This window comes from Leadbetterella sp. DM7 (assembly GCF_040829825.2).
In the GTDB taxonomy this organism is placed as follows: Bacteria; Bacteroidota; Bacteroidia; order Cytophagales; family Spirosomataceae; genus Leadbetterella.
Map to the genome: position 1 here is coordinate 1 of NZ_JBFOLH020000007.1, position 57,671 is coordinate 57,671.

The following is a 57,671-nucleotide window of genomic DNA, read 5'->3' on the forward strand; positions in this document are numbered from 1 at the left end:
TATCTCAGTGCCAGTGTGGGGGATACTCCTCTCAGAGCCCCTAAGGATCATCGCCTTGGTGAGCCGTTACCTCACCAACTAACTAATCCTACGCACGCCCATCCATATCCGATAAATCTTTTAACATCAATCCATGCAGACCAATGTGTTATGCGGTATTAATCCCAGTTTCCTAGGGCTATCCCCCTGATATGGCCAGGTTGCATACGCGTTACGCACCCGTTCGCCGGTGACATTGCTGCCCCCTCGACTTGCATGTATTAAGCCTGCCGCTAGCGTTCATCCTGAGCCAGGATCAAACTCTCCATTGTAAATATCTCTACTTAGAAGTTGCTTGCCTACTCTTACCTATCTAATTTTTACAGCTACCCCGTATCTCTACCGGGCAACTTGTGCTTCCATCTTTATCCCCAACAAGTTAATGAACTTTATCCCACTTATCGTGAGCTTGTCAGCCCTGCTCCTCTTCCTCCTTCTTCCCGGCCTGTTTTCCCCTTTTTTCTACCCCTCTCGTCGTTTGGGAGTGCAAAGGTAGAACCTTTTTTCTTCCCTGCAAAACTTTTTTAAAATATTTTTTTATTTCTTTTTCGTTCTGCCCTCTCTTACTTTCTGAAAGGATTGCAAAGGTACAACCCTTTCCTGATTTAGCAAGCATTCAGGCATGATTTTTTATTAAAAATCACAAAAAATTTACCTTTCTCTTGTCTGTCAATACTTTACAGGAAAGCCCCGGAAAACCGCCTCCGCCTCATAATCAGAATCAGGAAGGGCCGCCCGTGCAGAAACTGCAAACAGGCGGCCCCGTATAGCTTGTCCGGCCGGTAATTTTCTTATAAAAACCGGTATACTGTAGTAGAGGTATACGTTTCACCGGGCTTCAGCAAAGTAGACGGAAACGACGGCTGATTGGGCGAGTCAGGATAATGCTGGGTTTCCAGGCAGAACCCGGTACGGTACGGATAGCTCCGGCCTCCTTTCCCTTTGTATTCTCCTGTCATAAAATTACCCGAATAGAACTGGATGGCCGGCTCGGTGGTCAGCACTTCCATTTCTCTTCCCGACTTCGGATCCGAAACCCGGCCTACCGGCTTCAGTGTAGTAGAAGAGTCGGTAAAGACCCAGCAGTGATCATATCCTTTACCAAAACGGATCTGCTCGTCACCGGCGCCGATTCCGTCACCGATCCGGGTAGCCCTGGTAAAGTCAAACACCGTACCGGCCACCGCCCGCCGTTCACCGGTAGGGATCAGCGTTTCGCTCACCGGCAGAAACCGGTCGGCATCCAGGGTCAGCACGTGATCGGTGATGGCTCCGCCCCCGGCCAGGTTAAAATAGGTATGATTGGTCAGGTTCACCACAGTTTCTTTATCGGTAGTGGCTTCGTAATCGATTTTCAGGGAGTTGTCTTTCTGTAAAGTATAGGTAACCGTTACCTGAAGATTGCCCGGGTAGCCCTGCTCTCCGTCTTTCGCCAGGTAGCTCAGCTTCAGCTGCGGCTCTTCACCGTCTGCCGGGGTAGCGGTCCACAGTACTTTGTCAAATCCTTTTTCGCCACCGTGAAGCGAGTTCGGACCGTCATTGAGAGGCAGCTGATAGGTACTGTCACCAAGGGTGAATTTCCCGCCGGCTATCCGGTTGCCGTAACGGCCGATGATGGCACCGAAGTAGGGGCTTCCCGCTACATAGTCTTCCACCGTTTCATAGCCCAGGGCAATGTTGGCGTACTTCCCGTCTTTGTCCGGGGCGGTCCAGGAAGTGATGGCACCCCCGTAGTTCGTGACCTTCACCTCCATGCCGTTGGCATTGGTAAGCGTATAGAGGTCGGCTTTTGATCCGTCGGCCAATACCCCGAAATCTGATTTCACTATGTTGGTCACCGGTTTTTCTTTACTGCATGCTGTCATGATCAACAAAATTAGCCAATACTGTGTTTTCATAATTTTAAAATTTAGCTTGAGCTATGTGCCACGCGGCAGACCGCTCTTTTCCATTGCAACGTTTACCAGAAAATATAATATATGAGTGTAAACAGGCCGAAGACACCCAATGCTCCCAGAACAAACGGCCGTTCTACCCTGAACCATTCTTTTTTCAGGGCAAATGCTTTCGGATTATCTTTTCCTTTTGCCTGGATCAGGCTGATGGTCACATGCGCCACCACACAAATCCAGAACACCAGGCCCATGCGGTTCAGGAACGGCATTTCCGGGAACTGGTATTTGAAGAAGGCCGATAAGGGAATGCTCAGCACAGCCGCCGCCAATGCGCCGCCGGTACCGGCTTTCTTCCAGAAGAACCCGAGCAGGAATATACACAGGATACCCGGCGAAATAAACCCGGTATACTCCTGGATGTATTCAAAGCCCTGTCCGAAGTTCTTCAGCAGCGGGCTGATCAGCAACGCAATTATAAAGGAAACGATAATTGCCACCCTGCCGTATCGAACCGTCTGTTTTTCGTTCAGGTTTTTATTGAAGAATTTCTTGTGGATGTCCAGCATATAAATGGTCGATACCGAATTGGCCTTCCCTGCCAGGCTGGCCACAATAGCCGCCGTAAGCGCGGCAAAGGCCAGGCCTTTGAGACCGGTAGGCAGGATGTTCAGGAGTACCGGGTAGGCGTTGTCGGGCCTGACAATACCATTATCGGTGATTCCGCTTACAATGGCCTGGTCGGCATTTTCCTGGAAGAGCACATAGGCCGCCAGCCCGGGAAGTACAACAATAAACGGCATCAGCAGTTTCAGGAAAGCCGCAAAAAGCAAGCCGTTCCTGGCCGTGCCCAGGTCAGCACCCAATGCCCGCTGGGTGATGTACTGGTTACAGCCGAAGTAGTTGAAATTCACAATCCACTGTCCGCCGATAATGAACATCATGATACCGGGAAGCTGCTTATAGGCATCGGTTTGCCCGCCCTTGCCGTCGTGCACAAAGAATTCATTGGGCCGGAAAATCATGTGCAGGTGCGAGTCGGCCTTTTCCTTAATCAGGTGCAGCCCCTCAAAGATCCCGCTGCCCGAGCCCACCTTATCGGAGAGCAGGTCCAGGGCAAGATAGGTAGTGGCCAGTCCGCCTACCACCAGGCAGATCACCTGGATCACATCGGTATAACCGATCACCTTCATACCGCCAAGGGTAATAATCACTGCAAAAACGGTCAGGAAGACGGCGCAGCTCATAAAGCTGAAGCCCGTCATCTTTTCCAGGCTGATGCCGCCCAGGTAAATAATGGAGGTGAGGTTAACCAGGATATACAGGAACAGCCAGAACACGGCCATAATGGTGGCCAGCCGGCTGTCATACCGTACCTGCAGAAACTGCGGCATGGTATAAATGTTGTTCTTAAGGTACATGGGCAGGAAGTAAACGGCGATCACCACCAGGGAAATGGCCCCGATGAGCTCATAGGCGGAAATGGCCAGTCCCAGCTGGAAGGCCTGGCCGCTCATGCCGATAAATTGTTCTGCCGAAATGTTGGAGGCGATGATCGAGGCGCCGATGGCCCACCAGGTCAGCGAGCCTTCTGCCAGGAAAAAGTCTTTGCTGTCTGCGGTTTTTGAACCTTTGTTCCGGTAGATCCAGATCCCGTAGATCGATACGATCACGAAATAGGCCAGAAAGATTCCATAGTCCAGTGTTTCCAGTCCGAGTTTCATAAGGTTAAAGGTTAATCAACATCCCTGACCGTAGTAGGCATTTTTGCCGTGCTTACGTTCATAATGTTTCATTCGTAAGGTTTCTTTTATTCTTTCCGTGCCGGGGTTGATCTGCAGGGTCAGGTAGGCCATGCGGGCTATTTCTTCGAGTACGGCGGCGTTATATACCGATTTGGCAGCGTCTTTTCCCCAGGTAAACGGACCGTGGTTCTGAAGCAGCACCATTTCCACTTCCCGGTGGGAGAGTCCTCTTTGCCGGAAGGCGTCAAAGATCTGGTTCCCGGTCTCGTATTCGTAGTCGCCTTTGATCATCTCATCGGTCAGCACCGGCGCACAGGGGATGTCCTGGTGCGTATGATCGGCGTGGGTGGTTCCGAAAACCGGGATATCCCGGCCGGCCTGTGCCCAGGCCACCGCATAGGTGCTGTGGGTGTGCGTGATGCCCCCGATGTCTTCCCAGGTCTTGTACAGAAGCGCATGGGTTTTGGTATCGGAAGAAGGGCGCATCTTGCCTTCCACCACCCGGGCGTCGTAATCCATGATCACGATGTCTCCCATCCGGAGGCTCTCATAGGGCACCCCGCTGGGCTTGATGGCGAATACGCCTCTGGCGCGGTCTACCGCACTTACATTGCCGAAGGTGAACAGCACCAGCCCCAGCCTGGGGAGCTGCATGTTGGCTTCGTAGCATTCTTCTTTTAATGACTTGTACATAATATCTTGTTTGATGGAGGTTGGTTTCCGGTTCCTGACGTCGCGGTTCCTGACGTCGCGGTTCTCGACTTCGCTTGGTTCTCGACTTCGCTTGGTTCTCGACTTCGCTCGAACTGACAAGTGGCGACGGCTCCTGTCAGTTCGAGCGAAGTCGAGAACCGGATGCCTTATACACTCCCTTTCATTTATAGCTTACATCATTAAACCGGATCTCGTTTTTCAGATTCCGGATGGTGGTATCCTTATCGATCACCAGCAGCTCTATTCCCAGCATTTCTGCAAAGTCTTCGAGGTATTCGGTACTAAGGTTCTGGCTGTATACGGTATGGTGGGCACCTCCGCCCAGGATCCACGATTGCAGGCCCACTTCCATAGAAGGCTGCGGCTTCCAGAGCACACGGGCCGTGGGCAGCTTAGGAAACTCCCGATCTACTTTCATGCCTTCCACTTCGTTCACGAGCAGGCGGAAGCGGTTTCCGAGGTCAATTAACGATGCGTTCAGGGCATTACCGGGCGCGCCGTTGAATACCAGCCTCACCGGGTCTTCTTTCCCGCCGATTCCCAGCGGATGAACCTCACAGCTGACCGTTCCTTCGGCTATTGTAGGACAAATCTCCAGCATATGCGAGCCCAGTACCATTTCATTGCCCGGCTCAAAGTGATAGGTATAGTCTTCCATAAAGGTGTTTCCGCCTTTCATGCCGCTGGCCATGAGCTTCATCACGTGCACCAGGGCCGAGGTTTTCCAGTCGCCTTCGCCACCGTAACCGTACCCGGCCGCCATCATGCGCTGCGAACCGATACCCGGAAGCTGGCGCATGCCGTACAGGTCTTCAAAGGTATTGGTATAGGCCGAAAAGCCGCCGTCTTCCAGGAAGGCCTTCAATCCCAGCTCTATACGGGCGGCTTCTACCAGCGAGTTGCGCCGGTCGCCTCCTTTCAGCAGCGAAGGCATAAGCCGGTACGTATCTTCGTATTCCTGCATCAGGGTTTCGACCTGGCCGTCTGAAACCTGGCTGATCACCGTAACAAGGTCACCTACCGCATAGGTATTCACCGAGAAGCCGAATTGGGCTTCGGCGGCTACCTTGTCGCCGTCGGTTACCGCCACCTGGCGCATATTGTCGCCAAAACGAGCCACCCGCATGGTTTTCATTTTGTACACCCCGGCAGCCACACGTGACCATACGTTGATGCGCTCATGAACCCTGGCGTCTTCCCAGTGCCCCACCACCACTTTGCGCGGCATCCTGAGCTTGGCCATAATAAAGCCGAACTCGCGGTCGCCGTGCGCCGACTGGTTCAGGTTCATGAAGTCCATGTCGATATCTGCGTAAGGGATATCGCGGTTAAACTGGGTATGCAGGTGCAGAAGCGGCAATTGAAGAGTGTTCAGTCCGCGGATCCACATTTTGGCCGGCGAAAAGGTGTGCATCCAGGCAATGATGCCGATACAGCCGGGCGCCGCATTGGCTTCCCTGCATATCTGAAGTATTTCTTCGGGTGTTTTTACAACCGGCTTGAAAACCACGCTTACTGCTATATGCGGAGAGGTGTTCAATGCGTTAGCAATCACTTTCGAATGTTCGTCTACCTGACGTAGGGTTTCCTCTCCGTAGAGGTGCTGGCTACCTGTTACAAACCACACCTCAAAAGTTTTAAGATTAAGCATTGGTAATGTTTCCTAATTTTTGATATTTAGCGTATAATTTCTGATATATTTCAACAAATTCAGGCCGGGGGGTATATTCCCTGTCAAAGCCCGAGCCCATTTTTTCCTGGGCTGTTTTTACGTCGGGATAGATGCCTGACACCACGGCGGCAAACATGGCCGCACCCAATGCACAGGCCTGGTCAGCGGCCGCTACCCTGATGGGCACATTCAGCACATCTGACAGGTTCTGCATCACAAAAGGTGATTTTTTGGCCACTCCGCCAATGGCAATCACTTCGCGGATAGGCACACCTTCTTCTATAAAGCGGTCAACAATGGCTTTTGAGCCGAATGAGGTGGCCTCTACAATGGCTTTGAACAGCCTTACGGCATCAGTGCTCAGGTTCATTCCTGTGAAGGTAGCTTTCAGGTTGTGGTTGGCATCAGGTGTTCTGCGGCCGTTGATCCAGTCGGTTGCCACCACATCGTTTTCCGATACCGGGAGCTTAAATGCCTCCTCTGAGAGGTAAGGCAGTATTTTATCGGCCATTTCATTGGCTGCAGCCTCTCCCAGGATGGCCCTTACCGGGCCGGTCAGCAGGCGCTGGAACCAGGCGTAATAGTCGCCGTAGGCCGATTGCCCCGCTTCCATGCCCAGGTAGCCGGGCACTACAGAACCGTCTACCTGTCCGCAGATCCCCTTTACAAGCGTGTCTTTCATTTCATCAAGGGGGGCCGTGAGGATATCGCAGGTAGAAGTACCCATCACCCGCACAAAGGCGTAAGGGGTAATCTCTGCTCCTACCGCTCCCATGTGACAGTCAAAGGCCCCTACCCCGACCACTACGTTTTCCGGGAGCCCGAACTTCCCGGCCCATTCGGCCGAAAGGTGCCCCACCGCTTCGTCAGAGGTAAAGGTATGCCGGTAAAGGCGCTCTCTCAGGCCGCCCAGGAGGGGGTCAACGGCTACCAGGAATTCCTCCGGCGGAAGGCCCTCAAATTCTTCATTCCACATGGCTTTGTGGCCTGCAGCGCAGCGCGATCTTCTGATCTCCAGCGGCCGGGTATTGCCGGTCAGCACAGCCGACATCCAGTCGCAATGCTCTACCCAGGAGAAGGCGCTCTGCCGTACGGCCTGGTCGGTGCGGTAGGTTTTCAGTATTTTTGCCCAGAACCATTCTGACGAGTAAATACCGCCCACATATCTGGTGTAGTCTACCGCAGACTGGCGGGCGGTATGGTTAATTTCTTCCGCCTCCCGGTTGGCGGTATGGTCTTTCCAGAGAATGAACATGGCGTGCGGGTTCTCCGCAAACTCCGGGAGCAGCGATAAGGGCGTTCCGTCTTCATTCACGGCCACTACCGTAGAGCCCGTGGTATCAATGGAAATTCCCTTCACATTTTGCTTCTGTTGGGTCGTCAATCCCGCCAGGGCACCTGTTACCGCCTCTTCTATGGCTTCCAGGTAATCTTTCGGGTGCTGGCGGAACTGCGATACGGCCGCATCGCAAAACCGGCCTGCTTTCCATCGTTTATAGTAACTTACTGCGGTTCCCGCCATCTGCCCGTTGGCCGTATTGACCACCACTGCCCTTACCGAGTCAGTGCCGAAGTCAATACCAATGGTATACATGTCATTCATTTGTTTGGTGTCTTTTTAACACATTAATTTACGATCTTTTTCTATTCTCCCCGGTTTTCACCCTTTGCCCGGCGAAATAAAATAATGGAAGCTGTTAAACTGCCGGTGGTATTTCTCCTGGTCCAGCTTATACAAGACTGCCTTTTTGGTAGCCGATTTCTCGTTCTTCTCCCCGGTATCGATCAGCAATTTGGTAGAAAGAATCTTCCGGCTGAAGTTTCTCCTGTCCAGCGGCTCATTGTAGATCTCCTCGTACAGCTTCTGTAGTTGGGGGATGGTGAATTTTTCCGGCAGGAGCTCAAACCCGATCGGGTGCATGGCCGCTTTGTACCGCAATTTTTCCAGGGCCAGGTCTACCATTTTATTGTGATCAAAAATGAGATCCGGCCGCCGGTCAAGATTGATCCAGTAGGCGTTCTGCGCCCTGGCGGCATCCTGGTCATGGGCATGGATGTTGATCAGGGCAAACAGGGCCACCGAGATGGTCCTTTCTACCGGGTCACGATCCACGTCACCGAAGGTCTGCAGCTGTTCAAAATAGATGTCTCTCAGCCCGGTAAGCTCAAAAAGAATCCGGTTAGCTGCCTCTTCCAGGCCCTCGTTACGCTCTACAAAGCCCCCCATCAGAGACCAGTTCCCTTTTTCCGGTTCAAATTTCCGCTTAATTAAAAGCAGCTTTAAAAATTCACCGTCAAAACCGAATACTATGCAGTCTAAAGCTACCAAAAGTCTTTCAGCATGAGCATATCTCTCCATAGCGGATGTAATTGTTAAACTCTCAGAAGCCTGCATTTTATTTTATATCGTAGTCTATCTCACACAACATTAAGGGGAATATTTTATTTCCGCAAAATATTGTTATTAAAATAACGGTTTCGGTTAAAATCCAAATATCCCGGCCGATCACGATCCCACCCGGATCCTGTATACACTGAAAGAGCTCGCGGGAAGATCCAGAACCAGCTTTTTCTTTTTGGTATCCACCACCACTTCCGATGGCTGCGGCGACACGTGCAATGCATCCCGGATCGAGTTCATGGCTTCCGGGTTATCGCTTGCCATGCGCGAAAGTATCGCCCGGGCCGGAAGCTTCTTCAGGCCGCTGAGCAGCACCTCGTGCTTCACCGGTCCCGGAGAAGTATTGGTGATCTTCAGGATAATCTCTTTTGCGGTTTCGTCCCATACGGCCGAGGCGAACAGGTTGTCCTGCCCGGTCAGGGGCTTCCCGTTATCGGTGATGTTCAGGAGGTGGGTGCCCCGGTGGGTGCTGAACTGTTTCTGAACGTAATAGCTCGGCGTTCCGTAGATGTTGAGGTTATCCAGCCAGATCAGGTCAGGCGACCACTGCCAGCCATCTACGTGCGCAAAAAGCGGGGCATACGAAGTCAGCCGCACCACGTCGGCATTTCTCTCCATGCCGGTCATAAAGGCTGACTCCGACAGGGCGGCCAGCCAGTTGTTTACATTGATATCGCTACCGGCATTCCGGGTATGCGACGCCCATTCGCCCACAAATATCTCCGGGCCGTTCCGGTCATAGGTATCGTACCGGCCTGCATTTTCCATCAGCCAGGATGGCGCCTTATAGGCATGCTCGTCAATGATATCGATCTTCATTTCCCGCAGCGCTTTGTTGAGCAGGTCAAAGCGGTCCCCTTCTGTGGTGGTTCCCGAGCTGGCTACGATCTTCACTTCGGGGTATTTTGCCTTGATGGCTTTCTGAAATACTTCCAGGCGCTCAATATACTGCGGCCCCCAGTTTTCATTTCCTACCCCGATAAATTTGAGGTGGAAGGGTTCGGGGTGTCCCATTCTTATCCGCTCCCTGCCCCAGGTAGTGCCGGCATCCCCGTTTGCAAATTCAATGAGGTCAAGCGCATCCTGTACGTAGGGATCCAGGTCATGCAGCTCTACCAGCTCGGCCGAGTTGAACTGGCAGGCCATGCCGCAGTTCAGGATGGGCAGCGGCTCGGCCCCGATATCTTCTGCCAGCTGAAAGTATTCAAAAAAGCCCAGCCCGAAAGTCTGGAAATAATCAGGTGCTGCCCGGTACGGAAATTCAACGTTCCAGCGGTTCATGATCAGCTGCCGGTCTTCAACGGGACCGATGGTTTTTTTCCACTGGTAGCGGTTATCCAGGTCAATGCCTTCCACAATGCACCCGCCGGGGAAACGGATAAAGCCCGGCTTCATGTCGGCCAGCATCTGCACCATATCGGCCCGCATACCGCCTTTACGGCCCTTCCAGGTATCGGTGGGGAAAAGGGAGATCATGTCAAAATCGGTTTGCCCGTTCCCGGTAAGCCAGAGGGCCATTTTCCCTTTCTGAACGGTCCGGGTAGAGGTAAAGCTCACTTCCAGCTTCTGCCAGCCGTTACTTTCACCGCTTACTTCCCGGCTTTCTCCCGAGCCCACTACCTCGTTTTTCTCGTTCAGCAGTTCGATATAAAGCTTAAAAGAGCCTTTTTTCACCCGGTAAAGCACAGAAAAATCATAGCTCAGGTCTTTCTTTAAGCCCATGCCGCGGAAGCCCTCGTTAATGAGGCCCAGGTCGCCTTTCCGGTTGTTGTTCAATTGTACCGAAAGATAGCGGGGATTGGAAGGGCGGTCAGGCTGGTTCTTGATCTGGAGCTGGCCTTCCACAAAGGTTTTCTGCTTTCGTTCCCAGCCCATCCAGGGTTTTGAGAATTCAAAGGAGCGGTTTTTGACCAGCTCGGCGTAGATCCCGCCGTCAGCTCCGAGATTAATATCTTCAAAAAATACACCCCACATGGTAGGTGCTATTTCCGCCCCTTTCTTTGAGGCATCCAGCTGCAGGGTCTTCTGGGCAAAAAGACCGGGAGACAAGAGGCAGGTAGCGAAAAGAGTAATAAATAGTTTGTTCATATTCATAAAAGTTCTCAATTCCAGGTTTTTTGATTCACACTTTGTGCCATTTACTTTGTGTACTTTGTGCTATTTACTTTGTGCAATTTTTTGTTATATATTTTTCACAAAGTACACGAAGTGAACTGCACAAAGAACACTACGGTTTTGATCTGCCCGTTTTATCTGGCATCGGCTATTTAAGATTTAATACGATCACCGAGTGGGCCGGAACAGTCAGCTTAAGCACTCCGTTAGTGAGCCTGGCTCCGGAGAAGTCTTTTATTTTTATTTTTTCCGGGTTGTCAAAGGTGTTGTGGTCCAGCACGCTGCCTGAAGCCAGGATCTGGCCTGTAACCCGGCTGTAATTTTCGCCTCTCAGGCTGATGGTTACTTCCTGGGGTTTTGCATAATCAATATTGGTCAGCGAAATGTTCAGGCTGCCGTCTTTCTTCGATGCCGAGGCGGAAACTGCCGGAACAGACCGGCCCTCAAAGGTATAATTCTGCGTTTCCAGGTGAATGGGTACCCGGAGCGCATCCTGGTGCACGTTATACATTTTCATCACGTAGTAAGTGGGGGTAAGCAGCATTTTCTCCCCTTCGGTCAGGATAACCGCCTGCAGCACATTCACGATCTGCGCCAGGTTAGCGCCACGCACCCGGTCGGCATGGTTGTTAAAGATGTTCAGGGTCATGCCGGCAATCATGGCATCGCGCATGGTGTTCTGCTGGTAGAGAAACCCGGGATTGGTGCCCGGCTCCACATCGTACCAGCCGCCCCATTCGTCCACGATCAGGGCCACCTTCTTTTGCGGATCGTATTTATCCATGATGGTGGAGTGGCGAACGATCAGCTCTTCCATTTTCCAGGCCTCGTCCATAATTTTAAAGTACTGCGACTCATTAAAGCCTGTGGCAGGCCCTTTATGGTTCCATTCAATAACCGAATAATGGTGCAGCGCCACACCTGACAACATGCCGTGCGGTATATTTTTCATGAGGGTTTCGGTCCATGCATAGTCGGCATCGCTGGCGCCTGAGGCAATCCGGAACAGTTTGGCGTCATTGGTCCAGCTGGTCATAAAAGTGGCATACTGGCGGTACACATTGGCATAGTATTCTGCGGTCATGTTGCCGCCGCAGCCCCAGGCTTCGTTACCTACACCCCACATTTTCACATTCCAGGGTTTTTCCCGCCCGTTTTTCTTCCGCAGTTCCGACATCGGGCTTCCGCCAGGGTGGTTCACGTAGTTTACCCAGTCGGCCAGGTCCTGCACCGTACCGCTGCCCACATTACCGGCCAGGTAAGGCTCAGCCCCGATCTGCTCACACAGATCCAGGAATTCATGGGTGCCGAAGCTGTTGTCTTCGGTAACCCCGCCCCACCACACATTGATCATGGACGGCCGCTGGTCTTTGGGCCCGATACCGTCTTTCCACTGGTAGGCATCGGCAAAGCAGCCGCCTGGCCAGCGCAGGTTGGGCACCTTCAGCTCTTTCAGCGCTTTTACAATGTCATTCCTTACGCCGTTGGTATTCGGGATGGCGGTATTTTTTTCTCCCACATAAATGCCGTCATAAATACACCGGCCGAGGTGCTCGGCAAAGTGCCCGTAAATGTGCTTATTGATCTGCGTTTGAGCCAGATCCGGGCTCAGGGTGATCCGGGTCTGGGCCTGCAGCCCGGCCAGGCTCAGGAGCAGGGTGACAAGGGTGAGTTGAAGTTTTTTCATTGAATGAGAATTTTGGTTAAACGGGGCGTACGGCCGCCGTTTTCACCGGGTTGAATTTTTATCCTGATGCTGGTTTCGTTTTTAATGTCTACCGATATTTTGTTGCCTTCTTCCGCCGTGAAAGGACGCACTTCGCCGTTGATCTCTATTTTCAGGTTGGCCGGTTTGTCAAGCCCGTAAATATACAGCCGGGAGCCCCCCTTATTGGTCATTTCGTAGGCCATATACCCGGCGGTGCTCCGCCAGAAAGCGCCCATATCATACCCTGAGCTGCTCTTTTCTCCCCGGTAGGCGTGGTCGGCCTCGGGTTGCTGCTCACCCAGATTAACCTGGTCGATGATGCTGTCTTCAAAGGCTTTTTTGCGGGCTACCGATTCTTTAAATCCTTCGTACTCCTGCGGGGTGAGCACCTGGAAATACATCTGGTACCTTGCTTCATGTATTTCAAAGAAAGGCTTGAGCGCGATGCCGTCAACCGTAAATTCGAGCCCCTGCCCTTTCCTCACCTGTGGGGCAATATCCTTTGTATCCGACACAAAAACGTGGCCTGAGCTGAGTGGGAACATCCTGCCATGGGTTTCATGGCCCATGCGGCTGTCGTCAGCAAAGAGGCCGGCCAGGTCTTCTTTCCCGGTTTCTGCCGCCAGCACTATCGGGCCGTATTTGAAAGCCACCCAGTGCGTATCGTTCGGCAGGAATTCCCGGGTAACTTCTGCATCAAATTTCAGTGTCAGCTCATCACCGGCCTTCCATTTCCGCGAAAAACCCGCAAAGCCGTCTTTGATCTCCGCTTTTATCTTTTTCCCGTTCAGGCTGAATTCCGGCGATTTCATCCAGCCCGGAACCCGGATCTCCAGCTTATTAAGCGGGCCTCCTTTTTCAATTTTAAAGCGGGCTTCGTTCCGGTAAGGGAAACCGGTACTTTGGGTCAGCTGTATCCCGTTTGCATCCAGGCGGGAGGCCACCAGGAGATTAACAAAAAGGGTATTCCCCCTGTGCGTATACACCAGCTCCCCGTATTTGGTATGGTTCTCCAGCCCGGTACCCACACAGCACCACATGCTGGTTTCGGGTTGGGAATAGACCCGGTAATGGTTGGGCCGGATCGGGGTAAAATACACGAATCCGCCCCTTACGGGGTTCTGGCTGGAGAGAATATGGTTGAACATGGTTTTCTCGTAGAAGTCGAGATATTTTGTATCGCCTGTTCTTACATACAATGCTTTAGACAGCTTCAGCATGTTATACGAATTGCAGGTCTCGGGTCCCTGGTTGGTTTCCAGCATTTTATCAAAGCGGTCCAATTCGTGGAAATGTTCCCGGTAGCTGTTTCCGCCGAAAGCCACCGAGCGGTGATTAGCCACGTTATCCCAGAAGAATTCAGAGGCCGTTTCCCAGTCACGGTTGTGCGTTACCTGCGTAATCTTCTCCACCCCTACTATTTTCGGGATCTGCGTATTGGCATGCAGCCCGGTAAGAATATCTTTCTGCGCTATCATGGGATCCAGGAAGGCCTTCTGGGTCAGGCGCTGCGCCGCATCCAGGTATTTGCGATTGCCGGTGGCCTGGTATACATCCAGGAAAGCCTCGTTTAGTCCGCCGTGCTCTGTTTTCAGCACCTGCTCCACCTGCTCATCGCTGAGGCCGGAAAACAGCCCGATCATCCAGTCGGAAAGCCCGGTCAGCACCTTTAAGGCCTGTTCATTGTGCCCGAAATGATAGGCATCGTATAACCCGGCAAACAGCTTATGGATGTTGTACAGCGGCACCCAGGTATTGTTCAGGCCGAAGGAGCTTCCGTCGATGTCTCCTTTCCGGATTCTTTCCCAGAAAATTTTACCCTGCGGAATGCCCCCCACATAGCCGTTCCCGTTTTTCTGCTGGCATTGCGCCAGCTGATCCACCATATAACCGAGCCGGGTTTTCAGCTCTTTTTCACCGGTAGCGGCATACATCATGGCCAGCGCCGAGAGGTAATGCCCGCCTATATGGCCGTCAAGACCGCTGCTCTCCCAGTTGCCGTATCTTTCGGCTTTTACCGGGATCCCGGCATCGATCTGGTAAGGAGCCAGGAGCTTGTCGGGGTTCAGGGCCAGGATGTATTTCAGGTCAGTGTCTTCGGCATTTTTGAAAACGCCGCCGGAGAGCTTCACGTTTTCCAGGGGAAACGTTTGCTGCTGCGCCAGGACAGGGAGGCCGGAGGTGAGGAAGAGCGTTATAAGCGCTAAGCTTACGCGTGAGCGATATCCTGATTTTATGCGGTTCTCCATATAATATTCCTCCCCATTCATATTTATTTCGCTTCAAATACTCCCACAAAACCCCCGTTTGCCGGTAGCCTGATCACCCCTGAGGGTGTATATTCTCTTTTCACCGATTCCCGGTTCGACACATCTTCAAAAATATATCCTTTGCCGGCAAAAGACAGGTCGGCTTTTATTTCCCGTGCCTGCTTTTCCCCGTTCATGCCCACCACGTACCATTGGTTTCCGGAGCGCCGGGCCAGCACCACGTATTTTCCCGGGTAACCGTCAATAAACCGGGTTTCATCCCAGTGCGCAGGCAGGTTGCGCAGGTAATTCTTAATGTCTTCACTCTGGCGGGCCATGCCGTAGGGCGACTCGGCCAGGTGCTGTATGCCCGACAGGAACATCACCGGCGAAGCCAGCTCAAAGGTTTTGGTCGTGGCCCGGCTGATCCGCGGTATGCTGTCGAGGGTCATGGGCGTATAGTCCATGGGGTCAAAAAGATTACGGGTAAACACGGCCGTGACCACGTGCGCCGCCTGCTCATTGGCAAACGCCTGCTCAAAAGTGACCATCTCCTGGCCCTTGATGGCTTCGGCGGTCATCAGGTGCGGGTAAGTACGCTGCCAGCCGCGGGGAAGCGTGGCCCCGTGAAAGTTGATCAGCAGGCCGATATCGGCCGCATCGTTCAGGATATCGATATAGTACCGGATCATCGACTGCCCGTCACCGCCGAAGAAGTCGATTTTCACCCCGGCAATGCCCATGTCTTTGATCCGCTGAAATTCTTTCCGGCGGCCTTCCCGTGTCAGCAGCATATTTCGCGGGTGGTAGGGCGTGGTATTCCAGGCCCCGGCCGAGTTATACCACAAGATGAGCTTTACATTTTTTGAAGCGGCGTAAGCGGCCAGCTCTTTGATTTTTTCGTACCCGATGCGTGTATCCCAGTTAACATCCACAAGGCAGTACGCCCAGTGCATATCGGCGGCGAAGTCGATGTACATGCGGGTGGTGTCGTAATTGATAGATTCGTCTTTCAGGATGATCCAGCTCCACGAGGCCTGGCCGGGTCTGATCCATTCCGTGCTTTTCAGGGAAATGGCTTTGGGCGCCACGTCTGTACCCAGGGTAGATTCCGAAACGGTCTTCAGGGAGCCCACGGTCACTACGCGCCAGGGCGAGTACCATGGGAGTTTCGACTCCGGGTTCAGCTCGCCGCCGGTAAACACCTCGGGAGCCTGTGGAAACCCGATGCGGTATTCTCCGCCCGGAGAATCGGCCTTCAGGCGTGTGCCGCAATACGTGCCGTCGAGGCCGGCTTCGGTAATGGCCACGTAAATGTCCTGTGCGGTTTTGAAAAGCGCCGGGTATACCCAGCCCGCCTTAATGGGCGAAGGTGTTCCTGCCTTTATCTCCCGCTGGTAGCCCTCTTCGTAAGAAGGGTGGCAATGCTCCCAGCCGGTCTGCGCATCCGACATGGGCTGCAGCCAGCCTACAGCACTTTCTTCAAAGTTAAAGGAGGTCAGCTCTTCGGTAATGTATTTCACATCGGCAGAGGTCTCCGGGAAATAATAGCGGAAAGCCAGGCCGTCGTTAGAAAGCTGAAAGATCAGGTCGAGCTTCTGGTTTCCGGCATTTCTGAGGTGAAAAACATAGCGGTTGGCCTCGTATTTTATTTTGTACTTTTTGGCGTTCAGGGTTTCGTATTCGTCGGTCACCTTTGCCGGCTTCTCTGCCTGGAAAAGATAAAGATCCCGCGTGAAATCGCCGTCCGTGCGTATTACGCCCAACCGCGACGGCTCCAGCACCGTTTTGCCGCCATAGGTGATGCTGTAGGCATACGAACGGTCTGCACCAGAGGTTAAGGTAACTTTCAGCTGCTGATCGGGACTGACCATTTCCTGCGCAAACAGGGGTGCTGCAAACAGGGAAAAAACCAAGATAAAGAGCCGTCCAAAAACGTTCATTATTTTCTATATTAGTGTCAAAAAGACACATTTTTAAGGTAAAAAGAAGCGGGAAACCCTTCGTGATGAAACACCTGCTCCCCGCTTCTTACAAATTTAAAACACAAACCTGTTAAAACAAAACAATTCCTCTATAAAATTACATTCTTCCGTCTTGCTTACGCTTTTTTCCGGTCTTTTAATATCCCGGGTTCTGCCTGAGCTTGGTATTTTTATTGAGCTCTATGGTAGGAATAGGGAACAGGTTTTTCTTCACGTCATTGGTTGCCGTATGCGATAACCATGATTTTTGGGAAAAGACCCCGAACCGGATCAGGTCCTGCCGGCGGCGGCCTTCCTGGTCAAACTCCCAACCCAGCTCGTCGAGGAATCTTCCGTAGGTAATATCGCCTGCCCCTTCGGTGGTTTTAACCGAAATGTCTCTCCGGCCATAGTCGTAAACGCCTCCGCCTTTGAGCTGGGCACCTGTAACCGTGGCCTTGGCCGGGTTATTTTTAAAGGCCCGCTGCCGTACCTGGGTTACAATCTGCGCCGCCTCGTTTTCACGGCCCAGCCTCAGCAGGCCTTCGGCCTTGATCATGAGCACATCGGCAAAGCGGAATACCGGGAAGTCGTTACTGAGCTGCACCGCCGCTCCTTTTTTGATTTCAAATTTACCCAGCCGGAAACCGTGAACCGATTCGGCCGATTCTATGCCGGGCACCTCATTGATGTAGTCAAGCGGCTTGTCTTTGAAGGCCCCCATTCCGCAGATCAGGGGCTGGCCGCTCGAAGAATATTGCGGGCCCTGGATCCAGTTGGCCGGCATCCGCTCATCGTCTTTGTCATACGAGTTAATAAACTGCGGAATGGCGCTCATACCTCCCCACGGAGCGCTCTTGAGGTCATAAGTGGCCTGGTTTTCCGGAGAGAGGCTTTGCATGTGCAGGTCAAAGGCATTCCAGTTATCGGTATAGATCTCGTCGAGCGGCAACGCCCATATGATCTCTTTGGAGTTCTGATTTTCGGTCACAAACACATTTTTCTGCGCAGGCTCCAGCACAAAGCCGGCCCCGGAGCTGATCACTTTTTCAGCGGCGTCTATGGCCTTCTGCCATTGTGCCGTTCCGGTGTAGACTTCGGCATTCAGGTACATTTTTGCCAGGAGCGTATAGGCTGCCCACTGGTTAAAGGTGCCGTAGGTAGATACGTCGTTCCGGGTGCTGAGCAGGGCCACATTGTCTTCTATTTCCTTCACGATAAAGTTAAATACTTCAGTCCGCGAAGATTGCTCGGGGAGGAAGCCGTCAGGCAGGTCAAACTGTGTAACCACGGGTATATTGCCGAACATGTCGATCAGGATGTAATAGTACGATGCCCGCAGCACTTTCAGCTCGGCCAGTGTAGACGCTTTGTCATCACCCACCATAGGGATCAGCCCTGATTCTATCTGGTAAATCACGCGGTTGCAGTTGGTAATGCCGGCGTAGGTTCTTGACCAGGTATTGACCACGATACCCTCTTCGGCCGTCCATTTGTGCTCATGAATCCTCCGGTACACGCCGCCGTCTACCCAGCCGTTAGGCCGGCCGGGAATGACCTCCTGGTCGCCGCTGAGCTCCTGGGCCCGCCACAGGCCGTCCCAGTCAAGAAGAATAAAGCGCCAGTTGGAATAGGCCGCTCCTTTCAGGGAGGCCAGGTCAGAGGCTGTAGGATTAAACTGGCTGGCAATGATGGTGGTATACGCCTTGTCTTTGAGGTCTGTGCACGACTGGATGGTCAGCAACCCTCCCAATGCCACCGATAACAGTTTTATATTTTTCATTATAATTTCATATTAAGGTTGATTAAAAACTCAGGTTAAGCCCAACGGTATAGGTCCTGGCGGTAGGGTATTTGTCCCTGTCGTCATTGCCCGGGTTCAGGCCCATCCGGTTTACTTCGGGATCTATGCCTTTGTAGCCGGTAAACGTAAACGTATTCATGGTAGACACATATACCCGGCACGAGCTGATGTATTTGTTTTTCAGGTCAAAGTTATACCCTGCCGTGATGTTATCGATCTTCCAGAAGTCACCGTCTTCTATGTAGTAGCTGTTAAATTCCAGCGGTGCGGTAAGCAGGGCTTTCCCGAATACTTTTTCCGTAGAAGACTTCAGCCGGTTATAGTTCACAATGGTAGGGTTTTCAAAGTACATCCGCTGGAAGTTCAGGATCTGGTACTTGAAAGCACCCCGCATGGTTACCGTGGCGTCAAACCGTTTGTAACGGATACTGTTGTTCCAGCCGGCATAGTATTTCGGCAAGCCGTTACCCAGCACCTGCTTGTCTTCAAACGAATGGCCGAACTGGTCGTATCCTACCCGTTCGCCGTTTTTGTTCTCGTAGATCCATTTGCCTTTTTCATCAATGTCTACCACCTTGAAGCCGTAAAAGTCGCCGATGCCCTTACCAATAAACACGATGTTCGTGAAGGTCTGGATAGGCTCGCCCGTTCCGCCGGTAGTAAAGTAGTCATTGGTGGTCTGGTAGAGGTCATTGGACAGGCTCACCAGCCGGTTTTTATTGGTAGAGAAGGAAAGGGTGCTGGTCCATTCAAAATCAGGGGTACGGTACGGAACAATGTTCACAATAGCCTCCAGGCCTTTGTTTTCCATCACACCCACATTGGCACGGGTGGTGGGGTACAGGTTAGGCGGACTGGGCACCTGGTAATCGTACAGCAGCCCTTTGATATTCCGTACGTAGTAATCCACACTACCGCTGATGCGCCCTTTTTTAAGGGTAAAGTCAAGCCCGGCATTGGTTTCATGCTTTTCTTCCCAACGGATGTTGGGGTTCGGGTTGGTGGTAGGCCCCAGTGATCTCACCCAGCTTCCGTTACTGTAGATGTAGCCTCCGTAACCCAGCTGCGCCTGGCTGAGGAAAGAGGAAGAAGGCGGGTTACCGGTCACCCCGTAGCCTATCCGCAGCTTAAGGTCATCAAATACCTGCTGGTTCTGCATGAAGCTCTCGTTGGTGATCCTCCAGCCTGCCGAGGCTGCAGCAAAGGTTCCCCAGGGCTTGTTTGCCCCGAAAAGCTGGCTGGCGCCTTCGTGCCGCACACTCCCCATCAGCAGGTATTTGTCGTCAAAGCTGTAGGTCAGCCTCGAGAAGAAGCTGATCAGGTTGGTTTCACTTTTGCTGCTGCCTATGGTGGCCTTGCCGTCGGTCAGGGCATTGCCCAGGCTGATATTGTGGTAGCTGAAGATGTCGGTAGGGAAATCGTAGTTCCTTAAGAAGTTACTGGTATATTCGTTCTCCTGGTACCCGTAACCGCCCAAAAGCGAGGCCTTATGCTTACCGAACTGCCGTGAGTACTGCCCGGTTATTTCCATCAGGCGGTCAATAGACAGGGCGTTTCCTATGGCTGCATAGCCGTTCATGTTATCGCGCAGGGTAGAGATATGCTTCTTGGTTTCCGAGTAACCGGCGTTATTGTTGTAGCGGGAGTAGGAAACCAGGGCATTAAACCGCCAGGCGTTGGTAGGCGTATAGGTCAGGCTCGCATTCATGCGGGAGTTCACGCTTTTGGTCACACCGTCGCTTTCGTAGAGGCGCGACAGTGGGTTCTCGTAGTTGAAGTTCCCGGTTTGCTCAAACCAGTCGCCGTTTTCATCATAAATGGGCGATGTCGGGTTCCGGATCAGGGCCTGCCGGTACACATAGCCGTTGAATGAGCCGCCGTCCTGGGTCTGGGTAAAGCTGTTCACCTGGTTCAGCAGGCTCACGTTCAGGTTCAGCTTGTCATTGAGCATGCTGTGGTTTACGTCAATACGCCCGGTAAATGTAGCGTTATCTGATTTTTTGAAGATCCCCTCCAGGTACCGGTAGTTGGCCGTAGCAATATAGTTGGTGCGGTGTGATCCGCCTCTGAACGTCAGGTTGTGTACATTGGTCACCGGCGTTTGCGAGATCTCCTTCAACCAGTCGGTGTTGCTGCCCAGGTCCCACGATGCATCACGGGTACCGGCCGCAATCTGGTTGCGGTAGTCCTGCGCGGTCAGCATATCCAGCTTGCGGGCAATGGTCTGGAAGCTCACGCTTCCGCTGTATTCCACCACGCTGGTCTCCTGTCCTTTGGCCCTTTTGGTGGTGATGAAGATAACACCGTTGGTTCCGCGAACACCGTAAATGGCCGCGGCAGAACCGTCTTTCAAAACGTCAATCGACTCAATGTCTTCCGGTGCCACGGTGTTCAGGCTGCCGGGCACTCCGTCAATGATCACCAGCGGATTGCTGTTGGCGCCGAAAAGCGTGGTATTTCCCCGGAGCAGGATCTGCGTTCCGCCCACCGGGTTACCGCTGGGAGCAGAAACCGTCAGCCCGGCCACTTTGCCCTGCAGGAGCTGCCCGGCATCGGCCACGGGGCCTTTCACAAAATTCTCTGACTTGATGGTAGCCACCGAGCTGGTCACGTCACCCGCTTTCTGGGTACCGTATCCCACCACCACCACTTCCGAGAGATTGGTATTTTCTTCCTCCAAAGTCACGTTAAGAATGGTTTGTCCGCCAATCGCCATTTCTTTCCTGGTATACCCGATCAGCGAAAAAGCAAGGGTTGGCCCCGGAACGCCCGCCGGAACAGTCACCGAGTAGTTTCCCTTGTCGTCTGTAACACTTCCGGCATTTGTGCCTTTAACCATTACACTTACACCTACCAAAGCTTCATTGGCAGCGTCAGTGACTTTACCTCTCACCACCGTCTGCGCCGAAACCGTAAGAGCAGTAAAAAGGAGAAGGAGGCTTCCCCAAAACCATCGGCCTTTGTAAATTGTTCTCATAAAATCTGAAAGGTTGAATTTGAAAAAACAATGTGTCACTTTTACACATTGTAGTATATTAAAAAAATTATTTTCCCAGTTTTACAGCGCTCAGATCCTGGGCCAGCCATACAGCCATCTGGCCATCGCCCCTATGCGACCATGCGTAGTAAGGAATGAGCGTCAGCTGAACGTTTTTTGCCTGTAAAGATCCGTTTTCCATAAACAGCGACTGCGCCCCGGTTCTCAATTGCTTTATCCCGTTTAAGAGATCAGAGCGGTCAATGACTTCAACGGCCGGGTTTTCAGGCAATACTACACTGCTGATGGTGAAGTTATTATCGGGCCATTCGGCACAATATACCACCGGCCCTCTTTCAAAAGATACTCTTCCCTGGTCGGCCTCCACCTTTTCATGCGCTTTGACCACGCGGGGCTGCATATCGAAATGCAGGGTCACCTTGTCTCCTTTTTTCCAGGTACGGTCAACGGTGAAATAGCCGTTTTTCAGCTCGCTTTTTACAGGCTTGCCGTTTACCTGCACGGTATAGCCTGCCTGCTTCTGATCGGCAAACGTATACAGGTCGCTGGGCAGCACCCGGTTTTGCGCCCAACCGGGAATCCTGAATTTCAGGGCCATGGCTTGCCGGGCTTCAGGATCAACTTCTACCCGGATGTCTCCGTTCCAGGGGTACTCCGTAACCTGTCGGAGGTTCACTTTTTTCCCGTTCACCTCCAGTTGCGCCGTATTTCCCATAAACAGGTTGACATATATGCTGTTGTCTTTTACGGCATAGATGTAGCCCGGCAATGAAGGAATAAAGCGACTGAGATTCGAGGGGCAGCAGGCACAGCCGAACCAGTCCTGGCGATGACAGGCTCCCTGGCTGAATTTGTATTTCCCGTCTGATTCCAGGGGATTCGGATAGAAGAATGTTCCCCCGTCTAAGGCTACGCCCGAGATCAGCCCGTTGTAGAGTGTGCGCTCCAGCACATCGTAGTATTTGGCGTCGCCGTGTAACAGGAATAAGCGGTGGTTCCAGTACACATTGGCAATAGCGGCACAGGTTTCATTGTAGGCGGTGGGATTGGGCAGCTCGTAGTTTTTACCGAACGCCTCTCCGTGGTGAAGCGCGCCGATCCCTCCCGTGATATAAAGCTTTTTCGACACCACGTTATCCCATATTTTATCAATGGCCCGGATGTAGGCCGGGTCCCCGGTCAGGGCGGCCACATCGGCCATGCCCGAATACATGTATACCGCACGTACGGCGTGCCCTACGGCCTCGTCCTGTTCCACCACCGGCTTATGCGCCTGGCTGTATTCGTCTTTCCGGGAAGTGTAGCCCCGTTTGTCGAGGAAAAATTTAGCCAGGTCAAGGTATTTCTGACGGCCGGTAACGAGGTATAGTTTGGCCAGCGCCATTTCTGCAATCTGGTGCCCCGGCACCCGGATCTCCTTACCGGGCGCATCACCGATCTCCCGCTCCACACAGTCGGCGTATTTAATGGCTATATCCAGGAAATTACGCTTCCCGGTGGCCTGGTAATGCGCAATAGCCCCTTCGATCATGTGCCCCAGGTTATAGAATTCATGGCTCAGAATTTCTTCTTTCTCCCATCTTTTACTGCCGGCCCACTCGTGCGGGTGCAGGGGGTTCATGGTACGGGCGGTATAAAGGTAGCCGTCAGGCTCCTGGGCGGCCGCCACAAGCACCAATACGCTGTCCATGTACCTGTCCAGCTTTTTATCCGGGTAGGTTTGCATGGAATAGCTGGCCCCTTCAATGGTTTTGTACACATCGGTATCATCAAAGGAATAGCCTTCTACTTTGTAGCTTTCACTGGGATGGGCCGCTTTTACAAAATTGTCATACCGGCCGGTTTCTTCGCATTTTCTGAAGGCCAGCGGAATGGTCACTTCCCGGCTGGCTTTTAAACGCTGCCCCCAGAAGTGATCATTGACTTTCACCGAGGTAAACGGCACCGGGGTTATCGGGTAGCCTGCCGCATTTTTGTCCTGGGCGGTCAGTGCCGGTGCTGCCAACAGCAGGAACGGGATAAGCTTGTACATGGTTCGCATAAGCATCAAGGTTGATAGTATCTTATTGTGTCTTTTTCACACATTTTTCGGATCAAAAAGTGTCTTTTTGACACATTTTAATACAAACTTAGAATATATATTTTTTAAAATCAAAAAAATCTTCAAAAAATTATACAACGTAGCCGCGGTTACGCTGCTGCAGACATTTCTTCACAGGCCCGGGCACATCTGCGGCAGGCCTCCGCACATGTTTTGCAGTGATCCATTCCCATGGAGGCATGCTGCTGACATTCTTCTGCACAGGCCGTACAGACAGCCTTACAGGTCCGGCAGATCTCCTTACTGAATCTGCCATCCAGGCTCATCACCTTTACCGCAGCTTCGCAGATGGCGGCACATTCCCAATTAAGCTGTATGCAATGACGAAGATGAGCCACCTCTTTTTCATGCAGGCAGGCCGTTGCGCATTGATTGCATATCACCATGCATTCCCGGCACGCTTCTATGCAGGATTGAAATTTTGACTGTATCATAGTATTACGTTTTAACGGTTGTGTATATAAAAACGAAATTTTTCACCCTAACTGCAAGATCAGCCCTGATAATTCTTTCATCCCGTGGTTAATCCCGATATTTATAGCCTCAAAAAAAACAATATGGTCCGAACGTCCGGTAGCATTCTTGCTCTTTTACTGTTTTTCTTTATTCCTTCCTCTGCCCAGAAAGTCCGTATTTCGGAAGTAGCCGACGGCTGGGCGCAAAATTCCGTAAACACGGTTATCTTCCGTAAAAATGCACTGGTGACCGTTCAGGACGTCCAGTTCATTGCATTCTACGATGCCCACGGGAAAGTGATAGCCGGGAAAAGAAACCTGCAGGAAAACCGGTGGGAGCTGCAGGATACCGGGTTCACCGGGAACGCCAGGGATGCCCACTGCTCTATCAGCATCATGGCCGACGGCCGGGGCTACCTGCACCTGTCGTGGGGGCACCACGGGCAGCCCCTCCGCTATGCCCGGAGCAAAGCGCCGTTTTCACTTGAGTTTTCACCTGAAATACCGATGACGGGCCGCAATGAGAACCATGTCACCTACCCGGAGTTTTTTAAGATGCCCAACGGCGGCCTCCTGTTTATGTACCGCGACGGCTCCTCGGGAAAAGGTAACCTGGTTATTAATACATACGACCTCTCCACTCAGCGATGGGAGCAGCTTCACAGCAACCTGATCGACGGCGAAGGAAAACGGAATGCCTACTGGCAAAGCTTCACCGACAGCCGGGGCGTTATTCATATTTCCTGGGTATGGCGCGAAACGCCGGATGTGGCCACCAACCACGACATGTGCTATGCCCGCTCTGCCGACGGCGGAAAAACCTGGGAGAAGTCAACCGGCGAAAAATATACGCTTCCCATTAATGCCGCCACGGCCGAATACATTTACCCCGTTCCGCAGCGTAGCGAGCTGATCAACCAGACCTCTATGTTTGCCGATAAGCAGGGCCGGCCTTTCATTGCCACTTACTGGCGCGACCGGGATTCGGATGTCCCCCAGTACCGCCTGATCTATAACCTGAACGGTACCTGGAAATCCCAGAACCTGGGGTTCCGTAAAACACCTTTCAGCCTGAGCGGCGTAGGCACCAAGCGTATCCCGGTTTCGCGGCCGCAGGTGATTGGCGCCTGGAAAAACGGGGCCCTGCTTATTTTCCGCGACGAAGAAAGGGGTAATAAAGTTTCCCTGGCCATCAATAAAAACCTGCGCCGTAACAAGTGGAAAATAAAGGACCTGCTCCCGGATAACGTGGGCTCCTGGGAACCCACGTTTGACACCGAGCTATGGAAAGACCGGCAGATCCTGAGCATTTTTATCCAGAAAACCGACCAGGCCGACCTGGAGGGGCGCACAGATATGCCAGCACAGAGGGTGAAAGTGGCGGATGTGAGGTTTAAGTTAAAAGATAAAAACTAAAAGTTAAAAGTTATGGTACAATTAGCATATAATATGAAAGCTTGTTCCACAACTTTTAACTTTTAGTTTTTAACTTATATTCTTTATCTTCCTTCGTTCTGCACATCATCATTCCTGATGCTCCTGGCCGCCTTGCGGATCGGCTCTTTGAGCTTACCGAATTTATAGTTGAGGCTGAGCGATACAGACCGGAAGTAATTGTTCCGTTCATTGTACTGTACAAAATCAGGCCCGAAGCTGTCGCGGATACTTTTCCGGTATTTACGGAAAGGATTGTTCAGTGAGCCGGAGAACGTGAGCTTGTCTTTCACCACCTCTTTGCTTACACTCACCGAAGAAAACAGCGCGCTGTTGGTCCGGTCCTGTATATTCATGCCCGGACCGTTAAAGTCAAGACCGGCGTTGATCCGCCAGCTTTTGGGCAGCCGGTATCCCGTAGAAGCGTATATCGCGTACATGAAGCCCCGGTTTTTAACCTGCTCATTGTTCACCAGGCCTTCGGTCTCCCCGTAGGCCAATCGCCAGTTCACGCTGAGGTTCCATTCTTTTGAAAGCGGCCGGCTGGTGTTCAGAAACACCGTAGGAAACAGCCGGGCCTTCCCCACATTCTGGTACGACGACCTGGAGATGCCCGTAGCCGGGTTGTATACCAGCACCGGGAAGATCATGTCTTTGATGAAAACATACCCCACAATCACACTGACCGACGTCTTCTTTGCCCAGCTGTAGCCTATATTCATATCGTTCATGATAGCCGGCCGGAGGTCAGGATTGCCGGTACGTTCAAAATTCGGGTTGGTCCGGTCCACAAAGGGATTCAGCTGGTAAATGCCCGGCCGCTGGATACGCTGGGTATAGCTCAGGGTAAGGTTGCCTTTGCCTGCCTTATGCCCCAGCGCTACTGTTGGAATGACGTTGAAGTAATTCTGCCTGACTTTGGAATGGGTGGAAATAAAGTCGGCATCGAGCAGGGTCTGCTCTACCCGGAAGCCGCCCCGGATATTCCAGCCCTTGTACTTATAACGGTAGGTATTGTAGAGGCCGTAGATGGTTTGTGCGTTCAGGTAATGATTGCTGAGCGAGTCGGCCTGCTGGTATTCACCGGTATCTGTCTCCCGGTTAAGATAGCCGAAATTACTCTCGTTCTTCCGGAATATGGCCTTCACCCCGGCTTCCACGCTGAGCGTCTTCGACGGGTACACAAAGTCGGTCTGCAGGGTCTGCTCGGAAAACCGCTGGTCGTTCAATTGCCGGTAATCGGACAGCTCATACTGAAAGCGGTCATCAATACCGATGGTGTTTTGCTGGTTGTTTTCAAAGCCGTAATACCGGTATGAGAACGTAAGCAGCCGGTTTTTATCGGCTTTAAAGCCCCGCTGGTAGTTCAGGGCCACGTCACGGCCGTTACCCCGGCCAGTACCGGTATTCAGAAGCCGGTAGTACTGATCCAGCCCGCTACCCGTTTCCAGCCGCGAGGTTTGCGTTTCCAGCCCGTTATTCCGGTTGCCGTTCACATTCAGCTGGCCGGAGATCAGGTTCAGGCTATCGATATCGTAGCTGACCTCCAGTCCCAGGTAAGCATTATCGCTTTCCGAGCTGTTGGTGCCCCGCTGATCTGTAAGGGTGGGAAGCTCCCTGAAGGTAGAGCGGGTATTGACAAAAGACAGCTCCGGGACATCGTAACGGCTGGCTCCGCCAAAAGCAGACAGCCCCCACTTGCCCAGCCGGGCCGAAACCGAGCCTCCTGCACCCGGGCCACCCGCCGGAAACCGCCAGCTGGTGTTCAGGTTACCGGTATAGCCGTTGTCTACCCGTTTATTCGTAATGATGTTGATAATGCCCGACAAGCCTTCGGCATCGTATTTGGAAGGCGGCGTGGTAATGACCTCAATGCGCTGGATAGACGAGGCCGGCATGCTTCTCAGGATGTCTTTGTAGTTTCTTTCCAGCATGCCCGAAGGCTTACCGTTAAGGAGTATCTTAAAGCCACCGTTTCCTTTCAGGAGAATATTGTCGTCGGCATCGAGCGACAGGTAGGGCACTTTCCGCATCATGTCCAGCACATTAAATACTTTGCTTTCGGGATCGGCCTGGATATCGTACAGGATACGGTCGGCCTCCTGTTGTACGATAGGTTTGGCAGCGGTGATCTTTACTTCCCGGAGACCGGCTGCGTTTTCCCGTACGGCTATTTTCCCGAGATCCACAGAACGATCGGTGATCTCTACGGGCAATACGCAGTTGCGGTAGCCCACAGCCGTGACCTGCACTTCGTATGCGGCCGGACCCAGCTCACGGAACGTAAAAACCCCGTCGGCTCCGGTATAATTTCCCTTTACCGCCTTCTGATCTTTCAGCAGTGTTACGGTGATAAATTCCAGCGGCTTCCCGGAGGCTGAATCGGTGACCATCCCCCTGATCTGGTGTTGCGCACGGGCTGTAAAAACCGCGGCAAAAAGGCATAATAAGGCGTTAAGCAGTAGCTTTTTCATTTTGTAAATTTTAAATAACAGCTTTATGTATATATTATACTATACAAAGTATCTTGCAATACAAGGTAAACGACAAAATATTTTTGTTGTGAGGATTTACGGTGTGTCCGGATCGTTTAATCCGCTTTTTCATCCATTTTTCGCTCTACCATGAAGTTGGCGATCAGGCTGATCCCGCCAAACATTAAAATCATGGCCACCACAATGGCATCGTTGATGTCGTCAAACAGCTTCATGAGGATCATCCCGGCTATTATGCCCATTGAAATCCCGATAGACAGCATACCCAGCTTAAGGGTAAACCGGATGCTGCTTTTTTCTTTGGAGGTAAAAAGGGAAGCGCTAACTCCTTTGTCAATCATTGACATCCTCTCGCGGTGCCTCGCCGTAAAAAAAACATAGCCTAGAATAGTTATTCCGCCAATAAGTGCGATAAAAGTTTCTCCTGGTCCCATAATTATTTTAATTTTTGGTCATGAGACAGGAGCAGGCAGGGAAAGGTTACAGCAAAATCCAATTATTTATTGCTCATGAATATGTCAGCGGTTCTCCCCGGATTTATTCTGTGAGCTCGGTTCAGAAAATAATACGATTTTGCTGTAACCTTTTCCGTCTTTTACCTGTCATACCGTTAACGTAACATTTTTGATGCACGAAGACCTGATGTATGTGGAAAGAGTAAAAAGAGGAGATACCGCTTCTTTCCGCTTCCTGGTAGACAAGTACCAGGATATGGCCTTCACTATTGCCTACAGGATCCTGAAGAATGCGGGAGATGCCGAAGACGCTGCCCAGGAGGGCTTTGTTAAGGCGTATCAGCAGATTCACCGGTTTGAAGGACGGTCGAAGTTTTCTACCTGGCTCTACACCGTTATCTACCGCTCGGCTATTGATAAAACGCACGGGAAACGGTTTTTAAAAATAGACGAGGCCGGTTACGAAAAGCAGGGCCACACCGATACACCGGTTCAGAAGCTGATGGAAGAAGAGCAAAGCGAGGCGATCAAAAAAGCGGTAGACGCCCTGCCGCCTACCGAAAGCCTGCTGATCACGTTGTTTTATATGGACGACTGCTCCATCCGCGAAATCGCTGATATCAGCGGACTTTCGGAAATGAATATCAAGGTAAAGTTATTCCGGGCCAGGAAAACTTTACAGGAACGTTTACGGTTTTTATTATAAGCGCCGGGAGGCATGTGCTCCCGCGAAAAAGTAACGGATAGCTAAAGGCTGACAGGCATGAAGAAGCTGGAGAAAATATTGAGGGAAACCCCGCTGACCGACAGGCCCGCCGCTGATTTTTCATCAGCGGTGATGAAAAGCGTGCATGCCGAAGCGGAGAAAGACAGGCTGCGGGAAGCTTCGTTTGAGCAGCTGCTGCAGCACCTCCCGGCCGATAAGCCCTCCGCCGGTTTTGCCGCGCAGGTGATGAAAAAGGTTTCCGCCTCATCAGAACCGCGCCCCCTGCTGGGCTTGTGGGGACGGGTAGCCATTGCCGCTTTTGCGGTTATCGTATGGGCTGTCGGAAGTCGTTTCGGTACCCCGGATGCCTCTTTCGGACCGGTTGCCCAAAAGTTTTCTTCCCTCCCCTCTCCCGATATCCCACCGGTATATGCCCTTACGGTGCTGGGCATGGCGGTATTGCTCCTGCTGGATTATGTGCTGAGGCGCAGGAAGGCCGGGGAGCTATAGGCCCGTTTTTCTGCACGATCCAGACCCCGCTCAGCGGGTTTTGTTACACGCTTCACCGCATTCTGCATTCAGTCAAATACGCTCAGGTCCCATTTATCTTTCCATTCGATCACCGGCTGGCCGTTCACCACTTTTACGGGTAGCCAGATGTAGCGGCCGTCGATATGGTTTCTGGGTTTCCAGCGGTCGGCCATAAAAATAAAAGCATTCTTTTTGCCGGCTACCGGGAGGATAAACGTGCTCTGGGAATGAAAGGTAAGCCCGGCTCCTTCACCCACACACGGGTTTTTCAGCGCCTCCCAGGGACCTAAAACCGACCGCGCCCGGAACGAACGGGCCGCGTTAGGGTCCCAGCCGGTGCAGCCTGAGGTGATGAGGTAATACCAGCCGTCCTGCTTAAAAACGGCGGGAGCTTCATTGTGGCCGGCCGGAGCCAGGGTGATGTATTTGCCGGTAAAGCGCTGGTAGTCGCTGCTCAGCTCGGCAATGTTCAGGGTCAGGTTATCTTCAGCAGAATAGATGTGGTAGGCCGTGCCGTCATCGTCTACGTACAGGGTCATGTCACGGGCCATCTGCCCGCCCTTCAAGTCGCGCCGCACAAAGAGGCCTTCTTTCACGGCCTTATACCAGCCAGGGGTCCACCACTTCAGGGTATCTTCACCCGGCACGGGCTTTTTCCATTCTTCCCGGAAGTTCTGCGGCCAGATACCGGGGTTAGGCCGTAATGATTTTTGGTATTCAAACGGCCCGGTAGGGCTGTCGCTTACGGCCAGTGCCGTGCGGGCGGCATTATATCCCTGCCCCTTCAGCTCCAGGTGGAACCACATCACGTATTTTTTTGTTTTAGTGTTGTAGATCACCTTCGGGCGCTCTATTACGCAGCCTTTTGTGATCTCTGAAGCGGGATCCCCGCTTACCTGCAAGGCTACTCCTTCATCTTTCCAGCTATAAAGGTCTTTCGACGAATACACGCTCACGCCTACTTCGGCGGTAGAGTGGGTACCTTTGATCTCGCCATACCAGTAATAGGTTCCGTTCCGGTACAGGATACCACCCCCGTGGGCATTGATGTGCCTGCCGTTATTATCGGGCCAGATCTCACCGGGGGTGAACTGGGCGAAGAGGGCGGGTGACCAGAGGGTCAGGAGGAGTAGGGAAAATTTTTTCATAAGAGTACTATTTAGTTCCGAGTTGAGAGTGCCGGGTTGAGAGTGCCGGGTTGAGCGAAGGGTCTTTAAAATTTTACTGTTTTCCGGGTGCCGTCTGTGAGCAGGATGTCTACACGGCTTTTGTCCGGGGCTATCCGGACACTTTTGACCGGGGCAAGCTCTTTGCGCGTGAAGTCTCCTTTTTTCCATAACTGAAGGGTGATCAGGATCCGCTCTCCGGAGAAACGGGCCCGGGTACTGATGACTGCACTTTTTTCACTTACAGGATGCAGACCGGTGGCATTTACGGTTTCCGAATCTTCCCAGCCTTCTACCGGCACTACGGCCAGCCGGTACCCGCCGTTACTGATGATACGTACCTTTTTCCCTTTTATCTTCCGGGTGGAGGTCCGGATCCCTTTCCCCAGGTCAGGCAGGGAGTAATGCCCCAGCTGAAAGCCGGTCTCTGCCGGCGAGATCACCTTATCTACCCGCAGGATACCGTCGGCCAGGGGAATGTCTGCCAGCCGGAATTGTATATCCGGGTTCGTTTCCAGTCCGGCATCGCGCCGGTACACCCCGTTTTCAAAGCTTCTGAAGGTATATAAGCGAAGCACTTCCCACTCTTTTCCGGCATTGATGACCCCGTAGTTCATGGAGATCTCCCCGTTTTTCCCGTCGGCCATCCAGGGGAAATCCGTATTGTAGGCCAGCTTGTTGTAGTTCTCGCCGCTTCTGAATTTCTGCCAGTCGCCGGCTACCGTTTCATGACACCACGACCTGACCTCCGCCGCGCCGCTGTTGGGATAGCTGGTGATCAGCAGTTCGGAACCGGGCTGAAACCGGTTATAGGCCTTCCCTTTTTCCAGCTCCTGCTCCCAGGCGCCATTGTTCTCTTTTGCCGTCCAGAACACGTTGTCTGCCGGCAGCAGCAGGGCCAGGAAAGCCTTGCCCATCCAGTACACACTGCCCCGGCAGCTGTAGATTTGTACGGCCGGCTCAAAAGGCCCGTAAAAGCCCAGCGCAGGCACCCGGTCTTCCAGGAATTCCGGGTTTTCCAGGAACTGGAGCAGGGTAGACGATGCTATCCGGCGCATCCAGCCGTAGTTTACGTTTGATTTATTTTCCAGGTAGCCGGTAAGCGCCAGCGGAACCACCGCCGCAAAGCGGTAAGCAATGCTTCGCCCCCACATGTTCATGTGTCCCTCCTTATTGAACATGTAAGGGTAATTGCCGGCCAGGTCAGAGAGGTTGCTCATAAACCCCGCGGCGTATTGCGGGTAGTATTTTTTTCCGTAGAGTTGTGACCAAACCGGCCCGTACATCTGGAAAGCCCACATGCTGTAATAGTCGTAGGCCGGCGAGTCGTTGTACCAGCCGTATCCGCGGTAGGCCGCCAGGCATTCGTCGAGGTATTTCTGCATCAGCGCTTCATTCACCGCATAGCCTTTGTCTTTGAAAAAGCTGAGCACAAAGATGTTGAAGAAACGCCAGTTGGAGCCTATGGTGGGTCCGTCGCCGTAGCTCAGCATTGTAGCGGCCAGGGCATCCTGCTGCTCCCTGGTCAGCGGGTCCCACAAAATCTCCGGGATAACCGAGAGCGAAATGGCCAGGGCGCCGAATTCTACAAGGATCTGGCTGGGACCGCCGTTTCCGCGGTGCTTTATATAGGCCGGGCTTTGCGGGTCAACCAGGTTCAGGAGATTATGCCGGTAGTAGTCAGCCACCCTGATCCCGTTCAGCTGCAGGTCCGGCTTTTCGCGGAGAAGCGGGGCCGCCACAAACAGGGTGCGGCAGAAGCCTTCCAGCTTTTCTGTAGGCACCTGCTCTTCTCGGAGGGGGTAGGTCTTATCGTGCTGCTTCGGAAATTTCATGGGATCATCCGGGGAGTGAATGTAGCTGAAGGCTCCGTCAAGCAGGTATTCTGCCGCCTCCACCCAGTGGTTGCGGGTCATGCCTGTAAACGGACTCACGCTGTGATCCGGGTTCCGGACATGAAAGGTGCTGTCTGTCTTCCCCGCCGCTTCAGACACGGCGCCCGACAGCAGCAGCAGGAGTATAAGTAATTTTTGCATAGGTTAAATACGTTCCGGAGCCCGGGCCCGAAGGGCGAACGGGTAACCGCTGCGCCGGCAATGGCTCATGGCTATTTAATTCCTGTTTTATAATCGTTTTTAACGTCCTCGCCCGTCCATACTTTTTGCTGGGTCCATTTTTCAGCCGGTGCTGACCAGAAAGGGTCACTTTCAGGGAGGCCGAGCGGCAGAAATACGGCGGTGGCCAGGTAGGGGCTTCCCTGGTTATTGTACACATCGGCTATATCCGGCTGTGAGCCGTACAGGCCCAGGGTCAGCCATCCGTCTTTGTAGGTCGACGGGCTCTCCAGGGTCTTTTTCAGCATGGCCGTGAGCGCCCCGCGTACCTGTGCGGGTTTCAGCTCCGCCGGTAAGGCTTTCCGCCAGGCCATATCGGCCAGATGGTGGAACGCCGCTCCCCGGTAGATCAGCGACCGGCCTGTGGGCGGAAAAGAGCCGTCTGCCCCGATCATCCGTTCCTGGATAACGGCGAATCTCTCGTTCCGCAACTTTATTTTCTCCGCCATGCTCTTATAGACAGAGGTCTTTTTCGAGATCTCATTCACCACTACGGCCAGGTAGGGATGAATGACGTAGCTGTTGTAGTAGTCAAACGCGTACGAGTCACCGTCTTTGTACATGCCGTCGCCCACGTACCATTGCTCGTGCTGCATAAGGGCATAGTCAATGCGCATGGGGTCATAGTCGTACCCGAAACGGGCAAAGAAGATCTCGTTCATGGCCGAAAACAACAGCCAGTTGCTGAAGCCGGGCCGGAACTGCCGGGTGGTACGGATAGCGGCAGCCATCTTCTCTTTATCGGCTGCCGGAAGGTGCTCCCAAAGCCAGGGAGCCCGCACAAAAGCCAGCGCCAGGAAGGAGGCATCTACCAGTTGCTGCCCGGCAATGTTATAGGGCATGTAGTCGCGTTTGGTGGAGTCGAGAGAGTTGGCAATGCCCTTCAGCACCCATTGGCGGTACTGATTCCTCAGGGCCACTTCCTGCCTGCTGCCGCCTTCCAGCGCCAGCCACGGTGCAATGCCGCTCAGCACCCGGCCCAGGACTTCCACATATTGTACTTTAATGCGGCTCTCCCTGTTGTCGGTACGCACGGAGACCGTATGCGGCATCACGATACGCAGGCTGTCTTGTGCCAGGCTGTAGAGCACGGGCCGCACCATTTTGTCCATTTCGGCCAGCCAGTACTCCCGGTCGGTGAGCGCCCGCACAGGCGCCGTCTTTTTCTTCTGGGCTAAGGCGGCGCTTCCCCCGGATAAGGAGAGAAATAGTACAAAGAGGATGACGTGTTTTTTCATGTATAAAATGGTTCTGAGTTAGCTATTTCTGATACACTCTTACGTAATCTATCTCATATTTCAACGGAAATGCCGCATTCTCTATCGCTCCGCCGTTATCTCCGCCCAGCGCCAGGTTCAGCAAAAGATACTGGGGCTTGTGAAACGGGTTGCTGCCGTTTCCTATGGTCCCGTTAACGGTTTCACTTAATGCAATTTCATTCAGGAGCTCATCATCCAGGTACAGCCGGATGAATTTTTCGTCCCAGTCCATCCGCCACACGTGAAATTTATCTGCCCATGCCGGGTCTTTGCCTGTAAAATGGGTAAACGGAATCTTTTTCGAGTTCCATACGGCGTTGTAGGGCTGATCATTGCCCCAGGCGGCATTGGCCAGGATGTGCGGCTCCCCGTTAACCCGGTAGTATTCCATGATATCGATCTCGCCGTTGGATGGCCAGGGCAAGCCGCGCCCCAATGTCCAGATGGCCGGCCAGGCACCGCTGCTTACCGGTATTTTCGCCCGGATTTCGAACCGGCCGTACAGGAATTCTTTCTTCCCAGCTGTATTGACCGACGCCGAGGTGTATTCTACCCGTTGCCGGCTCTTGCGCCAGTCCCGGCTGCCGGCTTCATAGCCCGGGTTGTCCCGTTTCTCCCGGCGGGCTTCCATGACCAGCTTCCCGTCTTTGCAATAGGCATTGTCTTTTTGATACCATTGATCCTCGTGGTTTCGTTTAAAGCCCTGCTCAAAGTTCCAGATCGCCGTATCCAGCGTATTGAACTCTTCGCTCCATACAAGGCGGTAGTTCTGGGCTGTAGCAGCCACGCAGGGGAAAAGAAGAAGAAGGAATAGTTTTTTCATCTGTATAAAATTTTAGCTTTCAGCCTTCAGCTATCAGCCGCAGCGGCGGAGCGCTTATTCATGGGCCGGTTGGTGATACGTCACCCGGTGTGCCCGACTTCTGATAGCTGATAGCTGACTGCTCATGGCTATTTCATGGGTTTATGTTCGTCTAACAGGTTGGCCACTGTCACCCCACACTTGTCAATAACCAATCTATTTATCTAAAAATCTATACATTTCACAGGCTGCCAGCAAAAACGCACCCACGCCGAATGGTGCCGTAGAGTTTTCGTTCACCACCTGTCCCGGGATGGCCTTTTCACCGATAGGCTGCACGTACCCTACTTTCCCGTTTTGCTGCAGGGCGGTTCCCGACAGGTATTTCCACGCTTTTTCTGCTACGGAGGCATATTCCTTTTGGCTCAGGTAGCCGTTATTAATGCCCCATAAAAGACCGTAGGTAAAGAAGGCGGTTCCGCTGGTTTCCGGCCCCGGCGCATGTTCGGGGTCCAGCAGGCTGCGGGTCCAGTAGCCTTCTGCCTGCTGTGATTTTTTAACGGCCTTCGCCATCTTTTTATATACCCGGATGTATTCTTTCCGGTGCTTATCGTTTTCCGGCAGGTCCTGCAGCACCTTGGCCAGGCCGGCAAAAACCCATCCGTCGCCCCGTGCCCAGAAGTCTTTTTTTCCGTTCAGGCTTTTGTGCTTCGGGTAAACATATTTGGCATCGCGGTAGTACAGCCCCGTTTTTTTATCGTACATGATGCTGTTGGCAAAGACAAAGTATTCGTACAGCTTCTCCAGGTATTGCTGATTGCCGGTAATTTTATACATTTTGGTCATCACGGGCATCACCATATAGAGGCCGTCGGCCCACCACCAGTAGTCGTTATGGGGTGTGCTCATCTGGTATTCCATGACCTCGCGTGCACGGGCTATCTTTTTCTCGTCCGGTTGCAGGTTATAGAGATCAATATAGGTCTGGAAACAGATCTGCCAGTCGCCGAAGAGCACGTAGTCATCTTTTTCACCGTAGCTGTATTTCCATTCGGCCTTATCGGCCGATCCGGCGCCTTTCCACTGGTTGTATCCGGCCCATTTTTCCGAATATTCCCTGTATTCTTCTTTCCCGGTGAGGAAGTACGCCTCCATGTTGCCGGTATGGTAAGCGGCCACGTCCCAGAAGGCCCAGCCCGGCTGGGTCTGGGTGCTTTGCCAGTAGCCGTTCACTTTTTCGATGATGGCTTTCACTTCCCCCCGGCTTTGTGCCAGGGCCGGTGAACTCCATAAAACCATGCAGAAGATGATCTTTCTTATCATTCTTGTAAATATATATGCTAAAACTATCTCAAAAAAATTTAGCTGCCTTTATGGCAAAGACAGCTAAACTACATTCAACCTCGGGTTCTGTACGGAAACTCCCGGTTAACGGAAGTTCCGTCCAAACCTTATTATCGTTAATTATACCCCGGATTCTGCACCAGCTCGGCTTTGGTATTCAGCCGGATCTCGCTCAGTGGCAGAGGCAGTAAAACATTATACTCTTTAAAACCGGTGATGATCTTGTTCGCCGGACCGGTATCGCCGTTCAGCGCTATCCTGTCTTTGAGCTTACCGGTACGTACCAGCGTCATCCGGCGGTTTTCTTCGGAGATCAGCTCGCGGGCCCGCTCATCGAGGATGAAGTCAAGGGTAATATCGGATGCCGCCACTTTACCCAGGCTGGCATTTCCTTTTTGCTCGCGGGCGGTTTTGAAGGCCCGGTCTCTCAGCACATTGACGTCGGCAGCTGCTCCTGCGGTATTCCCCTGGCGGAAGCGGGCTTCGGCACGCAGCAGGAAGGTTTCTCCGTAACGCATTACCGGCCAGTCTTTGATCACGGCATACCCGAAGTCGTCCTGTTCGTCATAACCGCCCCATTTGGTAGGGAACGGGTACCATACCTCCAGGCTGTCGGTACGGAACGGAACGGCCCTGTCTCCGGTTTTAACGGTCAGCTTTTTAACGGCATCCTGGGCATTGGCATCCACACGGTAGCCGTCTTTGTCCACGCCAATGGTAGCACTGAAGCCGGGGCGGTTGTAGTTGGTGGTTCTCCGGATGTTGTAATTGCTGTTCCGGATGTCGCCGTCCAGGCCTTTCCATGCAGTATATTTCATAAAGTTACTCAACCGCAGACGACCGTTTCCTCTTCCCCCGAGCGAGTCAGCGTTCACCATGCCGTCCCATTTGTGATAGGCGGGCTGCCATACGCGCCGGTGCTGCGGGTTGTCAATGGTACCCCCGACTACGGTACGGTTATTTTCCATTTCAAAGGTCCAGATGGCTTCGGTATTTCCCTGTGACCGGCGCTGGTTTCCGAAACGGAACATATCGCGGTAATAGTCACCTCCTTCTCCCAGGAATTTCCCGTAGCGCGCATCGATCAGCTTGTATTTCCCGCCGTTGATGATGTCGGTGGCCAGCTGCTCAGCTTTCGCATAATAGCCCTGATCTCTTACACCCATGCGGAGGTATGCTTCTGCACCCAGCTGGCGGGCCATGTCTTTGTTGATCCGGTTCTGGGTAACGGCCTGTCCTATTTCAGGAAGGTTGGCTACCGCATAGGTGATATCTTCTTCAATCAGCCGGTCTATTTCAGCCACGCTCTGGCGGGTAAAGTCGAATTTAGGCGACACCACCGGTTCTTTCAGCAGGGGCACATCTCCCCAGAGGGTTACCAGCATGTTATAGGCATAGGCCCTGAAGAACCGGGCTTCTGCATTGGCTTTCACGTTATTTTCACCCACGGCCGAAATGATCACATTCGCATGGTTGATAAAGTCATAGCTCTTCTGCCACAGATAGCCCACACCCCCGTTTTCCTGGTTCAGGTCGGCATATTGATAGAAAGGGTTTTCCACGCCTTCGGTAGCTCCGGCGCTGGTGATATCGGTTCCTATCTGCCAGCAGGAGAGGAAGCCCTGCCGGCCGCTGTAGCCCCAGAGCTCGGCAAAGATGCGGTGCAGGCCGATCACCTGCGCTTCTATGGTCTGGGGGTCGGTAGCGCCGGTTCTGTAGCTCGAATACGGATCCTCATCCAGGTAGTTTTTGCCGCAGGAGGTACCCATTAAAAGAGAGGCGGCCAGTAAACTGCTATATATAAATCTGTTCTTTTTCATCACTAAAACGGTTGTTAATTAAAAAGTAATGTTCGCTCCCAATACATACGTGCGCACCATCGGGTAATTGATATTGTCGTTGCTTGAGCCACGGGTAATATCCCGGGCTTCCGGATCCCATCCCAACCATTTGGTCCAGGTAGCCAGGTTACGTCCGCTTACGTACAGCTGCAGTCCGCCGATTCCTATCTTACCCAGGGCTTTCTGACCGAAGTTATAACCCAGCGTGATGTCTTTCAGACGGGTAAAGCTGGCATCTTCCGGGAAGCCGTAGCCGTGCGAGTTGGAGTGGTTGCCCAGTGAGCGCCATTCGTTACTTTTGTTTTCGGGTGTCCAGTAGCCTAGGGCTGCCGGCGTGCTTCTCCGTCCCATTTCATCCGAGGCGCCGCCAATCTGCGGGTTGTTGCGGAGGGCGCCCTGCACGGTCTGGATAAAGATGTTCAGGTTGAAGTTCTTATAGGTAAAGGTGTTGGTAAGTCCGCCGGTCCATTTCGGTGCGGTCTGTCCCAGGATGCTGCGGTCGTTATCATCTATTTTACCGTCTTTGTTGATGTCGGCCAGCTTCAGATCACCCGGCAGCGCGGTGTCGTCCCATCCTTTGTTGGCTCCCGATTCGATCTCCGATTCCTGCCAGATGCCTACTTTGGTATAGTCGTAGATCACGCCTACCGGATGCCCGATAAACCAGCGGTTGCCGATGTCGTCTTTACCGTCGCCGTACACATCCACGATCTTGTTTTTGTTGGTAGAGAACACCAGGGTTGATGACCAGGTGAAATCGTTTTTCGCCACGTTTTTAGACGTCAGGGTAACTTCAAAGCCGGTGTTGGCTACCTTACCGATATTCGACCATACGTCAGAATAACCGGTGATCTGCGGGATACGCTGTAACAAAAGCATGTCATAGGTGTTGGTTTTATACAGATCAACGGTACCGGTCAGGCGGTTCCTCCAGAAACCGAAGTCTACCCCTACGTTCAGTCCCTTGGTCTTTTCCCATTGCAGGTCATCGTTCCCCATCCGGCTTTGTACCTTCAGGGTGGTGTTGGGCTTGCCGTCCATGGTCAGTGTACCCGAGCTCATCAACGCCAGGGTCTGGTAAACCCCGATGGCCTCGTTTCCGGAAATACCGTACGAAAGGCGCAGCTTCAGGTTGCTCACGGCATCATACTGCTTCATGAAGCTTTCGTTGGCGATGTTCCACGCAAAAGCGGCCGAAGGGAAGGTCCCGTATTTGTTGTTTTTCCCGAATACCGAAGAGCCGTCTCTTCTCACGGTGAACGTAAACATATAGCGGCTGTCATACCCGTAGTTCAGGCGGCCCATCTGGGAAATGGAACGGTACATATCGGCCTGCGAAGATACCGTTTGGGTGGAAGCCGACTCCAGGTTACCCCACTCCAGGTCATCGTTCGGGAAAACCTGGCCGGTAGCTACAGCCTGTTGCCAGTATTTTTCTTTGGCGGCATACAAACCGGTCACATCAAAGTGATGCCTGCCGATATCTTTATTATAGGTCAGGATATTTTCCAGCGTATAGGTCTGCGATTCGTTATTGGTGATGGTTCCTGAACCGCTCAGGTTATATACCGATTTCCCGTAGTATTCATTATTCCTGACCGGAACATACGAATACCCCGCGTTAAACTTGTAATTCAGACCGGTCAGCGGTTTCCAGATATTTCCGAACGTTACTTCGGCAAAGCCGTTCAGCGAGATGTTGAACTGCCGGCGGATAGGATTGGTAGTGGTTTGCAGCAGGGGATTGGCCCATAGCTGCTCGGAGTACATAGGGTACTGGGTAAGCGAGCCGTCATCGTTATACATGCGGGCATACGGGCTCATGGCTGCGGCCTGAAGCAGGTTGGCCCGGCCGCCGTCGCGGTTATGCGACACGATGAACGTAGACGTTCCTACCGAAAGGTAGCGGGTAGCTTTAACGTCGGTATTGGTCCGGAAGGAGTACCGCTTGTAATTGTACCCCTCGAGTATGCCTTTCTGATCCAGGTAATCAAGCGAAACAAAGTATTTGGCATTTTCAGTACCGCCGGATATGCCCACATTGTGGTTCTGCACCACGCCGGTCTGCATCACGGCATCCAGCCAGTCGGTGGTGACCCCGTTTACATAGTTATCGTATTCGTACTGGTTCTTCACCGGCCCGCCGTTGTACAGGCTGGTATTGGTGATCCGGGCATATTCGGCATATCTCCGCAACAGTTCTTCGGGAGAAGCCGGCTCGAGAATGTGCGCCGCCTCTTCAACCCCCGCATAGGTATTGTAACGGATGGTAGGCTTACCGCTGGTTCCTCTTTTGGTGGTGATCAGGATCACCCCGTTAGAACCGTTCACCCCGTAGATGGCCACGGCAGAAGGGTCTTTCAGGATCTCGATAGATGCCACATCGTTCGGGTTGATATCGTTAATGGAGCCGTCGGTTCTCGATAGCGGAATCCCGTCTACCACGATATAGGGCTCGGAAGAGGCGTTGATAGAGTTTCTGCCCCGGATCTGCGTAGAGGGGGCATCGCCCGGAATAGAGGAAGCCTGTGATACGGTAACGTTAGCCACCGCACCCTGTACCGCCTGCATTACGTTATTGACCGGGAGGTTGGCCAGGCGTTCTTTCGGCACCGAAGCCACAGAACCGGTGATGTCTGAGCGCTTCTGGGTACCGTAACCCACCACCACTACTTCCGCCATCAGCTTGCTGTCTTCTTCCAGGGTGATATTTACGAGAGTCTGGCCCCGGCGAACCACCCTTTTTTGCTCTACATAGCCCACCGAACTGAAAACGAGCGTTACATCGCCCTCTCCGACATTCAGCCGGAATGCCCCGCCGGCATCTGTAATAGCGCCCTGGGTGGTGCCTTCCACCCGTACGTTAACACCGGGAACGGCCTCTCCTTTTTCGTCAGTTACTTTTCCTTCGATAGACCGGTCAACCGCTGCATAAGTACTGCCCGGAATACGCATTCCGTTAGAGAAAGCCGCATTGCTGAGCAATACTCCTCCTCCCAACAGGACAGAAAAGAAGGCTTTACTTCTGATCCGCATCAGCACTTCACCTAATAATAGAGTTTTTCTCATCTGATTGAATAATTAAAAATGATTACTACCTGGTAAGGGCCGGATATTTGTTTAACAATCCGTTGATTTATTTGTCACCGCCCCGAAAAATTCAAAATATTTTATTTGAATAGTGCAAATTTAGGCAGCGTTATGCCTGACCGGTTAGGGTCAAAATCAGCAAAATCCCGGGGTATTTTCGTCAGAACTGGGGAATATACCCGCTTTTACTCCTATATAATCACATAGCTATAAGGCGATTACCCCTATCATTGCTGTTTTCCTCCCGGGATCTCCTGAACCGCCTGCCCGGATGACCGGACCGGGCCGTCTGTACACGGTATTTGAGGCAGGAGTTGCGCCGGTATCTTTTTTTAAAGAAATTTGAAGTACGGTATCGTTAAAATGCTCAGAAAAAAAAAGATTATATGGTGCGTATTCCTCCTGGCAGGAATCTTTACCCCGGCCCTGTCTCAAAACAATTTCCGGTTTGAGCATATTACGGTCAACGAGGGGCTGGCGCATAGTGACGCCGTGGCGGTGCTCCAGGACCGTGACGGGTTTATCTGGATAGGCACCAATAACGGCATTGACCGCTACGACGGGTATGAGCTGAAAAACTACCTGATGCCGAACAGCAATTTTAACGGGCTTTATAACAACCGGATTCAAAGCCTGCAGCTCACCCGGGACGGCAGGATATGGGCGATCGCCGATGAGCAGGGTGTATTTTTTTATGCGCCGGAATCGGACCATTTCAGAAGCCTTGCCGAATTATCACCCGATGAAGAGACCCGAACCCTCCTGCGGCAAATTTCAGCACGGGCCATCCGCGACATCAGCGGTAACCGCCTGTGTATCGCCACCCGCTCACACGGGCTTTTACTGATCTCTTTCACTTCCCAAAACGAGATTGCGGCCGTTACGAAGATACCCTTCCTGAAAAACGGTACAAATGTAACGGTTTTCAGGATGGAGGAAGATACGGCAGGTAACCTGTGGGTGGGCACCCTCGGACTGGGGCTGTGGCACCTCAAAAAAGACAAAGACGGGTTTATCCCGGCCCGGGTGCCCCGGTGGCCCCATGAAAATGTCAGGGCCCTGCTGTTCAAGCCTGACCAGACCCTGTGGGTGGCTTCGGATAACTCCGTGGCACGGCTCAGCACCGGGGCTGATCCGGAGGTGTGGTGGATGAAAGATTCGTTTGCCTCCATCAATTGTATTTTTGAGGATTCGTTCAAGCGTTTCTGGATAGGCACCAATTTCGGCTTGCACATGATCCGGGATATCCGGCCGGAGGGCGACCGGCTCCTGACGTATAACGACCGCGTTTTTTCAGTGGATTCGGATAACCCGTTTGCCATTAATTCCAACCGGGTACACCAGGTATTTGAAGATACCTTTAACAATCTCTGGTTTGCGGCATCTGCCGGCGGGCTCAACAAGATCAACCTGCTGGCCAAGCCCTTCGGGCTCATTAACCGCATGAATAACCACGAGCTGCCCGATGATTATATCAATACCATCTGGAATGAAGACGATGTGCTGTGGATAGGTACCCGGAACGGCTTCTCGCGCTACGATAAAGCTACCCAGACTTTCCGTAATTTCCTGAACAATACCGTGTCGGGCAGCACCACCCACATCAGTGTTTCCAGCATTTACGATGCACAGGACGGCAACCTTTGGGTGGCCTCCCGCGAGAACAGCATTTACCTGCTTAACCGGGAAACCTTATCCCTGCGCAGGCTGCCCGACGTGCCGGGAAAACAGCGCTGGGACAGGGTGGAGCCGCTTTGTATCCGCGAAGACGGCAGGGGCAGGATCTGGATCGCTACCTTCTATGCCGGGGTTTATATTTTTGATAAGAAAGGAAATTTCATACAAACCCTCGACACCGGGAATTCACCCATTCCTTCCGATAAGATCACGTCTCTTCTTTACGACAGCGAACAGGATGTGATGTGGGCCAGTACCCGGAACGCCGGGGTGTGCAAGCTGAAGCTGAACAACCGTGAGCTGCGGTTGCTGAATCATTTTTTCTTTAACCCGGCCAGTAAAGAAAGCATGAAGGTCAATTATGCCTGGCCGCTGCACAAAGACCGGAAAGGAAACCTCTGGGTAGGTACCCTGGGCGGGGGCCTTCACCTGATCCATACCGTAAACGGCAAAGAAGTGATCAGCCGCTATGATGCATGGCTCCCCGAGTCGAATGTGGAGACCATTCTCGAGGCCGATAACGGGGAGCTCTGGATCGGCGGCCGGGGACTTTACCGGTTTGATCCCGTCCAAAAAACCTACCTGCATTTTGATGTGGCCGACGGCCTGCAGAGCAATTCGTTCAAGATAGGTGCAGCCGCCAAAGACCGGGACGGTACACTGTATTTCGGCGGCATTAACGGGATTTCTTATTTTAATCCTTCCCGGATCTCGCTGAATCCTTATCCGCCCAAGATGCAGATTACCCGGGTACGGATCGTGAATTATGAGCTGTCGGAAAAGAATCCGCGGGCCATTCTTTCGGGCCCCTTCTCTTCTTCCGGCAAAATCACGCTGAAAGATTCGGAGAACGATTTTACCATTGAGTTTGTGGGACTGAACTTTCACAATCCCCGCAAGCAGCAGTATGCCTACAAGCTGGAGGGCTACCATGAAAACTGGATCCCACTTTTACCCGGCCAGCGGATCGCCGCATTTGCCAGCCTGCCGGCCGGCGATTATACGTTTATGGTGAGAGCCGATAACGGCGACGGCGTGTGGGCCGTGGAGCCGGCCACCCTGAAGCTGAGCATCCTGCCGCCCTGGTACAAGACCTGGTGGGCCTATACATTTTATGCCGTTACGGCGCTCGCAGCTTTAACCTGGTACAGGAGGATCCGGGCCCGGCAACGCGAGCTGCAGAATAAAGTAGCCCTCGAACAAATGGAGAAGCAGAAAGAAAAGGAGCTGTCGGATATGAAGCTCAGCTTCTTTACCAATGTATCGCATGAGCTGCGTACCCCGCTCACCCTCATCATTAACCCGGCCGAAGACCTGATGCGGGCTGTAGATCCGCAAACGGAAGCCCGGCAAAAGGCCGAGCTGGTGCATAAACAGGCCAACAAGCTCCTGGGGTTGGTCAACCAGCTGATGGATCTGCGAAAAATAGAATCGGGGAACATGCAGGTTCAGCTCCGGAACGCCGATATCATCGGGTTTATCCGGGAAATATTCCTGATTTTCAAGATCAAGGCCGACGAGCTGAATATCCGGTATACCCTGGATACTTTCTGCGATGAGGCGGTAGTCAGCTTTGACCCGGCCAAGCTGGAAATTATTGTCACTAACCTCCTCTCCAATGCATTTAAGTATACCCCTGAGGGAGGAAGTGTAGCGCTTTCGGTGCAACAGCCCGGTAAAGACCGGTTGCTTATCCGGGTGGCCGACACCGGAACAGGTATCCGCGCTGAAGACCTGAAGCATATTTTTGAGCCTTTTTACCAGGTAGTACGAAAAGACATGCCCAAGGCCCCGGGAACCGGCATCGGCCTTTCACTGGTCAAAGAGCTGGTGCAAATGCTGGGCGGAACAATCGACGTGCAGAGCGAGGCGGGAGCAGGCTCGGTGTTTGAACTCCTCCTCCCGTTCACCCTTTCCGGCGAAAGTGTGCTCCCTGAAGCCGCGCCGCCACCGGTTTCCCTGCCGGAGACCCCGTTACCCGACAACATGGGGGAGGTACTTTCTGATCAGCATCTCCTGATTGTAGACGACAATGCCGACCTGCGCACGTACCTGGCCGGTATTTTCAGCCGCCATCTGCGTATTTCTACAGCCAAAGACGGGAAGGAAGGGCTGGAAAAGGCCCTTGAGCACCTTCCGGATATTATTCTGAGCGATGTGATGATGCCTGAAATGAACGGCCTGGAACTTTGCGAAAAAATAAAGGGAAACCCCAAAACAGCGCATATCCCCGTGGTGCTGATCACGGCCCGGGCAGCGGCCGTTCATGAGCTGGAAGGCCTGGAAAGCGGGGCAGACGACTACATTGTGAAGCCGTTCAATCCCCGGATCCTTTTCTCCAAAATCCAGACATTACTGATCAACCGCCGGAAGCTCACGGAGTATTTCCAGCGACAGATCCTGATGGAGCCCAGCACCTCGGGGATCCCGGACACCGACCGGGAGTTTATTCAGCAAGCGATGGAAATCGTAGAAAACAACCTCACCAACAAGCAGTTCGGGGTACAGAGCCTGGTGAGCGGATCGGGCATGAGCCAGTCGGCCTATTACCGCAAGCTGAAGAATATCACCGGGCAGTCGGTAGTGGAATTTATCCGCGATGTACGCCTTAAACGGGCCGCTCAGCTGCTGCTGACGGGCCGCTTCCGGGTAACGGAAGTAATGGATATGGTGGGCATCGAAGATTATAAATATTTCCGGTCGGCCTTCCAGAAGCTGTATAATGTGTCGCCTTCCGAATACGCCAAAACCCAAATTCTTAACCCATGATGATCCGTATTTTACTGGTTCTTGTTCTCTCAGGATTTAGCGGTGCCTATGCGCAGCAGACCCGGATCGCTTTTCTTTCCGACATCCATTTCCAGGATTTGTACGGCAGCTTCTCCGATCATGAATTCAGGGGAATTACCAACCCGGGAACAGGGAAACCAGTGATCATGCGCACCATGGGGGCCCAGCTGCGTTCCACCCGTATTTTTAATGAAAATTACTATGCTTTCCTGGCGGCCCTCGACGATGTAGCGGCCCGGGGCATCAAAATAGTGGCCCTGCCGGGTGATTTTAGTGATGACGGACAGGCGTATAACCTGCGGGGGCTGCGGAAAATCCTGGAAGAATACGCCCGGAAATACGGGCTGCGGTTTTTCATGACCACGGGAAATCACGACCCGGTAGGTCCTTTCCGGCAGGAAGGCGGGAAGAGCGATTTCCTGGGCGCCGACGGCCGGCCGCTGGGAATTTACAGCTCAGCAAGCCTGGCCCGCAGCCCGGGCAGCATTATTACGAAAGACATTGCCCCATCAGGCTACCGGGAGATCCTCGAGGAGCTGAAAGATTTCGGCCTCCGCCCCTCACCCGCCTACCTGTACTGGAGCACCCCCTCGCAGTTTATCCACCCGGAAGAGTACAGCTATGCCGCCGTTGAAAGATACGGCGACTACCGGAACCGGATGTACGAGGTCAGTCCGGGCTTTACCGTACCTGACCTGAGCTACGTGGTGGAGCCTGCAGAGGGACTCTGGCTGCTGGCCATTGACGGGAATACGTATATCCCGAAAAATACGGACGGAGATCCTGCTGATGTTAAAAATTATAACCCCTCCAGCGTGGGCTACAATAACGTGATGACGAACAAGACCCGCCTGATTGCCTGGGTGAAGCAGGTAACCGCCGAAGCCCGGAAAAGAAACAAGACCGTGGTAGCTTTTACGCATTATCCCATGATCGAGTATAACGACGGCGCCTCAAAAGAGATCAGCAACCTGCTGGGCCCTACCAAATGGCAGCTGCACCGGGCACCCGCTGAAGATGTGGCCAGGGCCTTTGCCGACGCCGGGCTACAGGTTCATTTCGGCGGGCATATGCACATCAACGATACGGGTATCCGGAAGTACGAAGACGGCAAAATGCTGGTCAACATCCAGGTGCCTTCACTGGCCGCCTATATCCCGGCCTACAAAATCCTGACGGTAAAACCGGGCAATGTCTTTGAGATCGAAACCGTTATCGTAGATAAGGCCGACCGCTTCAACGAGCTTTTTCCCCTCTATGAAAAAGAGTATGAAGCCCTGCGCAGCGCCGGCGATTCCCGTATCTGGAACAAGGAGATCTTAAACACTCGTTCCTACCGCGAATTTACCCTTTTTCACCTGCAGGAGCTGGTGCGGCTGCGCATGATCCCTTCCGACTGGCCGAAGGAGCTTACCGGGCAGGCCGATAAACTGAACGGAGAAGATTTCTACCGGCTTTCCAGAGGAAACCCGGCCCTGAAAAAACGAAGCTATCGCCGGTGGGGATTCAACGAGCTCCTGCTGGACCTCTATAAATTTCAGTCGGCCGACGAGCTGGCCCGACGGGATATTCCCCGCAAACGTTTAAAGCAGTACGAGGCCCTGTGCCGGCAGTTTGAACACCTGGATACGGAAGATGAATTCAGGATCCGGCTGAAAACCCTTTTCCGGATCCTGAACAAAATCTCTAACGGAGATCCTTCTGACCATTTTGAAGTGGATCTGAACAAAGAAAAGGTCAGAAGGTTAAAATGAGCTATTGCTTCTGCGCAATAATTTCGAAATATAACCCGTCGGCACTTCCTGACACGGTGAGCAGGTTATCTTTACTCAGGTTTCCGACACGGGCACTGCCTTCGTAAAAATCAATCCCGCTGCTGCCGGCGTCTTTTACCGTCAGTGTTCCCAGGGGTTCATCGGGCTGCGCTTTTCCTTCAAGTTTATACTTCATTGCTCCGGTAACACTTTCGGCTGTGGCTTTCTGTATAACAATAACCAACTCAGTACCCCCGACCAGTGGGATATTCGTTCCTGCATACGTAAACTTACTGGCCGTGTAGGTTCCTGCGGCCCTGGCGGCAAGGTCGGGTTCAGTATCTTTATCTTTTTTGCACCCGGCCAGGCTGACGAAGATAAGACCCGTCAAGAGAATTTTTTTCATCGCTCAATTTGATTAATCGTGGAAGACTCTTTTAACAGGACAAAGCTAGCAGGCACATCCATAGGTATCAATCCCTTAAAAACAGGATTTTTTGCCCACAGGGAAGCAGGAAAAGAGAGACGGCGAGTAAAAGATGTACCACCTTCTCCGTTGTTTTCAGAATAGAGAGGCAGTTCCCTGTATCTGCGAAAGAATGATAAAATTATATGCTTTTGTGTATTCTCATTTTTTCGCTATTTTTGATTGATAATCCGCTTACAATCAAGACTGACAATACCACAAATCCAAACTCATTATGGCCGGCACATATTCACAAATCTACATCCAATATGTTTTTACAGTTAAAGGAAGACGGAACCTGTTGGAGAAAACCTGGCGTCAGGAAGTCTTCAAGTATATGGCCGGTATTATAAAAGCCAAAGATCAAAAGTCCATTATTGTAAACGGCACCGCAGATCATGTTCACGTCTTTGTTGGGCTGAAGCCTTCTATGAGTATTTCGGATTTGATACGGGATATTAAAAACAATTCGTCCAAATTTATCAATGAACAAGGGTGGGTCAACGGGAAATTCTCCTGGCAGGAAGGTTACGGGGTATTTTCGTATGCCCATTCACAAATAGAGAATGTCTATCAATATATTCTGAAGCAGGAGGAGCATCATCGCAGGAAAACATTCAGGGACGAATACCTGGATTTTTTACAAAAATTTGACGTGGAATACGATGAAAAATATTTGTTTGACTGGCTGGATTAGGCTACAATCGTTTCACCCCTTCGGGGTTCACATTATATTTATTTATACAAATATTCAAGCCCGACGGGCTGATATAATTATAGCTACAATCGTTTTACCCCTTCGGGGTTCACATTATATTTATTCATACAATATTCTAGCCCGACGGGCTGACATAATTATGGCTACAATCGTTTCACCCCTTCGGGGTTCACATTATATTTATTTATACAAATATTCAAGCCCGACGGGCTGACATAATTATAGCTACAATCGTTTCACCCCTTCGGGGTTCACATTATATTTATTCATACAATATTCAAGCCCGACGGGCTGACATAATTATGGCTACAATCGTTTCACCCCTTCGGGGTTCACATTATATTTATTTATACAAATATTCAAGCCCGACAGGCTGACATAATTATAGCTACAATCGTTTCACCCCTTCGGGGTTCACATTATATTTATTCATACAATATTCAAGCCCAACGGGCTGACATAATTATAGCTACAATCGTTTTACCCCTTCGGGGTTCACATTATATTTATTTATACAAATATTCAAGCCCGACGGGCTGATATAATTATAGCATTTTTTGTCAATATGGGGTAAGACCCATAAATCCCGAAGGAATGATATGATTATCGCCGTTTCAAATGCTTCGGCAGGTCTTCCACTTTTTCGCAGCACACCTGGTCCATGACCTGCTTCAGCTGTATTTTCAGCAGGTTCATGATATGATGCCCGCCCTGGGCACCTAAGGCAGCCACACTGTACATGAAGGTCCGGCCCAGGAAAGCAAACTCAGCTCCTGCCGCCAGGGTACGGGCAATATCCGGGCCGGTACGCAGGCCGCTGTCGAGCATGATCTTGATCTGTCCTTTGTACTGCTCTACAATAGGATAAAGCGTATGAATGGATGATTCGCCTGCATCCAGCTGACGGCCGCCGTGATTGGAAACGATCACGCCATCAAGTCCGAATTTTACAGCCTGGCCTACATCTTCGGCCGTGGCTACGCCTTTCATCACCAGGTTTCCTTTCCATTTATCGCGGATGGTCTGCAGCCTTTCCTGGCTGATCCGGCCGGAGAAGGTTTCGTTCATGTAGAGACCCAGCTGCTTCATGTTCAGGCCCTTGGGCATATACTTCTTCATGGTGGCGAAGTTCGGCTGCCCGTAATAGAGGGTGCTGAGCGCCCAGGTGGGGTGCGACAGTATCTGGAGAATGTTTTTAAACGTCATCTGTGGCGGCATGGCCAGGCCGTTCCGTACATCGCGTGGCCGGAAGCCGAAAGTGGGCACGTCGGTCAGCACCACCAGGGTCTTACATCCTACCGCTTCCAGGCGTTTGAACATATCGTCTCTTAGCTCTTCTTTTGCCGGGTGATACAGCTGGTACCAGAACTTCCCTTCCGTTATTTCGGCTATTTTTTCTATGCTGGCCGTGCTTACCGTACTCAGGATAAACGGGATATTCTGCTCTACCGCGGCTTTGGCCAGGATCTCCGGTGAGTTAGGCCACATCAGTCCCTGCAGGCCTACCGGCGATACCCCGAAAGGGGCATCGTATACATGACCGAACAGCTCTGTTTTCAGGACAGGCTCTTTGTACTCCCGCAGGTAATAAGGTACCAGCTCAATATCCCGGATCTCTTTGGTGTTTTTGTACAGGTTAACGTCCTCATTGCATCCGCCGTCAAGGTATTCAAAGGCAAATTTGGGCATGCGCTTTTTAGCCTTGCGGATGAGGTCGTCAATGCCGGGGTATTTCGGGTTATAGTTCAGCATAATAGTTCAGAGTGTATTAGTTCCGAGTGCCGGGTAGATTAGTTACCCGGGTGTAAATATAGCCGCTTTAGTCTGAAAACTACTTCAGTTTTATCAAATCTTCGGGTACCGGCCGGCTGTTCCAGTGGTCGTGCAGCACCAGGGCAGCACCCAGCGCCGAAGCCTGGGGAACCTCGCTGGTCCACACCTCTGTTTCCGGGTAAGCGGCCGACAGCATTTTCATGAAGATCCGGCTCTTGCCGAAGCCGCCGTCTACAAACAGCTTGTTCACCGGCGCGCCCTTCAATACCAGGTCAGAAGACCGTTTCTGTAGGGCCACCAGGTCAGCCATCAGCTGGTGATAAGCCTGCGCAGCGGTCGGGTATTTCTGCCAGTCGCGCTCCAGCCCGGTAACCGGATTTTCTACCCGGTGGTTTTCCAGAGATAACGTTTCTACCTCTGTTTCCGGGTCGTAGCTCATCTCCATCAACTCTGCCGGCGGAATACCAAAACACCGGGCTATTTTAGCCGCCTCCTGCTCGTGGTACATTCCGCCCAAAAGCCGGGAGGCCTTGATGGGTTTGCCGTCGGTCTTCAGGAAACACAGGCAGTCGTTGTCCAGCTCTTCCCCGTTCAGCGGTGCTTCATTGAAAGGATTAATGGTAATGTTCCAGGTGCCGGTAGAGAGCAGCGCAAAGGGCTCCTCGAAGCGTTTCAGATAGGGAATCAGGGCTGCCGAAGAATCATGAAGGCCAATGCCCACCGCCACCCCGTCCGGATTCTGAACCGGCTGGTCCGGCGCATGCACCGGGGCCAGGAAACGGTCTATGCCTTCCTCCCCTACCCAGCGGTGATAGTCACCCCGGGTGAAGTCCCAGAGGTTCGTATGACACCCGATACTGGTGATATCCGTGACTTTCTTCCCTGAAAATAAAAAACTCAGGTAATTAGGCAGATGCAGGATCCGTCTGACAGCGGAGAAAACCTCCGGCCGTTCGTGCTTCAGGCGGTAGATCAGCATGCCGCTGTTCAGGCTTCCAAGCACCGGGGAAGCCGTAGCGCCCGAGACCTCCGTTTCTCCTCCGTACGTATCGTAAAACTTCCTTTTTAATTCTTCGGGATAGGTTTTCAGGTAATTGTAAAGCGGGGTAAGCACCCGGCCGTTCCCGTCCAGGAAAACCAGCGTGGCGCCATAGCTGCTGAAATTAACCGCCTTTATATCGTAGGCCGCCTTCACCTCTTCGTATACGTCCTTTATCCAGGAGATCAGCTTCGGCAGGTCTTCGCAGGGATCCCCGTCTTCATCGGCCGTTTCTTCCAGTAGTACACTCTTTTCCCACAGGATGTCGTAGCTTTCATTGAATACGAAAGCCTTTTTATTGGTTTTTCCTATGTCAAAAATCAGTATACGGCTCATAGTCCCGATGCCAACTGGTATCCTCTTTCCCCGATCAGCTTTTTTCTTACTTCCAGGCTTCGGAACAGCTTCACTGGGTTCAGCGCGCCGCCCGATTGCAAACGGGCTTCCGCCACCAGCGGCCGCACGTCGGTCCTGAAAGCATGCTGCAGGATTTCCTGCGCCAGCACCACATCGTTTTCAGCCTGGGCGGCTTTCAGTGCAGGGGTGTCTACCGACAGCGCCTGAGCATAGGCGATCATCAGGGCCTCCACCGATTGCAGCAGGTCTTCGAGCGGGTCTTTCACATTGTGCGAGGCATCGATCATCCAGCCGAGGTCGCGGGCATGATTCATGCCACGGGCGTCCATTCCTTCTACCAGCTCGTTAAAGATCAGGAACAACTGGTAAGGCTTCACGGAACCCGTGGTGAGATCGTCATCACCGTATTTGGAGTCATTGAAATGGAACCCGCCCAGCTTTTCTTCCATCAGTAAAATGGATACGATCTGCTCGATGTTGGCGTTGGGCAGATGGTGGCCCAGGTCTACCAGCGTATAGGCCTTTTCGCCCAGCTTGTTGACGTAGGAGTACGACTGCCCCCAGTCGCCCACCGTAGTGCTGTAGAAATTCGGCTCAAAAGCCTTGTACTCCAGGAACAGCTTCCAGTCGGCCGGCAGGGCCGCATAAATCTCTCTCAGGCTTTCCAGGGTATTTTCATAGGCTTTCCGGAAATTCAGCTGGCCCGGAAAGCAGGAGCCGTCAGAAAGCCATACCGTAAGCGACTGAGAGCCCAGGGCCTCGCCATGGCGGATCACCTCGATGTTATGCTCAATGGCCTGCTTCCGCACGTTTCGGTCTACATGCTGCAGCGACCCGAACTTATAGCTGTGCGCCTGTCCTTTCTGATCCTGGAAGGTGTTGGAGTTCATGGCATCAAAAGCCAGTCCGAGGTCTGCGGCCAGCTTTTTCAGGGCAGCGTAATCGGAAGGAATATCCCAGGGAATATGCAGCGACACGGCTCCTGACGAACGGTTCAGCGCGTGCAGCAGGCCGATGTCTTCCAGCTTCTGCTCAATGTTCCCCGGCTCGCCTCCGCCCGGGAAACGCCCGAAGCGGGTACCGCCGGTACCGAGAGCCCAGGAGGGAATAGCCACCTGGAAGGCTTTCAGCTTTTCGATGAGGGCATCGGTATTATTGATTTCCGAACGGGCATGAGCCAGCCTGCGGGTATGGGCGACCAGCTCGTCGGAATTGTGATTTTCAATGTGTTTTTTATCTAAGATCATGTTTTTGTTTGAGCCCCCGGAATAAATTCCGGGGTAATTTAAGTTTACCTATAAAATGCCATCGCCACTCCCCCATCCACATTAATGGCGTTACCGGTACTTTTGTTCAGCAGCCCGCTCACCAAAACGAAGCAGGCGTTAGCGATATCCTCCGGTAAGATCACCTGGTTCAGCAGGGTACGTTTGGCGTAATACGCCGGCAGCTCTTCCACCGTAATGCCGTAGGCTTTGGCCCGGCCTTCCGCCCAGCCGCCGGCCCAGATGTTGGAATCGGCAATGACCGCATCGGGGTTCACCGTATTGACCCGGATGCCTGCGCTGCCCAGCTCGGCGGCCATTAAGCGCGACAGGTGCGCCTGTGCTGCCTTGGCCGATCCGTAACCCGGGTTATTTGGCCCGGCTACTACGGCATTCTTGGAAACAATGTTCAGGATATCCCCCCCGATCCCCTGCTTTTTCATCACAGCCATCCCGGCTTTGGAAACAATAAACTGGCCTTTCACCAGGATATCGTACAGGCGATCCCACTCTTCCAGGGTATGCTCCTCAATGGATTTGGAAATGCTGATACCGGCATTATTCACCACGATATCCACTCCGCCAAAAGCCAGGGAAGCATTCACAAAAGCTGCTTCGGCACTGGCCGCATCGGTTACATTCAGCACGGTACCTGCCACGGCATCTTTTCCAAAGGCTTTTACAAACTCTTCCTGAGCACCTGCCAGGCGGGTTTCGTCAATATCGCTCAGGATCACACACGCGCCTTCCTGCGCAAATTTCCGGGCAATGGCCTTGCCGATCCCGCCGCCGGAACCCGTCACCAGGGCTATTCTTCCGGCCAGGGCTTTGGGCTTGGGCATACGCTGCAGCTTGGCCTCTTCCAGCAGCCAGTATTCAATATTGAAGGCTTCCTGGCGCGGCAAGGCGGTGTATTCTGAAATGGCCTCCGAGCCCCGCATCACGTTAATGGCATTCACGTAATATTCGGATGCCAGGCGGGCCGTGGTCTTGTCTTTGGCAAAGGTAAACATCCCTACCCCCGGATACAAAATCACCACGGGGTTCGGGTCGCGCATGGCCGGGGAATCGGCATGCTTACAGGTTTCATAGTATTCCGTATACATCTGCCGGTAGGCTTCAAATGCCGGTGCCAGCTTTTCTTTCACCCCGGTCAGGTCTTCATTCGGCGCTATTTCCAGCACCAGCGGGGTGATCTTGGTACGCAGGAAGTGGTCGGGACAGGAGGTACCCATGGGCGCCAGCTTTTCCAGGTCATGGGAATTGATGAATTGCAGCACGCGCTCATCATCGGTAAAGTGCCCGATCATGGACCGTTCTGACGAGCAGAAGCCTCTCAGCACCGGGGCAATGACCGCGGCCTGCGCTTTCCGCTGGTCTTCCGGGAGTGACTCACTCCGGGCACCGCCAAACACATTCCCGGTTTTGCTTTCAATGTATTCCGCACATTTTTCAATGACCTGTAGCGTGTTTACATAGCTTTCATACGAGGTATCTCCCCAGGTGAAGAGCCCGTGAGAACCCAGCATGATCCCTTTCAGCTCCCGGCCTTCTGCCGCGGCTTCGTCCACGCAGGCCTTCAGCTCCAGCCCCAGGTCAAAGCCCGGTCTTTTCCAGTTTACCCAGCCTATTTCGCCTTCAAAGAGCTCCTGCGTAATGGCCTTACCGTCTTTGGCGGCGGCAATGGCAATAGCGGCATCCGGGTGCAGGTGATCAATGTGTTTGTAGGGCAAAAAGCCGTGGAGCGGCGTATCGATAGACGGCGCTTTGGAGGCCAGGTCAAAGATGCAATGGTTGAACAGGGCCACCATCTCGTCTTCAAACTCAATGCCCCGGTAGACGTTTTTCAGGGCACGCAGACGGTCGAGGTACAACGCCGCACAACCCGACCGGGTGAGCGTTCCGATGTCGCCGCCTGAGCCCTTGATCCACATGACATCCACTTCCTCACCGGTCAGCGGGTCTTTGTCTTTTATTTTTACCGAGGTATTTCCGCCCCCGTAATTGGTCAGCCGGAGATCCGCCCCGAGCAGGTTGGAGCGGTAAATGAACAGGTCTACCTCATCGGTGATCTGAGCGGCTTTGGCTTCGTCCCAGAGGTAGCTCACGTGTTTAAATTCCATTGTATATGGTTTGTTTTTAATGATTATCAGATCGAATTTCCTATCCCCACCAGGAAAATAGATGCCAGGATCAGCCCGATTCCCCATAAAAAGGTGCGGAAGGTTTTCCGGCCTACCGCGGTCCATTCTTTCAGGTACAGGCCCCAGAAATTGGCCGTCAGGATGATGGTGGCCATGTGCAGGATCCAGGAGCTGGCACCGTTGCCCAGCTTGCTTTCACCCATCCCGTAAAAAAAGAACTGGATGTACCACATGGTGCCGGCCAGCCCGGCAAAGAGAATGTTCCGTAAAACCGGGGTCCGGGAATTGGTATAATCGCCGTAGGTACGGTTTTTAAAGTTCAGGTAAACACACCAGAGCAGGTTGGTGGTCAAACCGCCCCAAAGCAGCACCACGTAGGTCACGTTATTCTGGAAGAGGGGGTTATGTCCATGCTGTACAGCCACATCGGCCATGGGCTTACCGGCCTCAATCCCAAAATTAAAGAACGCACTGAGTAGGCCGGAAATTACAGCAATGATGATGCCTTTTACAAAATTAAATTCCGAAGTGGTGCTCTGCTTGGTTTCGGCCGGGAGCTCCTTTTCTTTCATCATGCCCGCCTTGCCGGAAACATAAATCCCTGTCAGACAAACCAGTATCCCCAACAGCACCACCTGACCGCCGGGACTTTGCAGCATATCGGTAAACGACTGCTTCCCTTCTACCGGTTTAAAGTTATAATAGATGGCCGGCCCCAGTGAGCCCAGCGCCGAGCTCACCCCCAGGATCACCGAGTTTCCCAGCGACATCCCCAGGTAGCGTACGCCCAGGCCGTAGGTCAGTCCGCCGATCCCCCACAGTACGCCCAGGGTATAAATAAGCGACTTTACACCGGAGTCGGTGCCGCCGATAATTTCCGCAAAATCAGGTACCGTCAGCCAGGCGGCCAGCGGGGGTACGATCAGCCAGGAAAAAAGACCACCCACGATCCAGTAGCTTTCCCAGGCCCAGCCCTTCACTTTCTTGAAAGGCATGTAAAAACTCCCCGACGAGATACCGCCGATGGTATGAAAGATAATTCCAAGTAGGGTTTGCATAATAAGGTTGAAAAGTGTTAACAAAATTCAGCATAGCTATCCGCTTAACCGTCCTGTACTGTACTAGCGGTTAGGTGTGTTTTTGATATAATTTAGTTATTGTTATAATAACCGTTTGTTATTGATCAAAATCCTTTTTATTATTCGTGCATTCGTGACGAAAATAAATTGCCGGAGCTAGTTCATCATTAACCGGTTTTTGCCTGCTTTCAACGACTTTGTCGTCCCCTTCCACACCAGGTTTCCGCTGACGCCTGCCGGCAGGTCAATTTCCACTTCCCACCCGTCTTTTACCTGCTGATAAGAAACCGCCACGGTTCCTTTGGGATGCGGGATATGTCCTGCGGCACTTTTCAGGTGGCCCAGGTGCGGCGTTATTTTTACTTTGGAAAAGCCGGGGGCATCGCTGTCAATGCCCAGCAGGGTACGGTAAAACTCAATGTTCGGACTGGCGCCCCAGGCGTGGCAGTCAGACCGCGAGCCGTCTACGTCCGACATCTCCGCCCAGGTGGTCAGGCCCATGGAAATATTTTCCCGCCATTTATCCAGCATAGCGGAATAGTCATTGCCCCGGCCGGCACGGATCAGCGCCTGATGCAGGTAGTATTTGAAGTAAATGGAGGCCTGTGACAGCTCTTTATTATTCAACAGGTGCTCCACCATACCCGGTATTTTCTGCTGATCGGCCACATCGGTGAGAATAGCCAGGGCATTGGTATGCTGGGAGAAGAGGTCTTTTTCTTCCCGGTCGGCAAACAGGTCTTTCCCCGCGTCCCAGTATTTTTTCAGGATGGCGGCTTTCAGCTTTTGTGCCTGCTCCCTGTATTTCCCTGAATACCGGTTGATCCCCAGATCCGCTTCGAGCTGCACGGCCGTCTGATAGGCCCACAGCAGTTGCAGGTCGAGCATGGCAGAGGTGCCGTCGCTGCCCATAGGCCCTTCGCCTGAGTTCCAGTCTTTGTCATTTACCCAATCGGTAAAGCGCCATTGCGGAACCTTGCGGAGCGAGCCGTCTGCGCCCTGGTATTTTTCGAAATAGCTCAGAATGGCGTACACGCCATCCAGCTTGTTCCGTACAAATTCCGGGTCTGGCCCGTAGCGCAGGTAGTCATGCAGCATACCGATGTACCACAGGGAGAAAGTGGGAATATACTGCGGGGTGTACGACGGGTGCCGGCTGAGGGTCACTCCTTCAGGTTGCCTGGAATAGTCCATATAGTTTAGCGCGTTTTTCACGAGGCGGTCGTCGCCGCTGTTGTAAAGCGAAACCAGTGCCTGGATGCGCGCATCGCCAATGTACTGGAGCTGCTCATAGTAGGGGCAATCCATGTAGGTTTCCGTGGCACAAAGCCGGGCGGTCCGCCAGCCGATGTCCAGGATGGTGTTCAGCTCCGGGTTATCCGACCGGAAACCGGCATTCATCCGGAAAGGATAACCGGTAAAAACGCTGTAAATATCATTCAGCACCAGGGGTTCGGCAGCTGTGGTGATCCGGAGTTCCAGGTAGCGGTAGGTGCGGTAGCTCAGGGGAGAAAA

The 57,671-nt window shown here is 52.7% G+C and carries 37 protein-coding genes and 1 rRNA gene (1 of these 38 running past the window's edge); 6 read left to right on the top strand and 32 right to left on the bottom strand.

Going from position 1 to position 57,671, the window contains the following annotated elements; all coding sequences use genetic code 11:
* The 16 genes from AB2U10_RS09845 to AB2U10_RS09920 all read right to left on the bottom strand — a co-directional run.
* A 16S ribosomal RNA gene (locus AB2U10_RS09845) occupies positions 1 to 311 on the bottom strand; the annotation flags it as partial.
* A gap of 140 nt (positions 312 to 451) precedes the next feature.
* Complete coding sequence (locus tag AB2U10_RS09850) at positions 452 to 655, bottom strand: hypothetical protein (protein WP_367913926.1); 204 nt, start codon at positions 653 to 655, stop codon at positions 452 to 454.
* 175 nt (positions 656 to 830) lie between these two features.
* A complete protein-coding gene (locus tag AB2U10_RS09855) occupies positions 831 to 1,904 on the bottom strand; it encodes an aldose epimerase family protein (RefSeq protein WP_367913927.1) in 1,074 nt (357 codons plus the stop codon).
* A gap of 95 nt (positions 1,905 to 1,999) precedes the next feature.
* Positions 2,000 to 3,655 (bottom strand): sodium/sugar symporter, encoded by a 1,656-nt coding sequence (locus AB2U10_RS09860; protein ID WP_367913928.1) that lies wholly within the window; start codon positions 3,653 to 3,655, stop codon positions 2,000 to 2,002.
* 15 nt (positions 3,656 to 3,670) lie between these two features.
* A complete protein-coding gene (locus AB2U10_RS09865) occupies positions 3,671 to 4,369 on the bottom strand; it encodes an L-ribulose-5-phosphate 4-epimerase (RefSeq protein WP_367913929.1) in 699 nt (232 codons plus the stop codon).
* A gap of 181 nt (positions 4,370 to 4,550) precedes the next feature.
* Positions 4,551 to 6,041, bottom strand: a complete 1,491-nt coding sequence (gene araA, locus AB2U10_RS09870; RefSeq protein WP_367913930.1) for an L-arabinose isomerase — start codon at positions 6,039 to 6,041, stop codon at positions 4,551 to 4,553.
* Positions 6,034 to 7,665, bottom strand: a complete 1,632-nt coding sequence (locus AB2U10_RS09875) for a ribulokinase (protein WP_367913931.1) — start codon at positions 7,663 to 7,665, stop codon at positions 6,034 to 6,036. The genes araA and AB2U10_RS09875 overlap by 8 nt, the downstream gene beginning before the upstream one ends.
* 57 nt (positions 7,666 to 7,722) lie before the next feature.
* Complete coding sequence (locus tag AB2U10_RS09880) at positions 7,723 to 8,421, bottom strand: NUDIX hydrolase (protein ID WP_367913932.1); 699 nt, start codon at positions 8,419 to 8,421, stop codon at positions 7,723 to 7,725.
* A 147-nt stretch (positions 8,422 to 8,568) separates the two neighbouring features.
* Positions 8,569 to 10,551 (bottom strand): alpha-L-arabinofuranosidase family protein, encoded by a 1,983-nt coding sequence (locus AB2U10_RS09885; protein ID WP_367913933.1) that lies wholly within the window; start codon positions 10,549 to 10,551, stop codon positions 8,569 to 8,571.
* 175 nt (positions 10,552 to 10,726) lie between these two features.
* Positions 10,727 to 12,265: an alpha-N-arabinofuranosidase gene (locus AB2U10_RS09890; protein ID WP_367913934.1), complete on the bottom strand. Its 1,539-nt coding sequence runs from the start codon at positions 12,263 to 12,265 to the stop codon at positions 10,727 to 10,729.
* Positions 12,262 to 14,556, bottom strand: a complete 2,295-nt coding sequence (locus AB2U10_RS09895) for a beta-L-arabinofuranosidase domain-containing protein (protein WP_367913935.1) — start codon at positions 14,554 to 14,556, stop codon at positions 12,262 to 12,264. The genes AB2U10_RS09890 and AB2U10_RS09895 overlap by 4 nt, the downstream gene beginning before the upstream one ends.
* A gap of 2 nt (positions 14,557 to 14,558) precedes the next feature.
* Complete coding sequence (locus AB2U10_RS09900) at positions 14,559 to 16,478, bottom strand: glycoside hydrolase family 97 protein (protein ID WP_367913936.1); 1,920 nt, start codon at positions 16,476 to 16,478, stop codon at positions 14,559 to 14,561.
* A gap of 178 nt (positions 16,479 to 16,656) precedes the next feature.
* On the bottom strand, positions 16,657 to 18,282 hold the full coding sequence (locus tag AB2U10_RS09905) for a RagB/SusD family nutrient uptake outer membrane protein (protein WP_367913937.1): 1,626 nt from the start codon (positions 18,280 to 18,282) through the stop codon (positions 16,657 to 16,659).
* Between the two features lie 22 nt (positions 18,283 to 18,304).
* Positions 18,305 to 21,280 carry a SusC/RagA family TonB-linked outer membrane protein gene (locus AB2U10_RS09910; RefSeq protein ID WP_367913938.1) on the bottom strand — a complete coding sequence of 992 codons (2,976 nt, stop codon included), beginning with the start codon at positions 21,278 to 21,280 and terminating at the stop codon, positions 18,305 to 18,307.
* Between the two features lie 67 nt (positions 21,281 to 21,347).
* Complete coding sequence (locus tag AB2U10_RS09915) at positions 21,348 to 23,342, bottom strand: glycoside hydrolase family 127 protein (protein ID WP_367913939.1); 1,995 nt, start codon at positions 23,340 to 23,342, stop codon at positions 21,348 to 21,350.
* 149 nt (positions 23,343 to 23,491) lie between these two features.
* Positions 23,492 to 23,836 (bottom strand): four-helix bundle copper-binding protein, encoded by a 345-nt coding sequence (locus AB2U10_RS09920; RefSeq protein ID WP_367913940.1) that lies wholly within the window; start codon positions 23,834 to 23,836, stop codon positions 23,492 to 23,494.
* A gap of 123 nt (positions 23,837 to 23,959) precedes the next feature.
* Between AB2U10_RS09920 and AB2U10_RS09925 the strand changes: the two genes are divergently transcribed.
* Positions 23,960 to 25,273 carry a BNR repeat-containing protein gene (locus AB2U10_RS09925; RefSeq protein ID WP_367913941.1) on the top strand — a complete coding sequence of 438 codons (1,314 nt, stop codon included), beginning with the start codon at positions 23,960 to 23,962 and terminating at the stop codon, positions 25,271 to 25,273.
* A gap of 83 nt (positions 25,274 to 25,356) precedes the next feature.
* Here the strand turns inward: AB2U10_RS09925 and AB2U10_RS09930 are convergent, their stop codons facing one another.
* Positions 25,357 to 27,765: an outer membrane beta-barrel protein gene (locus tag AB2U10_RS09930; protein ID WP_367913942.1), complete on the bottom strand. Its 2,409-nt coding sequence runs from the start codon at positions 27,763 to 27,765 to the stop codon at positions 25,357 to 25,359.
* 116 nt (positions 27,766 to 27,881) lie between these two features.
* A complete protein-coding gene (locus AB2U10_RS09935) occupies positions 27,882 to 28,220 on the bottom strand; it encodes a DUF6249 domain-containing protein (RefSeq protein ID WP_367913943.1) in 339 nt (112 codons plus the stop codon).
* Between the two features lie 193 nt (positions 28,221 to 28,413).
* Between AB2U10_RS09935 and AB2U10_RS09940 the strand changes: the two genes are divergently transcribed.
* Together AB2U10_RS09940 and AB2U10_RS09945 are read left to right on the top strand one after the other, a co-directional pair.
* Positions 28,414 to 28,947: an RNA polymerase sigma factor gene (locus tag AB2U10_RS09940; RefSeq protein WP_367914080.1), complete on the top strand. Its 534-nt coding sequence runs from the start codon at positions 28,414 to 28,416 to the stop codon at positions 28,945 to 28,947.
* A 57-nt stretch (positions 28,948 to 29,004) separates the two neighbouring features.
* Positions 29,005 to 29,457 carry a hypothetical protein gene (locus AB2U10_RS09945; RefSeq protein WP_367913944.1) on the top strand — a complete coding sequence of 151 codons (453 nt, stop codon included), beginning with the start codon at positions 29,005 to 29,007 and terminating at the stop codon, positions 29,455 to 29,457.
* A gap of 68 nt (positions 29,458 to 29,525) precedes the next feature.
* On the opposite strand, the gene AB2U10_RS09950 is transcribed toward AB2U10_RS09945, so the two are convergent.
* From AB2U10_RS09950 to AB2U10_RS09980, 7 genes are all read right to left on the bottom strand, one after another.
* Positions 29,526 to 30,626, bottom strand: coding sequence for a glycoside hydrolase family 43 protein (locus tag AB2U10_RS09950; RefSeq protein ID WP_367913945.1), 1,101 nt, complete (start codon positions 30,624 to 30,626; stop codon positions 29,526 to 29,528).
* 65 nt (positions 30,627 to 30,691) lie between these two features.
* Entirely contained in the window at positions 30,692 to 32,680 is a 1,989-nt protein-coding gene (locus tag AB2U10_RS09955; RefSeq protein WP_367913946.1) for a DUF2264 domain-containing protein, read from the bottom strand.
* Between the two features lie 71 nt (positions 32,681 to 32,751).
* Positions 32,752 to 33,996 carry a DUF2264 domain-containing protein gene (locus tag AB2U10_RS09960; protein WP_367913947.1) on the bottom strand — a complete coding sequence of 415 codons (1,245 nt, stop codon included), beginning with the start codon at positions 33,994 to 33,996 and terminating at the stop codon, positions 32,752 to 32,754.
* 22 nt (positions 33,997 to 34,018) lie between these two features.
* Complete coding sequence (locus AB2U10_RS09965) at positions 34,019 to 34,840, bottom strand: glycoside hydrolase family 16 protein (protein ID WP_367913948.1); 822 nt, start codon at positions 34,838 to 34,840, stop codon at positions 34,019 to 34,021.
* Positions 34,841 to 35,035: 195 nt separating this feature from the next.
* A complete protein-coding gene (locus tag AB2U10_RS09970) occupies positions 35,036 to 36,142 on the bottom strand; it encodes a glycoside hydrolase family 88/105 protein (protein ID WP_367913949.1) in 1,107 nt (368 codons plus the stop codon).
* Between the two features lie 137 nt (positions 36,143 to 36,279).
* Positions 36,280 to 37,983, bottom strand: a complete 1,704-nt coding sequence (locus tag AB2U10_RS09975; protein ID WP_367913950.1) for a RagB/SusD family nutrient uptake outer membrane protein — start codon at positions 37,981 to 37,983, stop codon at positions 36,280 to 36,282.
* A gap of 18 nt (positions 37,984 to 38,001) precedes the next feature.
* A complete protein-coding gene (locus AB2U10_RS09980; RefSeq protein ID WP_367913951.1) occupies positions 38,002 to 41,073 on the bottom strand; it encodes a SusC/RagA family TonB-linked outer membrane protein in 3,072 nt (1,023 codons plus the stop codon).
* A 384-nt stretch (positions 41,074 to 41,457) separates the two neighbouring features.
* Between AB2U10_RS09980 and AB2U10_RS09985 the strand changes: the two genes are divergently transcribed.
* The gene (locus AB2U10_RS09985) at positions 41,458 to 45,540 is read left to right on the top strand and encodes a two-component regulator propeller domain-containing protein (protein WP_367913952.1); all 4,083 of its coding nucleotides are present in this window, start codon (positions 41,458 to 41,460) and stop codon (positions 45,538 to 45,540) included.
* A complete protein-coding gene (locus AB2U10_RS09990) occupies positions 45,537 to 47,315 on the top strand; it encodes a metallophosphoesterase family protein (protein ID WP_367913953.1) in 1,779 nt (592 codons plus the stop codon). The genes AB2U10_RS09985 and AB2U10_RS09990 overlap by 4 nt, the downstream gene beginning before the upstream one ends.
* A gap of 1 nt (position 47,316) precedes the next feature.
* On the opposite strand, the gene AB2U10_RS09995 is transcribed toward AB2U10_RS09990, so the two are convergent.
* Positions 47,317 to 47,721 carry a hypothetical protein gene (locus tag AB2U10_RS09995; RefSeq protein ID WP_367913954.1) on the bottom strand — a complete coding sequence of 135 codons (405 nt, stop codon included), beginning with the start codon at positions 47,719 to 47,721 and terminating at the stop codon, positions 47,317 to 47,319.
* 295 nt (positions 47,722 to 48,016) lie between these two features.
* Here AB2U10_RS09995 and tnpA point away from each other — a divergent pair, with 295 nt between their 5' ends.
* The gene (gene tnpA / locus AB2U10_RS10000) at positions 48,017 to 48,478 is read left to right on the top strand and encodes an IS200/IS605 family transposase (RefSeq protein WP_367913955.1); all 462 of its coding nucleotides are present in this window, start codon (positions 48,017 to 48,019) and stop codon (positions 48,476 to 48,478) included.
* A gap of 624 nt (positions 48,479 to 49,102) precedes the next feature.
* Here the strand turns inward: tnpA and AB2U10_RS10005 are convergent.
* From AB2U10_RS10005 to AB2U10_RS10030, 6 genes are all read right to left on the bottom strand, one after another.
* The gene (locus tag AB2U10_RS10005; protein WP_367913956.1) at positions 49,103 to 50,251 is read right to left on the bottom strand and encodes an alpha-hydroxy acid oxidase; all 1,149 of its coding nucleotides are present in this window, start codon (positions 50,249 to 50,251) and stop codon (positions 49,103 to 49,105) included.
* Between the two features lie 79 nt (positions 50,252 to 50,330).
* Positions 50,331 to 51,647 carry an FGGY-family carbohydrate kinase gene (locus AB2U10_RS10010; RefSeq protein ID WP_367913957.1) on the bottom strand — a complete coding sequence of 439 codons (1,317 nt, stop codon included), beginning with the start codon at positions 51,645 to 51,647 and terminating at the stop codon, positions 50,331 to 50,333.
* A complete protein-coding gene (locus AB2U10_RS10015; RefSeq protein ID WP_367913958.1) occupies positions 51,644 to 52,915 on the bottom strand; it encodes a sugar isomerase in 1,272 nt (423 codons plus the stop codon). Before AB2U10_RS10015 ends, AB2U10_RS10010 begins: the two co-directional genes overlap by 4 nt.
* A 44-nt stretch (positions 52,916 to 52,959) precedes the next feature.
* On the bottom strand, positions 52,960 to 55,056 hold the full coding sequence (locus AB2U10_RS10020; protein ID WP_367913959.1) for a bifunctional aldolase/short-chain dehydrogenase: 2,097 nt from the start codon (positions 55,054 to 55,056) through the stop codon (positions 52,960 to 52,962).
* 26 nt (positions 55,057 to 55,082) lie between these two features.
* Entirely contained in the window at positions 55,083 to 56,135 is a 1,053-nt protein-coding gene (gene rhaT / locus AB2U10_RS10025) for an L-rhamnose/proton symporter RhaT (RefSeq protein ID WP_367913960.1), read from the bottom strand.
* Positions 56,136 to 56,312: 177 nt separating this feature from the next.
* A protein-coding gene (locus AB2U10_RS10030) for an alpha-L-rhamnosidase-related protein (protein WP_367913961.1) crosses the window boundary here: on the bottom strand, positions 56,313 to 57,671 show its 3' portion. The gene runs 1,011 nt beyond the window's last position; the window shows 1,359 of its 2,370 coding nt (coding positions 1,012-2,370); its start codon lies beyond the right edge, outside the window; its stop codon occupies positions 56,313 to 56,315.

Excerpts from the sequence above, each read along its gene's own strand:
- AB2U10_RS09955 (WP_367913946.1), bottom strand. The coding sequence starts at position 32,680 with ATGCAAAAATTACTTATACTCCTGCTGCTGCTGTCGGGCGCCGTGTCT.
- AB2U10_RS09860 (WP_367913928.1), bottom strand. The coding sequence starts at position 3,655 with ATGAAACTCGGACTGGAAACACTGGACTATGGAATCTTTCTGGCCTAT.
- AB2U10_RS09875 (WP_367913931.1), bottom strand. The coding sequence starts at position 7,665 with ATGAATGACATGTATACCATTGGTATTGACTTCGGCACTGACTCGGTA.
- AB2U10_RS09895 (WP_367913935.1), bottom strand. The coding sequence starts at position 14,556 with ATGAATGGGGAGGAATATTATATGGAGAACCGCATAAAATCAGGATAT.
- AB2U10_RS10015 (WP_367913958.1), bottom strand. The coding sequence starts at position 52,915 with ATGATCTTAGATAAAAAACACATTGAAAATCACAATTCCGACGAGCTG.
- AB2U10_RS09915 (WP_367913939.1), bottom strand. The coding sequence starts at position 23,342 with ATGCGAACCATGTACAAGCTTATCCCGTTCCTGCTGTTGGCAGCACCG.
- AB2U10_RS09945 (WP_367913944.1), top strand. The coding sequence starts at position 29,005 with ATGAAGAAGCTGGAGAAAATATTGAGGGAAACCCCGCTGACCGACAGG.
- AB2U10_RS09855 (WP_367913927.1), bottom strand. The coding sequence starts at position 1,904 with ATGACAGCATGCAGTAAAGAAAAACCGGTGACCAACATAGTGAAATCA.
- AB2U10_RS09970 (WP_367913949.1), bottom strand. The coding sequence starts at position 36,142 with ATGATAAGAAAGATCATCTTCTGCATGGTTTTATGGAGTTCACCGGCC.
- AB2U10_RS10010 (WP_367913957.1), bottom strand. The coding sequence starts at position 51,647 with ATGAGCCGTATACTGATTTTTGACATAGGAAAAACCAATAAAAAGGCT.
- AB2U10_RS10005 (WP_367913956.1), bottom strand. The coding sequence starts at position 50,251 with ATGCTGAACTATAACCCGAAATACCCCGGCATTGACGACCTCATCCGC.
- AB2U10_RS09890 (WP_367913934.1), bottom strand. The coding sequence starts at position 12,265 with ATGAAAAAACTTCAACTCACCCTTGTCACCCTGCTCCTGAGCCTGGCC.
- AB2U10_RS09885 (WP_367913933.1), bottom strand. The coding sequence starts at position 10,551 with ATGAACAAACTATTTATTACTCTTTTCGCTACCTGCCTCTTGTCTCCC.
- AB2U10_RS09900 (WP_367913936.1), bottom strand. The coding sequence starts at position 16,478 with ATGAACGTTTTTGGACGGCTCTTTATCTTGGTTTTTTCCCTGTTTGCA.
- AB2U10_RS09975 (WP_367913950.1), bottom strand. The coding sequence starts at position 37,983 with ATGAAAAAGAACAGATTTATATATAGCAGTTTACTGGCCGCCTCTCTT.
- AB2U10_RS09920 (WP_367913940.1), bottom strand. The coding sequence starts at position 23,836 with ATGATACAGTCAAAATTTCAATCCTGCATAGAAGCGTGCCGGGAATGC.
- AB2U10_RS09865 (WP_367913929.1), bottom strand. The coding sequence starts at position 4,369 with ATGTACAAGTCATTAAAAGAAGAATGCTACGAAGCCAACATGCAGCTC.
- AB2U10_RS09985 (WP_367913952.1), top strand. The coding sequence starts at position 41,458 with ATGCTCAGAAAAAAAAAGATTATATGGTGCGTATTCCTCCTGGCAGGA.
- AB2U10_RS09880 (WP_367913932.1), bottom strand. The coding sequence starts at position 8,421 with ATGGAGAGATATGCTCATGCTGAAAGACTTTTGGTAGCTTTAGACTGC.
- AB2U10_RS09905 (WP_367913937.1), bottom strand. The coding sequence starts at position 18,282 with ATGAAAAATATAAAACTGTTATCGGTGGCATTGGGAGGGTTGCTGACC.
- AB2U10_RS09990 (WP_367913953.1), top strand. The coding sequence starts at position 45,537 with ATGATGATCCGTATTTTACTGGTTCTTGTTCTCTCAGGATTTAGCGGT.
- AB2U10_RS09910 (WP_367913938.1), bottom strand. The coding sequence starts at position 21,280 with ATGAGAACAATTTACAAAGGCCGATGGTTTTGGGGAAGCCTCCTTCTC.
- AB2U10_RS09965 (WP_367913948.1), bottom strand. The coding sequence starts at position 34,840 with ATGAAAAAACTATTCCTTCTTCTTCTTTTCCCCTGCGTGGCTGCTACA.
- AB2U10_RS09940 (WP_367914080.1), top strand. The coding sequence starts at position 28,414 with ATGCACGAAGACCTGATGTATGTGGAAAGAGTAAAAAGAGGAGATACC.
- AB2U10_RS09960 (WP_367913947.1), bottom strand. The coding sequence starts at position 33,996 with ATGAAAAAACACGTCATCCTCTTTGTACTATTTCTCTCCTTATCCGGG.
- rhaT (WP_367913960.1), bottom strand. The coding sequence starts at position 56,135 with ATGCAAACCCTACTTGGAATTATCTTTCATACCATCGGCGGTATCTCG.
- araA (WP_367913930.1), bottom strand. The coding sequence starts at position 6,041 with ATGCTTAATCTTAAAACTTTTGAGGTGTGGTTTGTAACAGGTAGCCAG.
- AB2U10_RS09980 (WP_367913951.1), bottom strand. The coding sequence starts at position 41,073 with ATGAGAAAAACTCTATTATTAGGTGAAGTGCTGATGCGGATCAGAAGT.
- tnpA (WP_367913955.1), top strand. The coding sequence starts at position 48,017 with ATGGCCGGCACATATTCACAAATCTACATCCAATATGTTTTTACAGTT.
- AB2U10_RS09935 (WP_367913943.1), bottom strand. The coding sequence starts at position 28,220 with ATGGGACCAGGAGAAACTTTTATCGCACTTATTGGCGGAATAACTATT.
- AB2U10_RS09850 (WP_367913926.1), bottom strand. The coding sequence starts at position 655 with ATGCTTGCTAAATCAGGAAAGGGTTGTACCTTTGCAATCCTTTCAGAA.
- AB2U10_RS09925 (WP_367913941.1), top strand. The coding sequence starts at position 23,960 with ATGGTCCGAACGTCCGGTAGCATTCTTGCTCTTTTACTGTTTTTCTTT.
- AB2U10_RS10020 (WP_367913959.1), bottom strand. The coding sequence starts at position 55,056 with ATGGAATTTAAACACGTGAGCTACCTCTGGGACGAAGCCAAAGCCGCT.
- AB2U10_RS09950 (WP_367913945.1), bottom strand. The coding sequence starts at position 30,626 with ATGAAAAAATTTTCCCTACTCCTCCTGACCCTCTGGTCACCCGCCCTC.
- AB2U10_RS09995 (WP_367913954.1), bottom strand. The coding sequence starts at position 47,721 with ATGAAAAAAATTCTCTTGACGGGTCTTATCTTCGTCAGCCTGGCCGGG.
- AB2U10_RS09930 (WP_367913942.1), bottom strand. The coding sequence starts at position 27,765 with ATGAAAAAGCTACTGCTTAACGCCTTATTATGCCTTTTTGCCGCGGTT.